The 51,076-nt window shown below is 59.3% G+C and carries 51 protein-coding genes, 3 pseudogenes and 1 riboswitch (1 of these 55 only partly in view); of the genes and pseudogenes, 23 read left to right on the top strand and 31 right to left on the bottom strand.

All coding sequences use genetic code 11. The features are described from left to right. Positions 1-164: 164 nt before the first annotated feature. The 7 genes from repB to ACVC7O_RS22870 form a co-directional block, all read right to left on the bottom strand. Positions 165-1,154: a plasmid partitioning protein RepB gene (gene repB, locus ACVC7O_RS22900; protein ID WP_458326437.1), complete on the bottom strand. Its 990-nt coding sequence runs from the start codon at positions 1,152-1,154 to the stop codon at positions 165-167. Between the two features lie 73 nt (positions 1,155-1,227). After that, positions 1,228-2,445, bottom strand: coding sequence for a plasmid partitioning protein RepA (gene repA, locus ACVC7O_RS22895; RefSeq protein WP_458326436.1), 1,218 nt, complete (start codon positions 2,443-2,445; stop codon positions 1,228-1,230). A gap of 514 nt (positions 2,446-2,959) precedes the next feature. Next, positions 2,960-3,298: a DUF736 domain-containing protein gene (locus ACVC7O_RS22890; RefSeq protein ID WP_424972934.1), complete on the bottom strand. Its 339-nt coding sequence runs from the start codon at positions 3,296-3,298 to the stop codon at positions 2,960-2,962. Positions 3,299-4,118: 820 nt separating this feature from the next. Then, a complete protein-coding gene (locus ACVC7O_RS22885) occupies positions 4,119-5,975 on the bottom strand; it encodes a ParB/RepB/Spo0J family partition protein (RefSeq protein WP_458326435.1) in 1,857 nt (618 codons plus the stop codon). A gap of 138 nt (positions 5,976-6,113) precedes the next feature. After that, the gene (locus ACVC7O_RS22880; protein WP_458326434.1) at positions 6,114-6,482 is read right to left on the bottom strand and encodes a hypothetical protein; all 369 of its coding nucleotides are present in this window, start codon (positions 6,480-6,482) and stop codon (positions 6,114-6,116) included. Between the two features lie 528 nt (positions 6,483-7,010). Further along, on the bottom strand, positions 7,011-7,568 hold the full coding sequence (gene petA, locus ACVC7O_RS22875; RefSeq protein ID WP_458326433.1) for a ubiquinol-cytochrome c reductase iron-sulfur subunit: 558 nt from the start codon (positions 7,566-7,568) through the stop codon (positions 7,011-7,013). Positions 7,569-7,676: 108 nt separating this feature from the next. Then, the gene (locus ACVC7O_RS22870) at positions 7,677-8,201 is read right to left on the bottom strand and encodes a hypothetical protein (RefSeq protein ID WP_458326432.1); all 525 of its coding nucleotides are present in this window, start codon (positions 8,199-8,201) and stop codon (positions 7,677-7,679) included. A gap of 76 nt (positions 8,202-8,277) precedes the next feature. Between ACVC7O_RS22870 and ACVC7O_RS22865 the strand changes: the two genes are divergently transcribed. Then, positions 8,278-8,841 carry a Crp/Fnr family transcriptional regulator gene (locus ACVC7O_RS22865; protein ID WP_458326431.1) on the top strand — a complete coding sequence of 188 codons (564 nt, stop codon included), beginning with the start codon at positions 8,278-8,280 and terminating at the stop codon, positions 8,839-8,841. Here ACVC7O_RS22865 and ACVC7O_RS22860 read toward each other — a convergent pair. Genes ACVC7O_RS22860 through ACVC7O_RS22845 form a run of 4 tightly spaced genes read right to left on the bottom strand, consistent with a single transcriptional unit; the run spans position 8,838 to position 11,349 of the window. Beyond that, positions 8,838-9,230 (bottom strand): DUF411 domain-containing protein, encoded by a 393-nt coding sequence (locus tag ACVC7O_RS22860; RefSeq protein ID WP_458326430.1) that lies wholly within the window; start codon positions 9,228-9,230, stop codon positions 8,838-8,840. The genes ACVC7O_RS22865 and ACVC7O_RS22860 overlap by 4 nt on opposite strands. Before the next feature lie 54 nt (positions 9,231-9,284). Continuing rightward, positions 9,285-10,298, bottom strand: a complete 1,014-nt coding sequence (locus ACVC7O_RS22855; protein ID WP_458326429.1) for a cation diffusion facilitator family transporter — start codon at positions 10,296-10,298, stop codon at positions 9,285-9,287. 1 nt (position 10,299) lies between these two features. Then, entirely contained in the window at positions 10,300-10,959 is a 660-nt protein-coding gene (locus tag ACVC7O_RS22850) for a TVP38/TMEM64 family protein (protein WP_458326428.1), read from the bottom strand. 3 nt (positions 10,960-10,962) lie between these two features. Then, positions 10,963-11,349: a DUF6010 family protein gene (locus ACVC7O_RS22845; RefSeq protein ID WP_458326427.1), complete on the bottom strand. Its 387-nt coding sequence runs from the start codon at positions 11,347-11,349 to the stop codon at positions 10,963-10,965. 245 nt (positions 11,350-11,594) lie between these two features. Between ACVC7O_RS22845 and ACVC7O_RS22840 the strand changes: the two genes are divergently transcribed. The 8 genes from ACVC7O_RS22840 to ACVC7O_RS22805 all read left to right on the top strand — a co-directional run bounded on the left by ACVC7O_RS22840 (position 11,595) and on the right by ACVC7O_RS22805 (position 18,361). Further along, positions 11,595-12,323: a response regulator gene (locus ACVC7O_RS22840; RefSeq protein ID WP_458326426.1), complete on the top strand. Its 729-nt coding sequence runs from the start codon at positions 11,595-11,597 to the stop codon at positions 12,321-12,323. Continuing rightward, complete coding sequence (locus ACVC7O_RS22835) at positions 12,323-13,774, top strand: ATP-binding protein (RefSeq protein ID WP_458326425.1); 1,452 nt, start codon at positions 12,323-12,325, stop codon at positions 13,772-13,774. Before ACVC7O_RS22840 ends, ACVC7O_RS22835 begins: the two co-directional genes overlap by 1 nt. A gap of 121 nt (positions 13,775-13,895) precedes the next feature. After that, positions 13,896-14,468, top strand: coding sequence for a L,D-transpeptidase (locus ACVC7O_RS22830; RefSeq protein ID WP_458326424.1), 573 nt, complete (start codon positions 13,896-13,898; stop codon positions 14,466-14,468). 84 nt (positions 14,469-14,552) lie between these two features. Beyond that, entirely contained in the window at positions 14,553-14,897 is a 345-nt protein-coding gene (locus ACVC7O_RS22825; RefSeq protein ID WP_458326423.1) for a copper resistance CopC family protein, read from the top strand. A gap of 3 nt (positions 14,898-14,900) precedes the next feature. After that, on the top strand, positions 14,901-15,767 hold the full coding sequence (locus ACVC7O_RS22820) for a copper resistance D family protein (RefSeq protein ID WP_458326422.1): 867 nt from the start codon (positions 14,901-14,903) through the stop codon (positions 15,765-15,767). Next, on the top strand, positions 15,764-17,149 hold the full coding sequence (locus tag ACVC7O_RS22815; RefSeq protein WP_458326421.1) for a multicopper oxidase family protein: 1,386 nt from the start codon (positions 15,764-15,766) through the stop codon (positions 17,147-17,149). The genes ACVC7O_RS22820 and ACVC7O_RS22815 overlap by 4 nt, the downstream gene beginning before the upstream one ends. Continuing rightward, positions 17,146-17,622 (top strand): c-type cytochrome, encoded by a 477-nt coding sequence (locus tag ACVC7O_RS22810; protein ID WP_458326420.1) that lies wholly within the window; start codon positions 17,146-17,148, stop codon positions 17,620-17,622. The genes ACVC7O_RS22815 and ACVC7O_RS22810 overlap by 4 nt, the downstream gene beginning before the upstream one ends. A gap of 10 nt (positions 17,623-17,632) precedes the next feature. After that, the gene (locus ACVC7O_RS22805; protein ID WP_458326419.1) at positions 17,633-18,361 is read left to right on the top strand and encodes a DsbA family protein; all 729 of its coding nucleotides are present in this window, start codon (positions 17,633-17,635) and stop codon (positions 18,359-18,361) included. 240 nt (positions 18,362-18,601) lie between these two features. Here the strand turns inward: ACVC7O_RS22805 and ACVC7O_RS22800 are convergent, their stop codons facing one another. Next, positions 18,602-18,895: a DUF2933 domain-containing protein gene (locus ACVC7O_RS22800; RefSeq protein WP_458326418.1), complete on the bottom strand. Its 294-nt coding sequence runs from the start codon at positions 18,893-18,895 to the stop codon at positions 18,602-18,604. 206 nt (positions 18,896-19,101) lie between these two features. Between ACVC7O_RS22800 and ACVC7O_RS22795 the strand changes: the two genes are divergently transcribed. Beyond that, positions 19,102-21,612 carry a heavy metal translocating P-type ATPase gene (locus tag ACVC7O_RS22795; RefSeq protein ID WP_458326417.1) on the top strand — a complete coding sequence of 837 codons (2,511 nt, stop codon included), beginning with the start codon at positions 19,102-19,104 and terminating at the stop codon, positions 21,610-21,612. A gap of 12 nt (positions 21,613-21,624) precedes the next feature. Next, positions 21,625-22,026 (top strand): Cu(I)-responsive transcriptional regulator, encoded by a 402-nt coding sequence (gene cueR, locus ACVC7O_RS22790; protein ID WP_458326416.1) that lies wholly within the window; start codon positions 21,625-21,627, stop codon positions 22,024-22,026. Between the two features lie 82 nt (positions 22,027-22,108). Here the strand turns inward: cueR and ACVC7O_RS22785 are convergent, their stop codons facing one another. From ACVC7O_RS22785 to ACVC7O_RS22775, 3 genes are read right to left on the bottom strand one after another with little or no spacing between them, the layout of a single operon-like run. Then, positions 22,109-24,223 (bottom strand): protein-disulfide reductase DsbD family protein, encoded by a 2,115-nt coding sequence (locus ACVC7O_RS22785; protein ID WP_458326415.1) that lies wholly within the window; start codon positions 24,221-24,223, stop codon positions 22,109-22,111. A gap of 16 nt (positions 24,224-24,239) precedes the next feature. Next, complete coding sequence (locus ACVC7O_RS22780; RefSeq protein WP_458326414.1) at positions 24,240-24,695, bottom strand: rhodanese-like domain-containing protein; 456 nt, start codon at positions 24,693-24,695, stop codon at positions 24,240-24,242. A 59-nt stretch (positions 24,696-24,754) separates the two neighbouring features. Next, positions 24,755-25,537 (bottom strand): DsbA family protein, encoded by a 783-nt coding sequence (locus ACVC7O_RS22775; protein WP_458326413.1) that lies wholly within the window; start codon positions 25,535-25,537, stop codon positions 24,755-24,757. A 173-nt stretch (positions 25,538-25,710) separates the two neighbouring features. Here ACVC7O_RS22775 and ACVC7O_RS22770 point away from each other — a divergent pair, with 173 nt between their 5' ends. Together ACVC7O_RS22770 and ACVC7O_RS22765 are read left to right on the top strand one after the other, a co-directional pair. Next, complete coding sequence (locus ACVC7O_RS22770; RefSeq protein ID WP_458326412.1) at positions 25,711-26,223, top strand: disulfide bond formation protein B; 513 nt, start codon at positions 25,711-25,713, stop codon at positions 26,221-26,223. A gap of 212 nt (positions 26,224-26,435) precedes the next feature. After that, positions 26,436-27,098, top strand: a complete 663-nt coding sequence (locus ACVC7O_RS22765) for a L,D-transpeptidase (RefSeq protein WP_458326411.1) — start codon at positions 26,436-26,438, stop codon at positions 27,096-27,098. A 69-nt stretch (positions 27,099-27,167) separates the two neighbouring features. On the opposite strand, the gene ACVC7O_RS22760 is transcribed toward ACVC7O_RS22765, so the two are convergent. Further along, the gene (locus ACVC7O_RS22760) at positions 27,168-27,446 is read right to left on the bottom strand and encodes a hypothetical protein (protein WP_458326493.1); all 279 of its coding nucleotides are present in this window, start codon (positions 27,444-27,446) and stop codon (positions 27,168-27,170) included. Between the two features lie 165 nt (positions 27,447-27,611). Between ACVC7O_RS22760 and ACVC7O_RS22755 the strand changes: the two genes are divergently transcribed. Genes ACVC7O_RS22755 through ACVC7O_RS22740 form a run of 4 tightly spaced genes read left to right on the top strand, consistent with a single transcriptional unit; the run spans position 27,612 to position 32,441 of the window. Further along, positions 27,612-29,981, top strand: a complete 2,370-nt coding sequence (locus tag ACVC7O_RS22755) for a heavy metal translocating P-type ATPase (RefSeq protein ID WP_458326410.1) — start codon at positions 27,612-27,614, stop codon at positions 29,979-29,981. Beyond that, positions 29,878-30,510, top strand: coding sequence for a TRAP transporter small permease subunit (locus ACVC7O_RS22750; protein ID WP_458326409.1), 633 nt, complete (start codon positions 29,878-29,880; stop codon positions 30,508-30,510). The genes ACVC7O_RS22755 and ACVC7O_RS22750 overlap by 104 nt, the downstream gene beginning before the upstream one ends. A 13-nt stretch (positions 30,511-30,523) precedes the next feature. After that, positions 30,524-31,891, top strand: a complete 1,368-nt coding sequence (locus ACVC7O_RS22745) for a TRAP transporter large permease subunit (protein ID WP_458326408.1) — start codon at positions 30,524-30,526, stop codon at positions 31,889-31,891. A 52-nt stretch (positions 31,892-31,943) separates the two neighbouring features. After that, positions 31,944-32,441, top strand: coding sequence for a L,D-transpeptidase family protein (locus tag ACVC7O_RS22740; protein WP_458326407.1), 498 nt, complete (start codon positions 31,944-31,946; stop codon positions 32,439-32,441). 35 nt (positions 32,442-32,476) lie between these two features. On the opposite strand, the gene phnE is transcribed toward ACVC7O_RS22740, so the two are convergent. The 4 genes from phnE to ACVC7O_RS22720 are packed head-to-tail and all read right to left on the bottom strand — an operon-like array spanning position 32,477 to position 36,769. Next, entirely contained in the window at positions 32,477-33,235 is a 759-nt protein-coding gene (gene phnE, locus ACVC7O_RS22735; protein WP_458326406.1) for a phosphonate ABC transporter, permease protein PhnE, read from the bottom strand. Further along, positions 33,235-34,017, bottom strand: coding sequence for a phosphonate ABC transporter ATP-binding protein (locus ACVC7O_RS22730; protein WP_458326405.1), 783 nt, complete (start codon positions 34,015-34,017; stop codon positions 33,235-33,237). The genes phnE and ACVC7O_RS22730 overlap by 1 nt, the downstream gene beginning before the upstream one ends. Beyond that, positions 34,014-34,889, bottom strand: a complete 876-nt coding sequence (locus ACVC7O_RS22725) for a phosphate/phosphite/phosphonate ABC transporter substrate-binding protein (RefSeq protein WP_458326404.1) — start codon at positions 34,887-34,889, stop codon at positions 34,014-34,016. The genes ACVC7O_RS22730 and ACVC7O_RS22725 overlap by 4 nt, the downstream gene beginning before the upstream one ends. Then, positions 34,889-36,769 carry a cytochrome c peroxidase gene (locus tag ACVC7O_RS22720; protein ID WP_458326403.1) on the bottom strand — a complete coding sequence of 627 codons (1,881 nt, stop codon included), beginning with the start codon at positions 36,767-36,769 and terminating at the stop codon, positions 34,889-34,891. Before ACVC7O_RS22720 ends, ACVC7O_RS22725 begins: the two co-directional genes overlap by 1 nt. A gap of 92 nt (positions 36,770-36,861) precedes the next feature. Here ACVC7O_RS22720 and mntR point away from each other — a divergent pair, with 92 nt between their 5' ends. Next, the gene (mntR, locus tag ACVC7O_RS22715) at positions 36,862-37,332 is read left to right on the top strand and encodes a manganese-binding transcriptional regulator MntR (protein ID WP_458326402.1); all 471 of its coding nucleotides are present in this window, start codon (positions 36,862-36,864) and stop codon (positions 37,330-37,332) included. Between the two features lie 39 nt (positions 37,333-37,371). Here mntR and ACVC7O_RS22710 read toward each other — a convergent pair whose 3' ends face one another. The 9 genes and pseudogenes from ACVC7O_RS22710 to ACVC7O_RS22670 form a co-directional block, all read right to left on the bottom strand. After that, positions 37,372-38,049 carry an energy-coupling factor ABC transporter permease gene (locus ACVC7O_RS22710; protein ID WP_458326401.1) on the bottom strand — a complete coding sequence of 226 codons (678 nt, stop codon included), beginning with the start codon at positions 38,047-38,049 and terminating at the stop codon, positions 37,372-37,374. Positions 38,050-38,095: 46 nt separating this feature from the next. After that, positions 38,096-38,290, bottom strand: a riboswitch (cobalamin riboswitch). Between the two features lie 105 nt (positions 38,291-38,395). Beyond that, a pseudogene (gene lspA / locus ACVC7O_RS22705) lies at positions 38,396-38,883 on the bottom strand (signal peptidase II). Positions 38,884-38,967: 84 nt separating this feature from the next. Further along, complete coding sequence (locus ACVC7O_RS22700; RefSeq protein WP_458326400.1) at positions 38,968-39,423, bottom strand: DUF411 domain-containing protein; 456 nt, start codon at positions 39,421-39,423, stop codon at positions 38,968-38,970. A 3-nt stretch (positions 39,424-39,426) separates the two neighbouring features. After that, positions 39,427-40,581 carry a M23 family metallopeptidase gene (locus tag ACVC7O_RS22695; protein ID WP_458326399.1) on the bottom strand — a complete coding sequence of 385 codons (1,155 nt, stop codon included), beginning with the start codon at positions 40,579-40,581 and terminating at the stop codon, positions 39,427-39,429. Positions 40,582-40,787: 206 nt separating this feature from the next. Then, on the bottom strand, positions 40,788-41,414 hold the full coding sequence (locus ACVC7O_RS22690) for an SCO family protein (protein WP_458326398.1): 627 nt from the start codon (positions 41,412-41,414) through the stop codon (positions 40,788-40,790). Then, on the bottom strand, positions 41,414-41,842 hold the full coding sequence (locus ACVC7O_RS22685; protein ID WP_458326496.1) for a copper chaperone PCu(A)C: 429 nt from the start codon (positions 41,840-41,842) through the stop codon (positions 41,414-41,416). The genes ACVC7O_RS22690 and ACVC7O_RS22685 overlap by 1 nt, the downstream gene beginning before the upstream one ends. A 61-nt stretch (positions 41,843-41,903) precedes the next feature. After that, positions 41,904-42,563: a DsbA family protein gene (locus tag ACVC7O_RS22680; protein WP_458326397.1), complete on the bottom strand. Its 660-nt coding sequence runs from the start codon at positions 42,561-42,563 to the stop codon at positions 41,904-41,906. After that, positions 42,560-42,982, bottom strand: a complete 423-nt coding sequence (locus tag ACVC7O_RS22675) for a disulfide bond formation protein B (RefSeq protein WP_458326396.1) — start codon at positions 42,980-42,982, stop codon at positions 42,560-42,562. Before ACVC7O_RS22675 ends, ACVC7O_RS22680 begins: the two co-directional genes overlap by 4 nt. Positions 42,983-42,987: 5 nt before the next feature. Further along, on the bottom strand, positions 42,988-43,551 hold the full coding sequence (locus ACVC7O_RS22670; protein WP_458326495.1) for an SCO family protein: 564 nt from the start codon (positions 43,549-43,551) through the stop codon (positions 42,988-42,990). Positions 43,552-43,757: 206 nt separating this feature from the next. Here ACVC7O_RS22670 and ACVC7O_RS22665 point away from each other — a divergent pair, with 206 nt between their 5' ends. The 4 genes from ACVC7O_RS22665 (at position 43,758) to ACVC7O_RS22650 (ending at position 46,556) form a co-directional block, all read left to right on the top strand. Then, on the top strand, positions 43,758-44,186 hold the full coding sequence (locus ACVC7O_RS22665) for a MerR family transcriptional regulator (protein WP_458326395.1): 429 nt from the start codon (positions 43,758-43,760) through the stop codon (positions 44,184-44,186). A gap of 91 nt (positions 44,187-44,277) precedes the next feature. Then, complete coding sequence (locus ACVC7O_RS22660; RefSeq protein ID WP_458326394.1) at positions 44,278-45,039, top strand: transglutaminase-like domain-containing protein; 762 nt, start codon at positions 44,278-44,280, stop codon at positions 45,037-45,039. After that, positions 45,029-45,967 (top strand): cation diffusion facilitator family transporter, encoded by a 939-nt coding sequence (locus ACVC7O_RS22655; RefSeq protein WP_458326393.1) that lies wholly within the window; start codon positions 45,029-45,031, stop codon positions 45,965-45,967. Before ACVC7O_RS22660 ends, ACVC7O_RS22655 begins: the two co-directional genes overlap by 11 nt. Before the next feature lie 7 nt (positions 45,968-45,974). Further along, positions 45,975-46,556, top strand: coding sequence for a methyltransferase family protein (locus tag ACVC7O_RS22650; RefSeq protein ID WP_458326392.1), 582 nt, complete (start codon positions 45,975-45,977; stop codon positions 46,554-46,556). Between the two features lie 27 nt (positions 46,557-46,583). Here the strand turns inward: ACVC7O_RS22650 and petA (ACVC7O_RS22645) are convergent. After that, a pseudogene (petA, locus tag ACVC7O_RS22645) lies at positions 46,584-47,120 on the bottom strand (ubiquinol-cytochrome c reductase iron-sulfur subunit); the annotation flags it as partial. A gap of 46 nt (positions 47,121-47,166) precedes the next feature. Next, positions 47,167-48,277 (bottom strand): annotated as a pseudogene (locus tag ACVC7O_RS22640) (IS3 family transposase). Between the two features lie 818 nt (positions 48,278-49,095). Here ACVC7O_RS22640 and ACVC7O_RS22635 point away from each other — a divergent pair. Next, a protein-coding gene (locus ACVC7O_RS22635) for an efflux RND transporter periplasmic adaptor subunit (protein WP_458326391.1) crosses the window boundary here: on the top strand, positions 49,096-51,076 show its 5' portion. 452 nt of this gene lie beyond the right edge of the window; the window shows 1,981 of its 2,433 coding nt (coding positions 1-1,981); its start codon is at positions 49,096-49,098; its stop codon lies off the right edge, out of view.

Here is a 51,076-nt window from a genome sequence, read left to right as displayed (position 1 = left end):
GCCTGTATCTCACCTCCGGTTTTGTGGAGGCAAAAGATTCCCGGTCGCCAAAACGACGTTCTTTCGTTGACAGTGATTCGCGGGAGCGGTATCCAGAAGGTGTCTAATCTATTTGGATAAGCTCTCGGGCCGGATCGGCTTGGGGGCTTTTCTTTTGCCTCAGGTCATGATGTCTCCTCCGATTGAGACAGATACTCCGCGTAGAGCTGATCGAGGTTCTCCGAGAGAAACTCTCCAAAGCCTGCGGAATCCTTGGATGTCAGCGAGATGGTATAGGCACGGCCCGCGCGTCCGATGACGCCCTTGATCCGGCCTTCTCCTGCGGTCCAGGTGCGCTTGGCCGGAGTGGCTTTCGCCGCCCGGCGCCGGGGCGCCCTGCCCGCCTCGGTCACCTTGCTGTGCAAAATCTCGAACTTTGTGTCGCTGTCGAGCTGGTCGAACCCCTCCGTGGCCAGGATCCGATCGGCCACCGTCACGTTGCTTTTGACCGCCATCAGCTTTTTGAAATCTTCCCAGCGGTCCCGCCCGATCTGCTTGGCCGGTCCAATTGCAGCGATGACATGGCCCGGCACCGTCCCCGCGACGGACAGCATGCGCGACAAGAGCGTGCCGTCGATGGTCAGCGCCTGCTGGATCACCTCCTTGGCCTGGCCGAGATCATGCAGGTTCCTGGCAAAAAGCGCCTTCTCGATGAAGGAGAGATCGGCCCGGGCCGTGTTCTCCTGGCCCTGCGCCAGCACATGGGCGACATCGTCCATCTCCTTGACCACGGCGCGGACCGGCCGTCCGAGCGCGCGCGCGGCGCGGACCCGGCGATGCCCGAAGACGACCATGTAGCGATTGGCGGCCACCGGATGCGGCCTGAGCAGGACCGGCGTGTCCTGCCCGCTTGATGCGATCGAAGCTTTCAGCTCTTCGAAAGCTTCATCATCGCCGCTGAGCCGGTCATTGACGAAGGAGGCATCAATCAGGGCGGGATCGATTTCGACGATGGTTTCGCCTTCGAGAAGGCGTTTGGAGTTTTCGGCGAGACTGTCGATCGAGACCTTCATGGATTTCGAAGCACCGCGCATCGCGTAGTTCGAGCGGCCACCATCGATCGGCGGATCGGTCGGCTGCCCGATCACGGATTTCAACAGGTCTTTTCTGGCCATGATGCCCTCCTTTTCGGGCCACGAGACCCCGGGTCTGCACGGCTGTCAAAACGAATCTGCACGGCTGTCAAACTCATGGGCTCTCGCGCCCCCAGGCTTGATGCACGAGACCGGCGATCTCGTCGTTGACGGCGTTCAGAGAGGTGATCGCGCGGTCATAGGTCGACCGCACGAACTGCGCCCGCTCGACCTCGTACAATGTCTGTTTGGTGATCCCGGCATCCGAGATCGCCGTCGATTTCACCATCTGCGCTTCGAGCATCTGGTTGGGAAACATTGCCTGCAGGAAGCCGACCATCTGCTTTTGCGGTCCATCGGTGGGTTCGAACCGTGTCACCAGATAACGGAACCATTTGAGCCGCATCTCGGCCCCGGCTTCACGGATGGTGCGCAGGATGCCACCCAGCATCAGGAGGAACTGGCTCATCGACATCACGTCGAGCATCTGGGGATGCACGGTGATCAGCACCGAACTCGACGCTGTCAGGGCCGTTAGAGTCAGATATCCAAGCTGGGGCGGGCAATCGATCACCACCACGTCGTAGCGGTCTTCGACCTCTTCCAGTGCCTTCGAGATGCGCGTGAAGAAGGCGCGGCCTTCAGAGGGGTCGCTGCTGGTCAGGGCCACCGGCGTGTCGTATTCGTATTCCTGCAGATCGAGGCTGGCTGGGACGATGTCCAGGTTCGGGAAGTTCGTGGGCCGGATGACCGCGCTGATCGGCTGGCGTTCTCCGTCATAGCGCAGGGTCTCGTAAAGCGAGGAAACAGAGTCTAATTCAGGCTGAATCCCGTGCAGCGCCGTGAGGGATGCCTGGGGGTCGAGATCGACCGCCAGCACCCGGTGGCCTTTAAGCGCCAGATGTTGGGCTAGGTGAGCGGCGGTCGTTGTCTTGCCGCTGCCGCCTTTGAAGTTGACGACGGAGATGACATGCAGCTCTTCGCCTTCGGTGCGATGCGGCAGGTAACGGCGCTTGCCCGGACGGCCATGGGCATCGAGGTAAGCGCGCAGCTCGAGCATTTGTGCTGCGGAATAGGATCGCCGCCCAGAGGCCGAGGTTTGTGGCTCCGGTCCCTTGCCCTCCAGATGCAGTTTCTTGATCGTCGACTGCGTGACGCCGAGGAAATAGGCCACTTCGGCGAGAGAAAACTGTCGCAGACCCTTCTGGGCATCGGGGGGGTATTGTTCCCGACGCAAGATATTGAGTCGGTCGGAAATCAGTTCTCCTTGCTGGAGAATGATTTCATCGAAGGCCAACTCGCCTGTGTCTTGCCGGAATGGTGCTGTCGCCATCCTGCTGCCTCGCCTAATATCGCTTTTATCGCGATTTCTTTCGTTAAACTGTGACTACAGCGGAAGTGTGTTATCCACAACGATTTTTTCAGCAGGCGGCAAAGCGCTGCCGGATCATGGCAGAGATCGGGGAGACCACAAGACCCCGTAGACAGGGCAAGAGAACCTGCAACATCTGGTAGGACGGAGCGCCGATCCAGCCAGTGCACCCATGCATGAAAGGCGACAGAATTCACCTATATTATTGTTTTGAATTCTTTTTCTCGATTTGCACGGCTGTCAAAAAGCAATTCTCGGTCCGCAGCACATGAACCGCGCAGCCAGACAGACGGTGCCTGCGACCACCCGTGCAGGCTTGAGCTACAAGCACGGTCTGCCGCAGGGAGCGCATTGCAGCCATCCCGCGGGAATGCCGGTGAGAAACAATCCAAGTTGCCGTATCGGAAAGAATCGGACACTGATTCTCAAGACCAAGCCCAGGTGGGTTGGCCGGGTGTCCCGGCCAACCGCGGGCTCATGCGGCCTCTTTGGGCCCCCAGGGGATCACGGCCTGCAGGGTCGGGTCGTCCTGATGCGCCGCTTGGCCGAGATTGGCGTTGAACCCGTAGTCCCGGATCGTCAGCGTAAAATAGTCCGCGCCGGTTTCCCGGTTCTGTTTGCGCCAGATGCCACCGCATTCGACGAGACGACCGCGGGGCGAGCGGCCCAGCACCCGGTGGGTAGGTGCCATCGGATTGTCGCTGGTCACGGGTTCCACGGAGATGTCGAGATCGAAGGTCAGGGTCGAGATCGACCCGGTGCCTTTGGCGGTGCCGATCTCGGCGGTGTCAAATTTGATGCAGTTGGGGGTCATTGCGTGTCTCCTTGTCTGGTGTTGCAATGCCGGTGACCAAAGCAGGGAGCCCTGGGGCAGCACCGCAGGCGCAGCGCAGCGGAGAAGGGCAGGGGACCGCGCTTTTTGATCCGCGCGGAATGCCCGGCACGGGCAGGGGAAAAAGACGGCCTCCCACCTTTGCGGCCCCCGGGCGCCCTGCCACCGGCCACGCTCAGCAACACCAGTCGAAGACAGGCCGGACGCCCCGACAACAACAGGTGACTGCCTCGACCAGCGCCAATGGCTTGGATAGGATCTGCACCTCGATGATGCATGTCGCCCGTCCCCCAAGCGGCACACCATCCCGGCCCTCGCCCGGGAACTTGCTAGCCCGTCTCCGGCACCGGTCACGGCCATAAGCCCGATGCCGCCAACCCTGAAAACGGCTGCATTTAGGCGTCGGCCTTAGGCGATCTCGTGCTATGCCCGTCAGGGTCTCGGCCCAGGTCGCCGCGGGCAGACCATCCATCCAAGCCCCATGCCTGCAGCGCCGGGTGTCACGCTCCCGCCCCGCCACATGGGCATTCGGTCCGATCCACTGGCCGCAACAGCACGCCCAAGAGCTGCCACAGGCCGTCATTCCACACCCCTCAGGCCTGATAAGCTCCCACTGAATGTCTCCCCGACACCTCCCGTCGCGCAGCGACCCCCGCGCGGGCAGCGCCGGTCCGGCGGCGGGGCAGGGGGAATTCCTCCGCCCCGCCGCCGGACAATTTTTGGGTCATCCCGCAGTCATTCTGGCCAAAGAAAAAAAGACCCCGCCGGAGCGGGGCCAGGTGGTCTTCCCACGAAGGAAGGCTCAGAGGCAATCCGGGACCCAGATCGCCAACTTGTCTTTCTGCTCGGAGGTCAGCCCCATGAGTTTTTGCGTGGTGGAATCACCGATCAGCTTTTCCAGCTTCTCGGCCTTCTCCGCCTTCTTGAGTTTGCCGAAGGACACCACGCGCGCGTCGCGGGTATCGCAGTCGAGAAAGGTGCAGAGCAGGTCGGTCAGCACCCCGGCGGAGACGCGCGAGAAGAAGTTCTCCGCCGTGGGCGTCCAATGGGCACGGATGTCGGCCTTGGCCTCGGCGGCGATGGCCGCAAAAAGACTTTCGTCCCCTGCCTGATCAGGCAGGGCGCGCGCGAAGGCCTCGGTGAGAACCGCGTTGCGGGCCTTCTTGCCGGTGGCCCGAAAGGCGGCGAAAGCCTCCTCCAGATCATCGGCGCGGGTGCCGGTCTGCCAAGCAGTAGTCGCGTCGAGACCGTGATCGAGCCGCGGCTCGCGGTCAAACCCATCCTCAATACTCGGCACGTTGTTGGGACGTCCGAGGCGCAAATCGAAGAGGCTTTCGAACGACCCGGAGGCATCCGACAGGCCGAAGGCCAGAAGATCGAGCACGAGGTCCGGCTTGGCCAGAAGGGCCGATTGCACCGCCGCCAGCCGGATCGCCTGCATGTCGGCCATCAACTTTTGGGAGTAGGGCGATTTTGGCGCGGGGGTAGGGCGCTCGGGGGCTGTGAGAACGTCCGCCGCAATCGCCGCATCCTTGTCTTCGGGGCGCACCAACCCGGCGGTGATCTCCACCTTACCCGATTGATTTACAAGAATTAGACACCCCGAGACGCGCTTCTGGTCATCGGTGTAATCACCGTCGAGGGTGGCTTGCAGATCAGCCAGCCGCGCCTCGCCGTCCGCGTCGAGCACACGTGCCTCGCACATCTCGGCCAGCCGGTCGTACTCCTCGGCGTCCGCCGCGCTCAGATCGCCTTCGACAGGGTAAAGTCGTGTCAGCTTGGCTTGATCGATCTCATAGTAGTTGAGCCATGGGTCGCGGTTGGCCTCAGCCCAGAGCCAGCCCGCATCCGCCACCAGCGCGGTGCGCGCCGCTTCGAGCCGTTCGTCAAAAAGATCATCAAGCAGCGCCGGATCGATGAAATAGACCGCCTGTGAAAACAGGTCCTGCGTGATCACGCCGCCTGCGGCCGCATAGGCCTCTTGGCCAACAAAGAGCGCGCGGCGGTCACTGCCGGTCACCGCTTCGGGATTAAGCGCGGATTTCAACTGCGCCTCGGAGATCGGGTGCCCCTTGATCTGCTCCAGAAGTGTGAGCGTCAGCGCCGCATCCTCCGACAGGGTGAAGGCCTTGGCCGCGCCAAGGGTGATCTCGCCTGCGGCCAACGCATCAATGACCGGAGCGGGCAGCGCGGCAAGGGCCAGCCGCTGATAGACGCGGGCCTCACTGGTGGCGAAGGCCAGCGCGATATCGGGCACCGTTGCGCCCTTGGCCGTCATCGCTCCGAAGGCACGGATTTCATCCGCCGGGGTCAGGGCTTCACGCGCGGCATTTTCGGCATTGGCCCAGATGGCGGCTTCCTCGGCATCCTCGGTGATGCGCACCGGGACGGTGACCGGGGCAGGGGTTTCGGCCTCGGCGGCGATCTTCTGCAATGCCCGCAGGCGGCATCCGCCCGCGACGATCTCGACGCGGCCTTTCTTTCTGCGCAGGCCTGCAAGGTTCTGGATCAGTCCGAAGCGGGCGATACTGGCCGCCAGCGTATCGATATGGGCATCCGAGACGCTCTTGCGCGGATTGATGTCCGAGAGTGTGAGGGCGTCCAGAGGCACCAGTTCGATGCTGCCTGCGTCGGTGAGGATTGAGTCTTGCTTGGTCATGGGGAAGTCTCCTTTCGGTTTGGATGGACAGGGGCCGCCCTGCGCCCTGAGCGCGGCGCAGAAAGGCCTGTGGGTGGAAAAGGGTGGAGGAGGGGTCAGAGACGCGCTCAGGGCGTCGCTGAGGCGCTGTCGGGCGACCTACCACCAGCAGGAATAGATCACGGTCGATCCGGTCTGCATTTCGGCCCGCGCCCAGGCGCAGAAATCCAGATCATAGGCGCGGTAGTCCTGCGCCTGTTCGTCCTGAAACTGGTGGCCATAGAAAAAGCCGCCCTCGCACTGGGGCAGGGTGCCATCGGTGACGGCCTGTTCCAGACGGTCGATGTCCTCGAGCGCGAGGATCAACGCGCCGCAGTTGAGGTCGCTGGCCGAGAAGCCGGTGCGGGCAACATAGAGGTTTTCCATGAAGGTCTGCAGTCTGGAATGCTTGCGCCAGACGAATGCGGGCACTTCCCCTTCGTCTCCGCTTTCGGGTGTCTTGAGATAGGCATATTGATCGAGGCCCATGGTCTCGCTCCTTTCCTTCGTGGTTGGCGCGGCATGGGTCTTTTGTGCTTTGGCCCATTGTCCGCCCTGGGCGTGGGCCATCCCTGTCTCTGGCATTCGGAAAACCCCCGCGTCTTCCGAAAGGCAGAGCAGGGAAGGGCACAGCCCGACCTGCGGCCGGGCGGCGGCGGGACACAGGGGGCCGAAGCAGTGAAATCGGGAGGGACCCGGCGACATCAGCCGACGGGAGGCACCGGATTTCTCCGGCGGAGGCTGACGCGTCAGCGGCACCCGAGCCCCTGTTCGCGCCGTCGTTTGGATGTCAGGCGGAGGAAAAATGCAAAACCGTCGGGGGTGCCAAAGCAGAGCGGCGGCACCCCGTCGATTGACCGCGTGATCGCGGGCAGGCCCGCGATTGCCTTTGTCTTGTGCCCGAAGGATCGTTACCCGGAAGGGCGGAGACAGTATTGGCTCCGGGGCAACTTATGCTCTAGAGCCTGCCCAACCGTGCGGTTTGCGGGCCAGTCAGGTTGACAACATCTCATGCGCCTAACCGAGCGTCAGCACCATGTTGTCGGATAAGGCCAGAGGTGGAATGTGCAGGTTCTCCGGCGCGGGGCCTTTGCGAATACGTCCCGCGGTATCGTAATGCGACCCGTGGCAGGGACAGAACCATCCTCCGAAATCGCCCGCGCCATCGCCAAGCGGGACACATCCCAAATGCGTGCAGACACCGATCATCACCAAAAAGGCGTCATGGCCCGGAATGGCGCGGTTCTCATCCAGCGCTGTGGCCTCGCCGGGAAGGTTGGGATTTCGGGCATCGGTGTCCGGCAAGGCGGAGACCGCCTGTTCACGCGCCTGGAGCATCTCAGCTTGCGTTCGGTGGCGGATGAAGACGGGTTTTCCGCGCCAATTGACAGTCAATTGCGTGCCTTCGGCGAGCCCGGAGATATCCACCGAGATTGTCGCCAGGGCGCGCACATCCGCCGAAGGGTTCATCTGATTGATCAGCGGCCAGAGCGCCGCACCGGAGGCGACCACGCCCGCGCCAGCAGTCGCAAAATACAGGAAATCCCTGCGTCCAGTGTCGTCGGTCGCATCCATATCATGTGGAGCGTGCAACCTTCCCGCGCCGGAACGTCAACGCGGGTTTTGTAACGTTTTGTCTGCGACCCGGGGGCCAGCAGTGGGAAACTGTGGCCGATCGTCGGCTCAATGATGGGGCGGTGCGCCTTTTGCCATCATTAGATGATGCTCCTGGTGATGCGCGCCGATGGTCATGAGCCCGAAGAATCCGAGGCCCTGTATCTGGTCGGTATCGCCATCAACGAGGAGGGCAACACCGTCCCCGAGGTCCTCCGTCGTGACTGCCCAACCTGTCTCGGCCGCCAAAAAAGGCGCATGGGCCGGCACCATGGCGCGAATGGCTTCGAGAACGCGCGGTGCCCCCCGGATCTCGAACCGGATACCGGCGGGCAGAACACTGCGGGTGACTTCGGCCTCCATCGTCACAAGCTCCATATCCACCAGATGTCGTCTCAGAGCCGCAATATCGACGTTTGTCCAATCGGTGTCTAGATCGGCGCGCAATAGTGCCACGATCTCGGCCATGGCGGCAAAAGCCGATTGTCCGGTTTCCTGCGGACCTGACATCACATGCCCGGTTGCGGAATGGTTGTGCTGGGCCGCGACGGGCCCCGACAATGACAGGGCAAGCAGCAGAGTAACAAGGCGCATGGCGGGATCCTCTTGAACGGCACGAGACCCGTTTTTCCTAGCACGCAGGCCTGCTCCAGAATATGATCTCAATCATATGTTGCCAGAGCCCTATGACCTTCTCCCGACAACTGCGCTTTGGCCGCAAACGGTTGCCGTTGGCGACGTGCTCTATCGACAGGGTACACGGACCCGGGGCCTCTATGTGCTGAAGAGCGGGCGTGTGCATCTCGAGCGGGTCGGTCCGAATGGCGAGCGCCTCATCATTCACAGGGCGGCACCGGGGACCAGCTTTGCTGAAGCCTCAGTCTTTTCAGAGCGCTATCATTGCGATGCCATCGTGATGGGTGCAGGCGAGTTGGTCCGGATCGATAAATCCGCGGTTCTCGCCGCTTTTGGAAACCCGGACTTCGCGCGGGCCTATGGGCGCCAAGCGGCCCAACAGGTTCAGGCGCACCGGCAAATCATGGAAATAGTCGGCATCCGCCGCGCTGAAGATCGGGTGATGGCGGGGATCGTCGCCGGTCTTCTGGATGGTACCGTTGTTGATTTTGCTGCGCGCCTTCAGCTGACGCAGGAAGCCACCTACCGCGCACTGCGAGCGCTTGTCGAAGCGGGTCGGGTCATAAACCCGTCCCGCGGGACCTACCGATTGGCCTAGCTATGACTGGCAAAGACCGATGTCTCGCCATCAAGCCCGACAAGCAGCGTATTGAAGGTGTCCCCGGCGCCGGGACCGCCCATGCCGGGGGAACTCATCGGCATACCGGGCACAGTCAGTCCACGCGCCGTCGGTTGCTCTGAGAGAAGCCGGGCGATGTCTTCAGCCGGCACATGGCCCTCAATGAAATAATCGCCAACCACGACGGTGTGGCACCCGGCCAGCTCCGGCGCGATCTGGAGCCTGTCTTTCAGCGCGTAAAGGGTGTCCTGGTCGACATCCTGGGCCTTGATTTGAAACCCGGCCTGCCTCACATGGTCGACCCAGGCGGTGCAGCATCCGCAGGTCGGGGTTTTGACAACCTTGATGATGGATCCGGCATCGGCCATCGCCGGAAGCGCGAGTGTCGCGGCAGCACCGGTCAGCCAAAAAGCTACGTCGTTTCATGTATCGTTTCCTTCTGAATTGTGTTCGAGATTAGCATCTGGAGAGGCACTGTCGAGGTGATCGCGGTGCGCGGGTGGTGCATGAAGCTCTGCCTGAGGCTCCATCGATTGCGTGACGTCCAGATCCTGTGCGTGCCGCTCGTCTAGGCAATCCGTTTCAAGCTGCAGGGTCACCATGTGAAACCGGTGATGCTTGGTCAGGTGCGTATAGGCGGTCCCAAGGATGCGCGCGGCATCGGCAGGTTCTGCATGGCGCAGATGGGCCGAGAAGGCATGCTTGCCGCTTGTCAGGGTCCAGGCGTGGACATGGTGGACATCAAGAACGCCGTCCTGCGCGCGCAGATCGGCGGTCACAGCCTCGAGATCAGTGCCGTCGGGCGTCCCCTCCAACAGAATATGCGCTGCCTCGCGGATAACTCCGATCGAGGCCCAGAGGAGCACGACCCCGAAGGTCATGCCAAGGATCGGGTCGATCGCCAGAAAGCCAATGAACTCGATGACGAGCGCGGTCACGATGATCAACAGGCTACCGACGAAGGTCTGCATGATGTGCCAGAGGGCTCCGCGGGCATTCAGATCATCCTGGCTGGATTTCCACATCAGGCCGAGCGAGATCACTTCGGTGACCAAGCCTCCGAAGGCCACCCAGAGCATCGGCCCCGTCGGCAGATGGATCGGGTTTCCGAGCCGCATCGCCCCCATCCAGATCACCAGAAGCGCCATGCCGAGAAGAAAGCCGCCATTCACCAGCGCGCCAATGATCTCGGCGCGATACCAGCCGAAACTGCGCGCCATATCCGCCGGTCGACGTGCTATCCGTTGCGCGATGATGGCGACGAGCACACCGCCTACGGCGGACAACGTGTGAAACGCATCCGACAGAACCGCGATCGATCCGGTCCAGAGCCCGACCGCCAGTTCGATCAGGAAATATATGCCGGTCAACCAGGCAGATATCGCCAGAGCCTTGCCCGACGACGGCATATGTCCGGCGTGTCCATGAGCGGCCATGTCAGATTTCCTTTTTTGTAGTGTGGGTGCCGCGCCAGACCGCAATGAGGGCGGACAGCGCGGTGAACCCGCCGAGCGCCAGGGCCGTCCAAGTGGCGGTTTGAACGTCGCCATTCATGGCCTCGCTGCCGAGATGAGCGAGCAAAAAGCTTGCCGGAACGACCCCGGCGAGCGTCGCCAAGGCGAACCGCCAGAGATGTAGGACGCTCAGTCCTGCGGCGTAGCTGACCATGTCAAAAGACAGGAATGGCAGCAGTCGACTGCCGAACACCAAAACCGTCAGTGTATTCTGTGACCCCAGAAGCCCGCGTCCGATCGTCTCGCCGACATGGCGTTCCACGAAAGGCCGCCCCAGCCCACGCGCGAGCAAAAATGCGGCGAGCGCGCCAATTTCTGCGCCGAGCACAACGAGCAGGGTTCCGAAGGTGTGACCGTAGGCGGCCCCGGCCGCGAGCGCGATCGGCGCCGAGGGCAGGGGGCTGGCCACGATCGCCAACGTCATGAGCGCCACGACCAGAACCGGGCCAAGAAGACCAGCCGCATCGATCCAGCGCCGCAGGTCATCGCGCTCCGGCAGATCGATGTCGAGGCCCACAAGGTTTGGATGCGCCAAAGTGAGGAGCACCAGCCCCAGAAGGACGAGAACGACGACACGTACCATGGGCTACCTCGTGTAAAGCAGCACCAGAAAGGCGGCCGCCATCAGGTCGAAGACAACGCAAAACGGGATGTACCAGTGCGGGACCCGGGCGAGGCGACCCGCATTGTGATGGGCCAGATCCCACAGCGCATGGACGGCAAGGCCCAGAGGCAAGGCCACCCAATGCCAAAGAAGGCCCGATACGGCCGCCGACCCGAAAAAAACGGCGACGCCGAGCTCAGACCAGAACACGGACTGACGGCCATCGGCGGCACCGAACCCGATATTGGCCCCGCCGATCACGGCCAGCTTGACCGCCGCCAGGGCAAGCGAGTCGTCCGTTTCAAGAAGAAAGTGGGCGGGCACTGTGACCACAAAAAACGCCAAACCGATCCACGCGGGTGCCGCCATGGTTAGATGCGCTGAGTGGGAGGGTTTCTGCCCCGATGGGCCTGGTCGTGCGACTGTCATGTCGCATCAGGTGGGACTTCCAGCAACAGGAAGGTCAAGACGGGTCAGGCCAATTGATACATATTGCGACAAACGAAGTGCGGGTCTTTCCCGAAAGAACGATCTATTCTGCGTGTTGTGGAGCTTGATCTATTGAACAGACGGCCGAACGGCCAGACGGGCCGATGTGCGGAGACTGATCGCTGATGGCGTCATCGGCGCATATCCTGGTCGTCGATGATCATGCAGAAATCCGGCATTCGGTGACACGCTACCTGGAGAAAAATGGGTTGCGCGCGACGGGAGCAAAAAGCGCGGGCGAGATGGATGCACGATTAGGCGAGGACAAATACGATCTGATCGTGCTCGATATCATGATGCCGGGAGAAGACGGGCTCGCTGCCTGCGCACGGTTGCGCCGGGAGCAACAGCAAACGCCAATTCTCATGTTGACGGCGCTCGGCGACGATGACGCTCGGATCAAAGGACTTGACACCGGTGCAGATGACTACCTGGCCAAGCCTTTCAATCCGCGCGAGCTTCTGGCCCGGATCAATGCGATCCTGCGCCGCGCGGGAGACGGATACGCACCCCATGGCGGAACATTCGCGGGCAAGCGGGCCGTGTTTGCCGGGATCACTTTCAATCACGACGCCAGTCATGTCATTTGCCCCAATGGCACGGTCAATGCACTGACCACAGCAGAAGCAAAGCTGCTGACGGTCTTGCTGGAGCGTCCCCGGGCGGTGATCGGCCGGGATGAGCTTCTGGAATTGAGCGCCGGCCGTGTCGCCGGACCATTTGATCGTACCATCGACAATCAGGTTTCGCGCCTGCGCCGGAAAATCGAACCCGATGTGCTTCGCCCTCGGATCATATCGACGGTGCGCAATGGCGGGTATTGTCTGAACTGTGATGTGGAGATCGAGGCCTGATGCAGATGGGGTTCCGCTCACAGATCGCCCTTTTGGTGGTGGTGGTCCTCTTCGTTGCGCAGGTCGTGGGTCTGTGGCTTTTCGTCGATGAACGGTCGCTTGCCGTGCAAGCGGCCATCGGCAGTGAGGCAGCCGGACGCGCAGCCAACGTCGCCCGTCTGATCGAAGAGGCACCGGCTACGTTGCTTGAGGATATCGTGGCGGCGGCAAACTCGCCCCTTGTACGCTTCGATCTCGGCGACACGCCGGCCGTAACGCATACCCACCATGACGAGAACGGCGCGATCGAAGCGCGCATTCGGGCGCTTTTGAACGATGGCTACACCCGCGATATCCGGGTCGAAGTGCATGAGATTGAACAGGGGCTGTTGCCGTTGCCGAACCTTTCGCCGGAAATGGCGGAAATGCATGCCGAGATGATGCAGGGAACCCTGGCGGCGCTCGAGATGGAGGTCTCGATCGCCATAGCCGGGGGCCAATGGCTGAACGTCGCCACCCGGTTCGAGCGGCCGCCGATACAATGGTCCTGGGCCTCCACGCTGTCTTTCGTGCTGACGGCTGCCGTGCTGCTCCTGGCGATCTTCTGGTTCCTGCTCACGCGCCTGACGCGGCCCCTGAATGATCTTGCCGCAGCGGCGGAGGAATTCGGGCGCGGTGGAGGGCAGGGTCCCCTCACGCCGGTCGGCCCAAATGAAGTGCGGAACCTGACAACGGCTTTCAATGACATGCAAACGCGCCTGGCCCGCTTCGTCACGGACAGGACGCAGATGCTGGCCGCCCTGGCCCATGACTTGAGATCGCCACTCACCGCGCTCAAGGTTCATGCCGAGATGGTGGAGGATGCGGAGACCAAGACCGGCATCACGGCCTCTCTCGACGAGATGCAGGATATGGTTGAGGCCACCCTGGCCTATGCACGCGGTGTGGGTCAGGACGAAGCCCTGCAGCGGATCGAGATTGGTACGTTCCTGATCGACATTCGGGACGCGGCCAACACTGCGTTGGACGTACGCCGAGGACCCGAGGCAATGATTCAGATCAAGCCCAAGGCGCTGCGCCGTGCCTTGCGCAATCTTATCGACAATGCGGGGCGATACGGGTGCAACCCGACGCTATCCTGGAACATTTCTGACGGCAGCTTCGAGATTTTGGTTGAGGACGATGGGCCGGGGATCCCCGACGACCGCTTGGGCGATGTGTTTCAGCCCTTCCTGCGCTTGGAAGGATCGCGCTCCCGTGAAACCGGAGGCCATGGGCTGGGCCTTTCAATTGCCCGCAGCATCGTTCTGCAACACGGCGGCACGATCACCCTGTCGAACCGCGCGGGGGGCGGGCTCTGTGCACGGATTGTTTTGCCCATGACTGCGGATCAAGCCGGGATGATACCCTTGTCCGAAGATCCCGAGGCGCGCGCCGAAACCGGTTTTTCGGCCCAGATCAAAAAGGTCTAGGGCCGCCATCCAACCGGTGGGTTGATACATAACCTTACAAAATTCCGGGCCTTCCTGCGTTCCGTCGCTCACTGATCTTCGATAAAAAACAAAGCGTTCGACATGGAAATGAGGCAGGCCAATGCAGTCAAGACACCGATTTTCTCTTACCCGGCGAAGTTTTGCGCGCGGACTTGGCGCCACGGTGCTCTTCGCGCCTTCTCTTGTCAGAGCGCAGGAGGTCAACTCGGTGCGGCGCAATGTTTCGTCCTTTCGAACGCATGCTTGGCAGGACCATTTCGACGCGCTCGGTGTAGGCTTGATCATTTCTGACACCAACTCGAAAGTGCTGCAGCATTGGACAGCCGATGGCGAAATGCGCCTCTATCCAACTTCCGTTCCCATGACAGAAGAATTGACGAAGCGGGGATACACTGAGGTAGTCGAGAAGCGGAAAAATCCAAGTTGGGCGCCAACCCCGTCCATGCGGGAGCGCAATCCCGAATGGCCGGCAAGGATCCCAGGTGGCGATCCTGAAAACCCCCTCGGAACGCGTGCGCTCTACCTGTCATGGCAGTACTATCGAATTCATGGCACGGCGGACACGCGCAAGATCGGACGACGGTCCTCCAACGGCTGTATTGGTCTCTACAACGAACAGGTTGAAGAATTGTTTGACCGAGTGCCCGTTGGCACGAAAGTCAGGTTGATCTGACATGGCGCGGCAGGATCATGTCAATCGCCAGGGAAGCTCGCAACGGGCACAACCGATCGTGAGGCTTAACGAGGGGGTATTCCAGTGAAGTACAACTTCTTTTTTGTCATGGTTTTGACCTTTATCGGTTCCACTGCCCTCGCCCATTCTGAGAAGGAAAGCATGACGCCTGCAGACGGCGCCGTTCTTGAGGTCGTGCCAGAAACGATTGGACTGCACTTCAACGATGGGATGCGTTTGACGAAAGTCGAAATGACCCATGCTGAAACGCACACCGAGGCTCTGGACGTCGGCACCCAATCCGGTTTTGTCAAAGAATTCTCGCTTCCTCTCACGTCCATGGGGCCGGGCATGTATCACATCGAATGGCGCGGACTTGGTGTTGATGGGCACCCGATGAACGGTGCCTTCTCGTTTGAAGTGAAGTGAGTGGTGCCGGATGTCTGGGGTCAGGCTGCGATTGCCACAAAGCTATTGCTCTATCTCGGCGTTCTTACGAGTGCCGGGCTGATACTCTGTCGCCAAGTCTTTCACGAGCAGTTGGTTGGGCTCGACCGTTTTCTACGCGCCTGGGCCGCCTTCTTTGCTCTTTTGGCAGCTGCGGTGTCATTACTCGGTTTTGCCGTGCGGGGCGCAGTGCTCATGGAGGATGCTTCAGGCATGACTGATCTGGCGATCCTTGCGTTGCTCTGGGAAACGCCGCCCGGAGACGCCCTGCTGTTGCGGCTCCTTGGCCTGGGGGGACTCCTGACCGGCGTGGTCTTGGGGGGGCGGTGGCTATGGGTCGCGCTCTTGGGCAGTTTCTTGGCAATCTGGAGTTTTTGCGAGATCGGTCATGTCGCCAGCGAGGATCGCCTGTGGTTTCAGAGCGTCTTGTTCGGTCATCTGTTGGTTGCCGCATTCTGGATCGGCATCCTTCTTCCACTCCGAAAGCTTTCGGGATCTGCGGACAGTGTGCGGGTTGCAGCCGTTCTTGGACATCGCTTTGGCCAGGTTGCATCTGTTGCGGTCCCACTCCTACTACTCGCTGGCGTGGTAATGACCTGGCGACTGGTTGGTTCGTTATCCGGACTTCTCGGCACTGCCTACGGTTTGACACTTCTGGCAAAGATTGCCGTCGTGACGCTGCTTCTGGCCCTCGCCGCCATCAACAAAACACGGCTTGTGCCCGCTTTGCAGAGCGGTGATCCCAAAGCTGGGCCGCACCTTGCAAGATCGATTTCTCTCGAATGGATTTGTATCGGTGTCATCTTGCTTGCCACGGCCGTGTTCACTTCAATCCTAACGGTGCCATCATGAAACTTTCAAAACGCGACTTTCTTCGCATGAGTGCTGCCGGTTTGGTGTGCATGCCGAATGTACTGTCTGCACAATCAGCCAGGCGCACGGTGACAGCCCGGGTCGGTGATATTCAGCTTTTACCTGACGACTACGGAAAAACGCAGATTTGGGGGTTCGATGGTCTTGCACCGGGCCCGGAAATCCGCGTCAAGCAAGGCGCACGTGTACAGAGGCGTATTGTCAATGATTTGCCCGATCCGACATCGACCCACTGGCACGGGATCCGCATCGACAACGCGATGGATGGGGTGGCCGGTCTAACGCAGGACGCCATTCGCCCCGGGGACAGCTTTGACTATGATTTCGTCGTCCCCGACGCGGGCACATACTGGTACCACGCGCACAACCGCTCGTTCGAGCAGGTTGCACGAGGGCTTCAGGGTGCGCTGATCGTCGAAGAGCCGGAGCCGATCGATATCGACCGTGAAGAGGTCCTGATCCTTGACGATTGGCGCATCGATCCGGAAACAGCTCAGATTGCGGATACCTTCGGGGCGATGCATGACCTTAGCCATGCCGGGCGCCTTGGAAATTACATCACAACGAACGGCGTCTACAATCTCGCAAAGACCGTCAAACGGCATGAGCGTCTACGCCTGCGGCTGATCAATGCGTCCAACGCCCGGATTTTCCAACTCGCGCTGGAGGGTCTCGAAGGCTGGATCGTGGCCACGGACGGGATGCCGCTGGCCACACCGCAACCTATGGAAGGCCCATTCCTGCTCTCGTCGGCACAACGGGTGGACTTGATCGTCGACGTGACTGCAGAGGTCGACAGCGCGGGCCATATCGTGCAATTGAGCCGTGATGAAAGCTTTTCTCAGGTGGCCTTCGAGGTGAGCGGCGACGGTACACGCGCACGGCGCGCAACGCCTCTACCCCTGCCGCCAAACGCGCATGCCATGCCCGATCTGGGATCGGCAAGGGACATCGCATTGCTGATGGAAGGCGGGGCCATGGGCGGCATGCGCGGTGCCATGATGGGCGGTCGGATGTCTTCGATGCGCGACATGATGGAGACAGGAAACTTCTGGGCCTTCAATGGCGCGGTGGGGGGTATGGATGGTCCAGCGCTGGCGGAACTGTCGCGTGGCGAAACCGTTCGGCTGAAGATCACCAATGACACATCGTTTCCGCATGCAATGCATCTCCACGGCATGCATTTTCACGAGATCGCACCCGATGGTAGCCTCGGCGCGCTGCGCGACACCACGCTGCTGGATCGGGGCGAAGTGCGCGACATTGCCTTCGTGGCAGACAACCCCGGAAAATGGCTGTTGCATTGCCATATGCTGTCACACGCGGCGTCCGGCATGATGACATGGGTCAATGTGGCATGAGGGGTCTGGCAACCATCCTCGGCATTGGTGTCCTGGCGGCGCTCGGGGCAGCAGCCTATGTCTGGACTGGGTCTGCCGGTGATGTCCAAAGCGGGGTAATGCCGGAGAGCGTTGATCTCGCTGCCGGCAAGGCCCTTTATGCCGAGACCTGTGCCGCGTGTCATGGGGTCAATCTGGAAGGTCAGGACAACTGGCGGAGTCCAGGCGAGGACGGTCGCCTGCCCGCGCCACCTCATGATGAAACCGGTCATACCTGGCATCACGAAGACCAGGTTCTGTTTAACTACACGAGACTTGGAGGCCGAGAGGTGATGGCCGCGCAGGGCATGGAGTTTGACAGCGGCATGCCCGGTTTCGGCGACCAACTTTCCGACCAGGAAATCTGGAATATACTCGGGTATATCAAGTCGACCTGGCCCCAGCAAATACAGGACATGCAAGCCGCGCGCACCAATGGCGTGCCGGAGAACTAGGAGAGCTCTCATGAAGATCGCAATGGCAATCTCACTGGTCGTCACTTTGCTCGCCCCATTCGCGTCTCATGCTGACACGCTTAGCGAAGACCGGGTTAAGGAATTGGTTCTGGAGGCCATCCGCGAAAACCCAGAGATTGTCCTCGAGGCGGTTCAGATCATTGAACGGCGTGAACAGGAGCGTCAGGCGGCCGCAGCAGCGAACGTCCTCTCTGAAAACCGCGATCTCCTCGAGAACGACCCAAACGCGCCGGTTCTCGGAAATCCAGAAGGCGACGTCACCGTCGTGGAGTTCTTCGACTACAACTGCCCCTATTGTCGCCGGGTGAAGCCGCATATCGAAGCGCTCTTGGACGAAGATCCTAATGTGAGGCTGGTCTATCGAGAGTGGCCGATCCTCGGAGACGGCTCAGTTTTTGCCGCGCGCGCCGCATTGGCCGCGCGAGAGCAGGGCAAATATGAGGAATTTCACTGGGCGTTGATGGGCATGCAGGGCCGAGCCGAGGAAGCGTCCGTCATTCAAGTCGCGCGGGAAATAGGTCTGGATATCGCGCAGCTGCGACGGGACATGCAGGCGCCTGAGATCGATGCCCATATCGCGGCGTCAATGGAGATGAGCCGCCAGCTCGGCTTCAATGGCACCCCGTCTTTCGTGATCGGAGACGCGTTGGTTCCGGGCGTCATTGAGGCGGATCAGATGATCCGTCTTGCTCAAGAGGCGCGGGCTACCAAGAATTAGGTTCTGCTGCGTATCCGGCAGTTTTGATGGCCTCGACGACAGAACTGATCGTGCGCGACGTGTCCAAATCGACCATTCGCGAGTCTAGGTTCGCCCTAACGCTCTCCGGAGTGTCCAGGGCCGTGATCCCTTTGGTAATCGTTGCGGTACGATGGCCGCAGCTAATGTCCGGAACGTGAAGTCGCAGGGAGCACCCTTTCTTTTGCCGGATGAGAGATGGGGCTTCCGGTTTGTAGAAGGTCAAGCGTCCATTGATGTCTGGACAGAGGTTTTTGCCACGCCGGGCGCGTCGCTGTCCGATGTCTTGCGATCTCCATGGCAGGACTTGCCCATGAAAAAGAACATCACGCCATGTGCGCCGAGGCAAAGGGCGATTGGTGCCAGAACGCCCAAACTGTCCTGCAAGCCAGAAAACGAGCCGCCTCGGACAAAGAAAACAAGCAGCGGAAGAAGCATCACCGCGCAGCATACCCACATGCCGACGTGCATCATCTTTGAATTCTGCGGCTGCTTTCCCTGATCTGACATTTTCATCGGGCACTCTCCTAACCGGTGGATAGCGCACCAATGACTTGTCCGACAAGTTTACAAATCGATACATTTCAATTGGAAACAAGGGGTTAGAGATGCTTTAGGTTGATACTGTGCCGGCCCCAAAAAGAAATCTCCGATGACCCCTTGAGCTTCCAGTGACTGGAAGCCCTATATCTGCCTCAAGTACGCAATCGAGGTAACACGCCATGACCGACACCAGCCAAACAACGCTCAGCATCGAAGGCATGACCTGTGCATCCTGCGTGGGACGTGTTGAAAAGGCCTTGGCTGGGCTCGACGGGGTTTCCGACGTCGCCGTCAACCTCGCGTCTGAGACGGCGCGCCTTTCGCTGGATGATCCGTCTCGACTGACCGACGCCACACAGGCGCTTGCCTCCATGGGGTATCCCGCGCGGACATCCAAGGTCACCTTGAACATTGCGTCCATGTCCTGCGCGTCTTGCGTCGGACAGGTGGACCAGGCATTGGCGGACGTGTCCGGAGTGCTTTCTGTCAGCGTGAACCTGGCAGCAGAAACGGCGACGGTCGAGTATCTCGAGGGTGCGGCATCCTTGGGCGACTTGATGGCCGCATCGGCGGCAATTGGTTATCCCTCCGAGATTGCCGAGGCGCAGGCGAGCCAGTCGCGCGCCCTTCGCAAGGCAGAAGAAGCCGACGGACTGCGCCGCAGCGTCCTTTTGGCAGCAATTCTAACGCTGCCGGTCTTCATCCTCGAAATGGGGTCCCATCTCATTCCGGCATTTCATCACTTGGTGATGACGACGATTGGTGTTCAAACGTCTTGGATCATCCAGTTCGTCCTCGCGACACTCGTTCTCTTCGGACCGGGACGCCATTTCTACACCAGGGGGTATCCCGCGCTTTTCAAAGGCGCGCCGGACATGAACAGCCTCGTTGCCGTCGGCACCGGCGCGGCCTGGGGATATTCGGTGGTCGCAACCTTTCTTCCCGGACTTCTGCCAGAGGGAGTACGCGCGGTATATTTTGAGGCCGCTGCGGTCATCGTCGTCCTCATTCTGATTGGCCGATGGCTCGAAGCTCGCGCCAAGGGCCGCACCGGCGCTGCGATTCAGGCTCTGCTGGGCCTGCAGGTCCGCACCGCGCGCGTGATTCGGGGCGGTGAAACGGCGGAGGTCGATGTCGACGCACTCGCCGTTGGCGATGTGATCCTTGTCCGACCGGGTGAACGGATCCCCGTGGATGGCGAGGTGACGGAAGGATCGAGTAATGTCGATGAGAGCATGATCACTGGAGAGCCTGTGCCTGTGCAGAAAGCCGCGGGTGCCGCTGTCACAGGCGGGACCGTCAACGGCACCGGGAGCCTGACGTTCAAGGCCGCACGGGTCGGTTCGGATACCACACTCGCGCAGATCATCCGCATGGTTGAAGAGGCTCAAGGCGCCAAGCTGCCCATCCAGGGCCTAGTTGACCGCGTGACCCTGTGGTTCGTGCCTGCCGTCATGGTGCTCGCAGCGCTCACGGTTGTGATCTGGTTGCTTGTCGGACCGGACCCAGCTTTGACCTTCGCGCTGGTCGCCGGCGTTTCGGTTTTGATCATCGCCTGTCCCTGCGCCATGGGTTTGGCCACGCCCACGTCGATCATGGTGGGCACCGGACGCGCTGCAGAAATGGGGGTCTTGTTCCGAAAGGGGGATGCGCTCCAGGCCTTATCCGAAGTCGATGTCATTGCTCTCGACAAGACGGGGACTGTTACCGAAGGTCAACCGTCGCTGACCGATCTGGTCCCCGCCGAGGGTCTGGACCGTGACAGGTTGCTGGGCTTTATCGCGGCCGTCGAGGCCCAGTCTGAGCATCCCATCGCCGAAGCCATTGTGCGCGGCGCGCAGACAGAAGGGATCGCCATTCCGACTGCCACGGGCTTCCGGTCGATCACGGGTTATGGCGTCGCCGCAACAGTTGAAGGTCAGGAGGTGATGGTCGGCGCGGACCGTTACATGACCCGCGAAGGCATTGACATCGCCGCCTTGCTCGAAACCGAAGCCGAGTTGGCAGGGCGGGGCCGGACAGCGCTTTATGCGGCAATCGACGGCAAACTGGCCGCTGTGATCGCCGTGGCGGACCCCGTGAAACCCGCCAGCCAGGAGGCCATTGCAGCCCTGCACGCGCGGGGTTTCAAGGTTGCGATGATCACCGGAGACAAACGCGAGACGGCGGAGGCCATCGCACGCGAGACCGGAATCGACCATGTCATCGCGGGAGTCCTGCCGGATGGCAAGGTCGCAGCCCTCGACGATCTGCGTGCAGGAGACCGAAAGATCGCTTTCGTGGGCGACGGCATCAATGATGCGCCGGCTCTGGCCCATGCGGATGTCGGCATCGCCATCGGCACCGGGACCGATGTCGCCATCGAATCCGCCGATGTGGTCTTGATGTCGGGCGATCTGCGCGGCGTAGTGAATGCGGTCGAGGTTTCCAGGCGCACAATGTCGAATATTCGCCAGAACCTCGTCTGGGCCTTTGGCTACAATGTCGCGCTCATCCCGGTCGCCGCCGGGGTTCTCTATCCGGCCTTTGGCTTGCTTCTTTCCCCGGTCTTTGCGGCGGGTGCGATGGCCCTGTCATCAGTATCGGTTCTGACAAACGCGCTGCGTCTGCGCCGCATCGCACCGGCCTTACGTGAAGACAGAGACACCGCCGCACCACGGATCAGTGCACAGACCCAACCCGCAGAATAGGAGGATGGTATCGTGAACATTGGAGAAGTTGCAGAGCGGTCGGGCATCCCGCCCAAAACCATCCGCTATTACGAGGATATCGGCCTGGTCAGGCCGCAGCGCAGCGGTAATGGATACCGCGCGTTCCGCGAGACCGATCTGCACAAGCTTGCATTCCTGGGTCGCGCGCGCGCGCTCGGGTTCTCGATTGAGGATTGCCGCAATCTCTTGAGCCTCTATGAGGACGAAACGCGGGAAAGCGCCCAGGTGAAGACCATCGCTGAAGAGCACCTGAGCGCAATCGACGACAAGATCGCTCAGCTTCAGGAGATGCGCGAGACCTTGTCTCATCTCGTCGAGGCCTGTCACGGAGACCACCGACCGGATTGCCCGATCTTGAAGGATCTCTCTGGTGAGTTGAAGAACCTCCCCTGAAAACGCATCTGATTTAGAAAACCTTAAGTGCTGGACCCGTGATTTTGAGAAAACCGAAGGAATCCCAGCGTAAGAAATGGTGTTATTCCGAGGCGAGACTGCGCACAGAAGCAGTGTCGAGCGCATCGAGCACCACCTGTGGCGTCAAGACTTCCGGGAGAGCGATGCCGGAAGGCGCCCCTGGCCCGAAGACGATATTGAACGGAATGCCGTAGCGGTCATACCGCTCGAGAAACCGCGCGATGTTGTCATCCGGGCGGGTCCAATCCGCTTGCATGGCAATCACGGAACCGCCGCGCAACCGCGCACGCACTGGATCCCTGTCGAGCACGAGAGCCTTGTTGGCTTTACAGGTCAGACACCAATCTGCGGTCACATCGACGAACACGGTCTCCCCCTCGGAGACACGGCGCGCGATGCCGAGAGGTTCGAAATTCTGCCAGTGAGATGTCGCATCAACCGCCGCAGTGGTGCGGCCAGGCATTGAGATGAAACCCGCCCCGAAAATTGCCAGAAGGACACAGGCGCTGAGAACCGCACGCCGTGCCCATTGGTTTACCCGTGGGATTGATGCGGCGACGATGAACACAGCTGTGAGTGCCGAGATGAAGGCAGCTGCCCGCCCACCCGCCACGCCGACAAGAACGAACAAGAGCCAAGCGGCTGTTGCCATCAACAGACCGCCAAGAAGCAGCCGGACCAGAAGCATCCATCGCCCGGGACGGGGCAGCCGCGTGACCCAGTCGGGGCGTGCGGCGATGACGAAGTAGGGCAGGGCCAGTCCAAGACCGAGCGCCGTGAATATCACCATCACGTCCATTGGTGTGCCCGCGAGCGCAAAGGTGATCGCGGTGCCGAGGAACGGGGCGGAACACGGCGTGGCGAGGATGGCCGCAAGCAATCCGGTGCCAAAGTCTGAGATGTACCCGGCTCTGGCACTACTGGCACCCAGGCGGTCTTGAAGGGCCGCGGGCAGGGTTATCTCGAATGCACCGAAGAGATTGGCCGCAAAGACGGCGATGACCATGAACATCAGCGTCACGAAGACCGGGTTTTGGAACTGTACACCCCAGCCGACAGACATTCCGACCCATTGAAGTAAAAGTAAGGCAACCGCAAGCGCCCAGACAAAAGCCAGTACCCCCAAAGCTGAAATCAGGAAGCCGTTGCGTGTCACCTGCAGGGATTGTCCGGTTGCCTTCAGAACGGATGTGAGTTTGATCGATAGAACGGGCAACACGCAGGGCATGACATTCAGGATCAGACCCCCAAGAAAGGCGATGGCGGCAACCGCCACGACCTTGAGCACACTCGCCCGAGGATCCGCGCTCGCAAACGGTGGGGCAGGGGGCTCGGAAGTGAGCGTGATCGGCGCCGTGAGTGCACGTGCGGTGTCTGTGATCGTCACCGAAGGCTCTGCATGATCATCGGTCCAGGCGTTGATCGGTATTTGTGCCCAGAGTTCCGTTCTATCGCGATCCAAGCGGATATCTGGTTTGCCAAAGGTCACAAGGGGTCCGAATTCCGGGAACACGTCGACTTTACCGAACGGCGTGTCGCTCGTTACCACGACGACAAGAGCCGAGTCGCGCGTATCGAGGGCCGTGACCGAGATCCTGATATCGCTGTTCTCGGGTAGCGCGGGAACGCGATCGGCGTAAGTAGCAATCTGGCGAGCCGAGTTTGTATCGATCCCGACGCCTTGTGGCAGGGCGAGTGACAGTTCGAAGTCATGCGGGACACAGACAGTCGAGCATGTCAGCAGGGACACGCGGGCACGCAGTTCCAGAGGCTGGCCGGCGTCCTCAAGTCTCGCGCGGATCGGTAAGACAACCTGATCTGAATAGCCGAAGTTCTCGATCCCGAAGGCCTCGAACCGTTCCGGCGCGGGCCAGAGGAGCTCCGCGGATTTCAGATTGGTTGAACCCGACCAGTTGATTTCGGGTGCTAAACCAACCTCGCCGGGCGTGCGCCAATATCCTTTCCAGCCCTCGCCGTACTCCAAGGCCAATCCAAGGGAAACGGAGGCGGCATCCGGCGCAATCCCGTCTTCTGCCGAGATCAGGCGTGCCGTGACCGCAGGATTTGAAAAAGTCTCGGATTCCGCGGCATCGGCGCCAGCGGAGGCAAGAATGCTTACGCAACCCAACACAATCGACAGCAACCCTGCCCCGAATTGAGAAACCGCTCCCTTCACGGACTCAGATCCGCGATCAACGGAGAACCTCCGGCAGATTGGCCAAGGCCACCTCCAGATCAGTGACAGGCAAACCGCGGGCGATCCAGCCTGGTCCTTTCGGTGATCCCAACATGCCTTCTGAGACATCGATGAAGTCCGGGTATCCCGCTCGATTTAGAGCGCTCAATAGACGGCCACTCCGCCCTCCTGTGGCACAGATCAAGGCGATTGGTTTTTCGCCGGACTGATCGCGTGCAGCGAACAACCTCTGCTCAAACCTCGGTTCATGCATACTGATCGGCCAGGCGTCTTTCGCCACAGCTGTGTCCATCCACTCAACGCGTGAACGAATATCAATCAGGGAGATCTCGCCCTGCGCCAACGCGTCCGAGGCTTCGACGGCTGACCAGACTTTGCGCGTGGCGGCCGTCACAGAATAGGGGACCATGACCAACGCAGGAGCTAGTAGGATGAAGTGCCGTCTATCCATGCCGTCTCCAATCTCGATAGAAGAGGAAGGCGGAGAGAACAGCAGACAGCATAGGTTTGTCAGGCCGACACACAGGCAACGTCCCAGCCCTCCTCGCGCTCAAGGTCAATGATCCTTCGTATCATTCTGTCACTGACCTGACCTTGGACAACTGTACGGCCGATGACGAGGGCAGGTGTGCCAACAAAGGCAAAAACCTGCGCGAGAGCCGCGCTATTTTCCAGCTCGCGCGCGACTTCGGGACTCTCCATGTCGGCGACCAATTGTTCGCCATCAACGCCCAGATCTTCAGAGAGACGGGCAAGGTATTCCGGTGTGGCTTGAAATGGCGAGGTCATCAAACGTTCCTGGAATGCGACATAGGCACCCTGACGCTTGGCGGCCAAGGCCGCCTTTGCTGCCAGATTAGAGCTGTCGCCCAGCAGAGGAAGCTCGTGCCACGCTATTGCAACCTGATCTGGCATTTTGCTTGTCATATCGGCGAAGCTCTTGGTTTGTACCCTGCAAAAAGGACAATAATAGTCAGAAAATGATGCCAAAGGGATACGTGCATTGCTCATGTCGAGGTCTCCGTAGAGAGCGCCGCAGATATCTGCTGAGACTCGCTCGATAGCCGCGGCCTTCCGTGCTGCGACATCCACACTGTCCGGACTGTCCAAGCCGACGAACGCGTCAAACGATCCGGATGTCTCACCGGCGATAAATCTCCGGAAGCCTTTCGGACGATCGAGTGCTTCAAGTTCAAGTTTTTCCGGCAGCAAAGAGGGCACGGTTCGAAGCGCGGCATAGCCCGCGATGATCGCACCGATCGTCAAGAGTGTTGATCGTTTCTTGGAATCCATCTGAGGCCTTGCGAAAGGGATCACGTGCGACGTCGTACCGCCCCGTCTTGGAGTAGGTCAACATTACAAACCGATACATTTCTTCTAGTGAAAACATTGAGTTGGCGCGATACGGAAATACTCGAAGCTCGGGCGCGCCTACATTCTGCAAGACCCCGACAGGAAACAGATCAATGTCGGTTACGGGAAAAAACTTTGGGCTGTTAGCTGCGATCGGGTCAGCAACACTTCTCTTGTCGGCATTTGCGTTTCAATCGTTTGGCTATGCGCCGTGCGCGATGTGCATCTGGCAAAGGTATCCTCACGGTATCGCTGTGGCAATTGGCGTGCTGCTCCTAACAGGCGTGCCCACCCTACTCCTCTTGACGGCAGGTGCTGCTGCCGCGCTCACAACAGCAGGCATTGGTTTTTTTCATACAGGCGTAGAGCGAGGATGGTGGGAAGGACCGACGTCATGCACTGGGTCTGGTCTTGATATGTCGAACTTGTCAGGCGCGGACCTGTTGCCAACCGCGGCATCGGGACCGTCAACCCTAGTGATGTTTGACGAAGTTGCGTGGGAGTTTTTGTCCCTCTCAATGGCCAGTTGGAACGCAATTCTTAGTCTTGCGCTCGCAGTGCTTTGGGCCCTTGCCGCCTACAAACACCTTTTCGCTCGCTCTTGGATCGCGCAATCAAACCCTTGATGACGAGATAGGTGCATCCAAGACAGTCGAGGACAAATGACATGTGAAAAGTCAAATTCGACTGTTTGATCAGCCCCGTTACTCAAGAAATCTTGACCAGAAAACAGAGATGGCCACTTGAACCTATAGTTGCTTGAGGTTGTATCACCACGATATGAACTCGATGGCGAAATGCCGCAAGACTGTTCGAATTAGAAGCTGGAGTACGATTAATGCTGACACGACGTCATTTCATTTCAACGAGCGCCGCATTGTTCTCGGCGCCGTTGGCAAGCCCCGTGTTGGCAAAAAGCTGGCCAACGGCCAGCCAAAAAGCGTCATGGGATTCTCGGGTAACACCAGCCAATTATGACCCGGCGACATCGAACCCGTGGGGTCTGCATCCCCGTTTTCTGCCTCAACGTGTTGCTGCGAAAGACGGCCTTGTGCCAGGTGATATCCACGTTGATGCGGTCGCTCGCTATCTCTATCACATTGAAGAAGGTGGCACCGCGATGCGGTATGGCGTGGCTATCGCGCGCGGAAATCTCTACGAACCGGGAACCTACACCATTCGGCGGAAGGTCGAATGGCCACACTGGACGCCCACGGCATCCATGATCGAACGAAATCCTGAATACGCAGAATTTGCGGATGGGATGGAGCCGGGACCGACGAATGCGCTCGGATCGCGCGCGCTCTATCTCTACGTCGGCAATCGAGACACTTATCTTCGCATCCACGGGTCGCCTCAGCCAAGGTCAATCGGGGGTCGCGCAAGCTCGGGATGTGTGCGCATGGTTATGGCGCATATCAATGATCTCTATCCAAATGTCGCGATCGGATCGACAGCATACCTGTATTCTGCCGAACAGAGCGTTGTTTCCGGGAGCTAGCGTTTGCGAATGTATCCTGCTTTACTGTCTCCCGGCTTTGGACGAGAGCTGAGTTTCGCTGGAGAGCGGTCAGCCCTCCCGCGCAACGCAAATGGGGTTACCACCAGCTGTTCTGAGCGGGAGCAAGGTCTTTTCAACAGGTCCGTTGTGTTCGTACCAGTAGCATCCGTCCTCTTCGCGGAACCGGGCTGTCGCAAGGTTTTGACCTGGGCCAGCCAACTCTAGGACAGCCTCTGGCAGATTGCCGATGTTTTGGGTTGCGTTCTGACCCGTTGTGTCACATGCGCCAAGCAGTAGAGCCCCGATAAGCGCAGGTCCAAGTCGTCTGACATATTTCTGAATTTGCATAAGTTTCTTGTCACCTTTCTGCGCCGATCGCATTCTCGTCGATTGGTTCTTGGTAGACGAGCCTGCCCTTTACACTGAGAAGTCTACACGAGCCAAAATACATCTTGAACCTCTAGCGACTGTAGGGGTTACGGTCCAGTCAAACAATGATTCTGGAGACAGTGAATGACTGCCGACTCAGAAACTGTGGCACCTGAAGTACACTCAGCTGATGGAGCCAAATCGGAAACATGTGTAAGCGAACATGCCTGCTGTGGCGGGAGCCCTTCAAACGAAGAGTCTGGAGCCCTGCCACAAAATGGGGCGGGCCGGAGTTTTCAGGTCAGCGGTCTCGATTGCGCAGAAGAGGTGGCGATCCTTAACAAGGTCGTCGGACCGAAAGTCGGCGGGGTGGAACACCTGGCGTTCGATGTCATCAACGGACGTATGATCATACTCGAAAGCGCCAAGGCAGCGTCAGACAGTGAGATCACCCAACTGGTTGCGACCACGGGTATGAGTGCGAAGCCCTGGGATGCCGAGAACGCATCAGAGGGTCAACTCGCGCATCTGGCCCGTCAGCGCCTGTTCACCCTGCTGAGCGGTGGCTTCTGGGCGGCGGGGTTTCTGTATCACATCGCGGAAACGGGCATGGGTGGTGCGATTGGTCTCTTTTCCGGCCATGGCGAGGCAGCGATGCCTTTGGTCGAAGCGAGTCTTTTTGCTATCGCGATCCTGGCCGGCGTATGGCTTGTGGCCCCGAAGGCGTGGTCATCTGCGCGGCGCGCATCGCCCGACATGAATCTCCTGATGGTTGTCGCAGTTGCCGGGGCCATCGGCCTCGGCGAGTTCTTCGAGGCGGCAACGGTCGCGTTCTTTTTCTCTCTCTCGCTTTACCTTGAAAGCTGGAGTGTCGGACGCGCAAGGAACGCTGTCTCGGCTTTGCTCGACCTCGCGCCACCGACAGCGAGGGTTGTTTACGAAGACGGTTCGGAAGCGGATGTTCCCGCGTCTGCCGTTTCCATCAACGCTCATTTCGTGGTGCGCGGCGGCGACCGCATCCCGTTGGATGGTGAGGTTGTGGATGGGGCAGGAGCTGTCGACCAGGCCCCAATCACCGGAGAAAGCGCGCTGGTACCAAAGGACGTGGGCGACGAGGTTTACGCGGGTACGATCAATGGTGAAGGCACTTTGACTGTGCGCGCCACCAAGGCAGCCTCGGACACGGTGCTCGCCAAGATTATTCGCATGGTGGGTGACGCCAACGCCCGCCGCGCACCCGTGGAGCAGTGGGTGACGAAATTTGCGCGTGTCTACACGCCCATCGTGATGGCGCTCGCCATCGCCATCGCGGTGCTGCCACCGCTCGTCTTTGGTGGGGCCTGGGATTACTGGTTTTACAACGCCCTTGTCCTTCTGGTGATCGCCTGTCCCTGTGCGCTGGTCATTTCGACGCCCGTCTCCATCGTCGCCGCGCTCACAGCCTCGGCCCGCGCCGGGGTGCTCATCAAGGGCGGCGCCTATGTTGAAGCACCGGGGCGCACCTCAGCCTTGGCGATGGATAAGACCGGTACGATCACCATGGGCGAACCGGAAGTGGCCGCAGTGTATCCGCTCGGGAATGCATCGACGCAGGATCTGATGAGCTTGGCGGCGGCGCTCGAAGCGCGATCCTCCCACCCTCTCGCGCGCGCCATCCTTGCACGAGCAGAGGCCGACGGTCTTGACGTATCCGCGGCAGAGGACACGCGGACCGTGCCGGGGCGCGGGCTTGAGGGCAGGGTAGGGGACCGCGCGGTCTGGCTCGGTTCCGACCGGTTTGCGGAGGAAAAAGGGTTTGGTATGGCCATTCCGACAGACCTCCGGGATCGGATCGAAGGGGCCGGCAGCACGCTGGTAGCTGTAGGTGATGAAACCGGGGTGACGGGTATTCTGGAACTGCGTGACCGCATCCGCTCCGACGCCAAGGAAATCGTGGCACGTCTGCACGCCCAGGGTGTGAACACCATCGTCATGCTGACAGGCGACAACGAACGCACTGCACGTGCAGTCGCGGCAGAGGTCGGCATCGACGAAATACGCGCAGAGCTTCTGCCCGAGGACAAGGTGACGGCCATCGAAGAACTTGTCGAAGCGCACGATATGGTTGCCATGATCGGCGATGGGGTAAACGATGCCCCCGCCATGGCACGGGCGCATTATGCCATCGCGATGGGCGCAGTTGGCTCAGATGCGGCGATCGAGACGGCGGACATTGCCCTAATGACCGATGACATTGGCAGGGTGCCTTGGCTCATCAGCCATTCCCGCCGTGCGATGTCGATCATCCGTCAAAACATCGCAATCTCGTTGGCAACCAAGGCCGTTTTCGTGGTGGCGACCGCGTTTGGGATGGCATCGATGTGGGGGGCCATTGCCGCAGACGTTGGCGTGTCGCTGCTGGTGGTAGCAAATGCGTTGCGCCTACTCAAAACCAAGCACCACACCTCTGACCCGCGCGGTGGGCAGACAATTGGGGAAAACATGGCCAGCGGAGCGATCGCCCACGGCCACTAGTAAGCCTCCGAAGAGGGGTAAGGAGGGAAAAGTGCGATTACTTGAACGAACGGAGGCGTTCATCCGTGCCGCAGGGGTCGTGACTGCCTGGCTTACGGTCGTCCCAATTGCGTTCTTCACTGGGCTTCAAATGCTCGACCGCAAATTGCAACTCGGAGTGTCAGCGATTCTTCCGGACCTTTCTACATCAATATTATTCATCCTGATATTCATGACATTTGGATTTACCTATCTCCGAGACGGCCATGTCCGTGTGGACGTCTTTCGGCGAAACTGGACGCAACGATTCCTGGCCTGGATCGAACTAGGTGGCTGTCTTTTCGTGCTCCTACCTCTCGCGGTCATTCTTACTTACTATGGATGGGACGGTTTGATGCGGACAACCAAGTACGCAGAGCTGGACATCTGGGTGCGGCGCCTCGCCGCTGTGGCCGGTCCTGCACTTCTCGGTCTCGCCGGTCTTGTCGTGAGTTCACGGAATATCGCTTTCCTTCGAGGGCGGCGCGACCAAATCGCACCGCTCTCTTAAGAAGACCATCCCCATGGAGACTGAGTTTCTGACGGTTACCATGCTGGGGCTCTTGGGCCTTGGAGTATTCAGCGGATTTCCGGTTGCGCTTGTACTCACCGCAACTGGATTTCTGGCCTTCATTGCGGCCGTCTGGATAGGCGTTACCGATTTTGGCCATCTGGGCCTGATCTATCTGCGGGTGCGCGGCATTCTGACAAATGAAGGCGTACAATTCACCAGTGTGCCACTGCTGATCTTTCTGGGGTTGGTGTTGAATGCCAGTGGTATTGCCGCGACCTTGTTTAGGACATTGGGTCATGTTCTGAAATCGGTACCAGGGCGATATGCAATCGCGACTTTGCTTATCGGCCTTATCCTTGCGCCTGCCGCTGGCGTCATCGGAGCATCTGTCGTGACAGTCGCGTTGGTGGCCTATGCGCCAATGTTGCGATCGGGGTATTCGGCCTCGGTAGCGGGATCGGCAGTGGCGGCCTCAGGTGCGCTTGGTGTCGTCTTTCCGCCGGCTGTTTTGCTGTTCTTCGTCTCTAACGTTTTTCAGCTAAAAATTGCATTAATGTACACAGCTCTTGTCGTGCCGGTCCTTCTCCTTGTTTCGCTCTTTTCAATCTACTTCGGAGCCACACTTCGCAAAACCATCGATGTCTCTCTGCCAGCTGCCGATAAGCCAACGACTCGCGATGTCCTCTCTGTGATGATCGCCATAGCTGTCATTGCGGCCATCCCTCTCAGCATCGTAGGCGGGATCGCGACGCTTTCGGAGGCCGCAGGTATCGGCGTTTTTGGCAGCCTGTTGGTCATGGCGTTTCGTGGTCGCATGACGCTGGATCGTCTCAACAAGACAATTGTGCAGACTGCATCCATGACATCCATGGTATTTTTTATTGTCGTTGGCGCAGCGATATTCTCGCTCAGCTTCAATCTCCTGGATGGCCGGGAAGTCTTGCTGGAGTGGATCACTGGATTTGAGATGGGTCGTTGGATGACGCTGACGTTGTTGCTCGGCATTATCCTTGTACTGGGGTTCGTCTTCGACTGGATCGAAATTCTCCTCGTGCTTCTGCCGATATTGCTGCCCGTATTCGGGCAGTTGGATTTCTCTGATCATGTTGGGTCGGAGTACTTTTCGCAAGTATGGCTGGCCGGCCTCATCGCTCTCGCCCTCCAGACGTCATTTCTGACGCCTCCCTTCGGCTATGCCTTGTTTTTTGCTAAGATGGCAGCGCCTCCGAGCGTAAATCTCGCGGACATCTACAGGGGTGCCGCACCACTCGTTGTAATCGAAGTTTTGCTCATTGCACTGCTGGCGTGGTGGCCAAAACTGATCACCTGGCTTCCGGAATTCGTCCTGGCAGGGTCTGATACACCTATGTTCAACTGACTTTTCGTGGTATTCAGATGATTAATAATGAAGGACAAGCCGAGCAGTTCCTATGAAACGACGTCTGTTTCTCGCTGGCTTCATGGCCACTTTTTTGGCCGGATGCGCCAGCAAGTTTCGTACGTATCGCGGGCCAGAGGTGACCCGTTTGCGATTATACAAGGGTCAGCGCTTGCTTGTACTCGATGGTAATGAGCGCGTATTGCGAACTTTCCCAATGGGCCTCGGCTTTGCACCCGAAGGTCATAAGCAGTTTGAAGGGGACGGGCGCACACCAGAAGGCTCCTATGTAATTGACAGGCGAAATCCTGAAAGCCTGTTTCATCTTTCCATTGGGATCTCGTACCCCAACGAGGCGGACATCGCATTTGCAAGGGCGCAGGGTCGTTCGCCCGGCGGCGATATCTTCATTCACGGTGGACCACGCCCAGGTATTGATCCTACGGACAAGCGGGATTGGACAGCAGGATGCATTTCGGTCACCGACCGGGAGATCGAAGACATCTACGCCATGGTCAAGGACGGGACACCCATCGATATCTACGCTTAAACCGAAGGCCTCGGATCGGTTTTCGCTGAGTTGGTTTACGCAAACCGCCGTCTGAGCGCCACGTTGATTGCCTCGATGGTGATTACCATGGCGATCACGGCCAAGGTCACGCTTGCCGCCTTGTCGTACTGAAACGACCGCACATACGTCTGGATGTAGAACCCAATCCCACCTGCACCGACGATGCCCAGGATCAGCGACTCGCGCAGGTTTAGTTCGAACCGAAAGATCGTGTCGCGCGCGACGACGGGTGCCATTTGCGGCCAGATTGCGTGCCTGAGTCGCGCTAGCGGTCCCGCGCCAGCACTTTCCAGTGCTGCAATCGGCGCGCGGGATACACTGTCGATCGCTTCGGCATAGAACTTTGCGAGCATGCCGGTCGCGTGAATGGCAACCGCGATGATGCCAGGCAGAGGGCCAAGCCCAACAGCGCCCACCATGAGCATAGCGACAAGGATCAGCGGGACCGCGCGAATGAGGGCAAGCAAGGTGCGGACGGGACGAAAGACAACCGAGGAAACCATTGTTTCGGATGCGAGTATCCCGAGCGGTACGGAGAGAAACACCGCGCCCAAGGACCCCAGGATCGCGATGCGCAATGTTTCGGCGCTACCTTTCACGATTTCATTCATGACGGTTGTATCGGGCGGCACCATACGGCCGAGGAAGTCGGCAATCCGGGGGCCTGCTGACAAGAGACGCGACAGTTCGACGTCGGTCGTCAGAAAGGACCAAAGGATCGCGCCAGCAATGAGGACGCCGGCAGCAAAACTGCCCAACCCGCGCGACCTCATCAGCTGACCGCCCTGAGGCCGGTACCGGAAGGGATCCCAGCCTCGCGATAAAGCTCGGCCGTTGCGGTTTCACTCAGGTCGTTAACCGCGACGTCAAAAGCAATCCGCCCATCCCGCATGCCTAGAATACGATCCGCAAAGCGTCGGGCGAGGTCTGGCTGGTGTGACGAGAACATCACGCTCGCACCCCGCGCACGTACCGCTCCGGTCAGCAAAGTCAGGATCTCGGTCGCGCGTGCAGGATCGAGGTTGCTGATCGGTTCGTCAGCAAGGACTAGGCGAGGTTCCTGTGCAAGACAGCGCGCTATGGCAACGCGTTGCCGTTGCCCTCCGCTGAGGCTATCGACCCGGCGCTCTGCCAGATCCGCGATGCCGCAATCCGCCAGGGCGGATCGCGCAAGTTCGAAGTCTCTAGAGGTGGGCCTCCAAAGGACCGCGCGCAACGGCGACATGCGGCCAAGGCGTCCGTTCAGTACGTTGCGCAGCACCGAAGAGCGCTCGACCAAGGCAAATTCCTGGAACACGAAGCCGGTGTCGGGCCGTCGGGCGCGTGCGGGCGGATGATCGGGGTCAAGGGGTGCCCCCAGTACTGCCGCGCGACCGCGCCAGCCGCGAAGTCGCCCATCGAGCAAAGTCAGCAATGTGGTCTTGCCCGCACCGGACGGACCCAGCAAAGCAATACTCTCGCCTTCAGGCGCAGCAAGAGAGACATGCTCCAACGCACGAAGTTCTGCACCCGGATGAGCGTAGCTGAGATCATCAATTTGAAAGGCGGATGTCATCCCAGCAGCCCATAGCGCCGCGCCATGGCGCGCACCCCTTCATAGTTGGCTGTATCCGCTCTGACATATCCATCAGGTCCATAGAGATAGCGGAGAAGGTCGCGGTTTTCCGGCGCGTTAAGCTGCAACATCGCGTCGACAAATCGCGCGCGAAGCCCTGCATCGAGTCCGGGTCGCGCGATAACCACATGGCTGGGGATCGCATCGCTTTCTGCGATCCAGGTCACCTGGGCTTGTTGTTCGGGGCTGAGTAGGAGATCGGCGTACTGGCTCGCGCCCGCGGCGTCGACAAGGCCCTCGGCCATCGCCTGCATGGCCTGCTGATAGCCACCTGCAAAAAACACGCGGCCAAAAAACGCGTCTGCATCGTTCGGTGCAGCGATCAAACCTGCGTCTACGAATTCGGCAAGGGGATAGAGGTAACCCGACTCCGAAATGGGATCAGCGAACGCAATGTCTTTGTCACGGAGATTGGCAAGCGTCTCGATCCCGCTGTCGCGGCGCACGAAGATGCGACCTGTATAGCTTGGTGCGTCACGGTAGACTTCGGACAGGAGCGGTACCGCACCGATCTCGGCCTCGGCCAGCACGAAGGGCAGGGCGCCCATGAACGAGATATCGGCGTCGCCGTTGCGAAGCGCTTCGACGGCTGCAGCGTGATCGATCGTCACAAAACCCTCGACTGGAACACCGATTTGATCGGCGAGCCAATCGGTGATCGCCGCAATGTCGCCAAGCAACTTGTCCGGATTTTCTTGCGGTATGAATGCGAGGCGTAGGCTCGTCTCTTGGGCCGTAAGAGGTGTTCCCAGAGACAACGCACCCGCGGCAGACAGGGCCAGCAATGATCTGCGATTCAAACGGACTTGCATCAAAATGCCCTCGCTTCGAGTGTCAGGGCCTCGGCCTTGAATGCCGTCCAGTTTGCCTCTGCGGTGTCCCAGTCCACTGCGCGCACGGCCGCGCCAACCTGGTTCAACCGCTCGGCAAGCGCATAGACGTCCGGGCGAGCAGATAGATTGGACATTGTACTTGCGTCAGCCGCAAGGTCCGCCCCGACTGTGTCGACCAAGAGAAGGATGTGTTCTGCGTCCCGGCGGGGTAGCAGCGTGTCCAGCGTCGACGCGAATGTCGTCAGTTCAGCGAAAGCGAGCCGGAAGGGCGTATTCTCGGCATCGAAGGCCTCATAGGGTTCGTCCGCTGCGCCGATGGTTTCGAGATAGGCGGTCAGGTCTGCTTGGTCAGCCTCCGTGAGGCCAAGCGATTTTGTGTCGTTGAACCAGTCCACGACACTGGCAAGTGTCGGCAGCGAACCATCGTGAAAGTAAGGTGCGGTATAGACCGTTCCAAGAAGCGTGGGCGTATCGAGGGCACCTGAGCGCGCGCCCGAATAGCCCGGAGCAACCGATCCGATATCATGCGCCTGCCGGTCCAGGAAGTTGCCGCTTGGCACATGGCAGCTGGCACAGGACCGGTCGCCGAGCCCCTCGAAGTTTTGGTTGAAAAGGATTTCCCCGCGCACCGCCGCATCTGTGGCGGCCTCGGTCAACTGGCCGTCCGTTGTCAGCATGGCATTTGGAAGAAAATCGAATTCCTGCATATAGGCGACCAGTGCATCCAGCATGAAGGGTGTTGGTTCCGCGCCAGCAAATTCGTTGACGATCACATTGCGCGTAAAGTCGCGCAGTGATGCAAACCGACCGTCCCGGCCATAGGGTCCGGTAAACCGCAGGCCGCGCAGGCTGGGAATATCGAGCGGATCGTCACGCCGGTCGTTGAAAATCGGATTGAAGAAGGCGCCGTCGACATCGACGGCACCGGGCTGATGACTGGCACCCGGAATGAAGAGCCGCTGATTGATGTCCGACCGATTGTGGCAGGTCGAACACGCGATCCCAAGATCCTGCGCGGGTCCACCGAATATCTGGGCACTGTCGAAGAGCATGTCGCCGTAGGCGATGAGCGGCAAGTCCGTCTCGTCGATTCCCTGTTCCTCGAAGTTGAGGACAAGCAGCGGTAAAGGGTCCTGATCAAAGATATCCGCCCCCGGTGGAAGGCTCGGCGGTAAGTCGATGTCGCGACCACTAAGTATGGCCGTTTCAGGCAATGGAGTAAGCTGTGGCCTTGGGTCGAAGTCGCCTAGCAGGTAATTCTCAGCGAGATAGCGTGAGATGGTTATCCGTGCAGCGTTCATCGCTTCTCGGTCAGCAGGTGTCGCTCCTGCGCCAAGGACTCCGGCGGAGCCTGTGCTGTTGTTTAGCTCCAGCCATGCACGGCCAATTTGGCGCGCGGCCTCGGCGTCGGCTGCGGCGACGCCATCTGCAAAAGCGCGGTAGAGTTCGCGCGCGGTTTGTACGGCCTGCTTCGCGGTGGCTGGATCGTCCGCGTTGAGCGCGCGGTCCAACTCCTCTTCGATTCTGTGCGCGATTGTTTGCGTCGAGGCTTCGAAAAGGGCCTGACGATCTCGTCGCGCAATCGCGTCCAGCACGGGTTCCGCACCGATGTCACTCTTCGCGTTCAACCATGCAAGCGCGCCCAAGGGAAACTCTGAGTTGTGATATGGATCGGACCAGGCAGCTTCGACCTGGCCCCAGGGGATTGGCTCCAGATTGCCCAGAAACAGCGTGAGCCGGTAAGCGGCCGCCTCTGGCAACCAAGGGGCTTCCCTTGCCGGCGTTGCATGGGCTGGCCCAAGTGCGCCGATTACACCAATCCACGCCGCAGCCAGCAAGCCAAAGAACTTTCCAATCACTATGGCCTCCAGTCTAAAAGTTAGCCGTGTCTAAATTATCTACCCAAAGCAAACAAGTTGTCAATTGTTCAGGGAGAAGGCAAAGTCCGGATATGACGAAGCCGCAATCACATGACAGTGAAACCATTCAACCCGTGGAACGGGCTCCGGAAGCGCAGGCGGAAGGTTTTGCGATCGTGCGCCAAGCGCATGAAAGCGAGATGGCAGAGGATTACGTCGAGCTGATTGCGGAGTTGATTGAAACCCGAGGAGAAGCGCGTCCTGTCGAAATTGCCGAACGATTGGGTGTGAAGCCCCCAACCGTCACGAAGAACATCTCGCGATTGAAATCGGCAGGTTTGGTGCAGCGTGAGCGCTACCGCGCAATTTTTCTGACTGAGCAGGGCCGGGCGTTGGCCGAGGCCTGTCGTAGACGGCACCGGATTGTGGTTGCATTCCTTCTAAGCCTCGGAATCGACGAGGAAACTGCAGAACGTGATGCGGAAGGCATCGAACATCATGTGAGCGACGAAACGCTGGCTGCCTTCGAAAAAGCTATTGGCAATACTACCCAAGAAGGCTGAGGCTGGTCAGTCGACCAGCCGCAGGATTTTCATTTAGGGTTACGCTGGACTAAACAACCGTTGTGTGAACAGACCGCGTTGCTTGGTGTCGCGCAGCAATTTTGCTCCCGCAAGGACGGCCAAGTCAGCCACTGGTTCCACCAGCACAACGAGCAAATAGGCCGCTCCGAAGCTGGCCACAGCAGACATGTTTTCAGCACCAAAGCCCTGACCATATAGTGCCCAGAAAGCGACCCATGCGATCACGCCACCTTGGTAGGCGAAAGACAGCTTGAGGACTTCACTGTAGTTGCAGTCAACAAAAGCCTTCTGTTCCGGAATGATGCGCTTGGCCAAAGCGTCAATGGCGAAGAGCGGGAAGAGCAACGTGGTGACGTTGACAAAGAACATGGGCATGTCGGTTGGCGCGAAGAACATACCTTGGACTAGCAAACCGCCTGCTAAGCCGACCGCTGCTGGTCCAGCGCCAAGAAGTAGCAGAATAGTTGTCCCTAGAATGAAGTGAACTTCCGAGATGCCAACGGCAAAGTGCGGGAAGACTTCGAAAAACAGAAAAACCGCTGCGACAGCAAGAACGCTGCGGACGCCAAATGAGACAGCCGAGTGTGATTTCAGGTCGTCGGCTGCAAGTTTGAGGGAGTAACCCCCTGCAGCGGCTGCTGTGCCATAAGCGAGGACCATTTTTGCGCCGTCCACGACGCCGGGTTCAATGTGCATATCAAGTCTCCTTGCCGTCCTTCCTGACGACATTTAGTGCCGAACTTTCGGCGTTGCGTTGGCGGCAGGTCTCCTGGCTCGCGGTTCAACGCGCCCCCGGACCTTCCCAACACATGTGTCAGTGGTGCAGTTTCGGGCTTGCTCGCCGCTTACAGTTGCAGGGGCAGCCGAGGTTTCTCACCCCGTTCCCTTTTCAATCGAGCGCCCTAAACACTCGATCACCGCGAAAAATAGCTAGGCACAAATTCATTGGCTTCGTCAATGGAGCGGCTCTCTTGGACTTCAATTTTTCGAACCAGAGCATAGCGAAAGTTTGACACCGTCCAGTCAATAGACTGCCGTCAAATCACCTCCGCGGTTCGGTCCGACACCCATTCCACAACATCGGCGCGAGCAGAAGCAACCCGACACCGCCGACTACAAAAATGTCCGCCATGTTGAAGGCCGGCCAGTGCGCGGAGCCAAGGTAGAAATCGAGGAAATCCGTCACGGCCCGGAACCTGAGGCGGTCCACAACATTGCCGAGCGCGCCTCCGATGATCGAACCGTAGGCAATTGCTTCGATGCGGTTCCGTGTGCGAAGCATCATGGCAGCGAGCCAAGCACAGATGGCGAGTGCAAGGACCACAAGGCTCCACCACGGCGCACCTCCGAGAAGTCCAAAGGTCACGCCATCGTTGCGGTGGAACTAAGATCGAACCCTGGGACCACCGACACCCCGGCATTCAAGACGCTCGCATTTGATACGACGATAGCCTTCGTGACCTGATCGACCACGAAAGCTATGAGGGCGGCAAGGACCCCGATGGCTGGTTCTCCTTTGAACGCACGCATTGCGTCACCCAACCCAGACGTCGGCAATCAGCGCGAAGTTTGCGCCGTGGATTGTCAGACACATATGACCCATCCTGAACGTGCTCAGCTTTCTGGATAGCTCGCATAGACCGAAGTCGAACCATCCTCGTGGATCAAGTATACGTCGTAGGCCTCGCGGTCGTCTTCTGGCCCCATGCCGGGCGAGCCATAGGGCATCCCCGGAACGGCGAGGCCGACGGCGTCCGGTCGCTCATTGAGAAGGCGGTGGATGTCAGCGGCCGGGACATGGCCTTCGATCACGTAACCTTCGACGAGCGCGGTGTGGCAGGAGACCATGCGCTGCGGAACTCCGTTGTCGAGCTTGAAGCGAACGAGAAGGCCACCAAACATGTCCTGACCTGTTGGTGCGAAGCCGTTCTCTTCGAGATGATTCATCCAGGACAAACAGCAACCGCATCCATTGGTCTTGCGGACGTCAATTGGGGTTGCCTCCGCGAGAGCCTGCGCCGCTGGTAACAGGGCGAGCGTGATGGCAAGAGCTTGGGTCATGCGTTTCATGGGTCAGAGCCTTTCGGTTGTCGTTTCGGCAATCTCGCTGCCGAGGTTTTCATTCAGAAGCGCGCGCGCCTCGGCCAGACGCAATCGCGCGGCTGTATCATCCGCTTCGCTCTCAGCCGCTTCGGCAAGTCTGTCGTCAGAGAGGGGGTCAGTAGGGCGCCCATCCACGAGGACTTCGTAGTGCAGGTTCGGACCTGTCGCCGTGCCAGTCGCGCCGACGCGGCCGATCACATCCCCCGCTGCAACGCGTTGGCCTTGTGCCAGACCCTCCGGCACGGCGCTGAGATGCGCATAGCGAGTCATGGTGTCCGAGCCGTGGGCGATTTCGACTACGCGACCATAGCCGCCCCGCCAGCCGATAAAGCTGACCCGTCCCGGTGCCGTCGCTCGAACCGGCGTTCCGCTTGCCGCCGCGAAATCGACACCTGTGTGCATCCGGACATTGCCGTAGACCGGGTGCGTACGGCGGCCAAATACCGAGCTTAATCGCGCCCCTTCGACAGGCTGTGCAAAAACGCGGAGAACGGTGCCATCGACGTAGATCGTGGCCTGACCACTTCCGTTTTCCGGCCAGACAACCTCATAAAGTGCGCCGCCGATCTCCAGCGATGCAAAGGTCAGTTCCGGCTGGCCGATCCTGTCCTCGCCAACACGGGCCTCACGCCACAGTAGCCGAAGTGTTTCTCCGCCGGTCATCTCACGACGAAAGTCAACGGTTCCACCCAGCATCTGTGCCAGATCGACAGCGAAGCGGGCGGGCATTCGAGCGTCTTCGAGCGCGGCGAAAAGCGAGCTGTCGATCACCGCTTCGCCGGCCAATGTTATGAACTCGGGATCCGGGGTCACGACCTGCGTGGCTAACTCTTCGCCAAAGATCGCCTCGATCCGCACACCGTCCTCGACGGAGAGCGCGACGCTGCGCGGGCTGCCGTCCATCGTCGAGACAACGGTGACCGAGTGCCCCGGCCTAAGTCGCCTCAGATCATATTCCGCGCCGAGAGCCAGAGCGACCTCGGTACGATCGGTCGCTGAAAGACCTGCTTCTTCAAGAACGATGTCGAGCGTCTCGCCGGTGGCGATCTCGCGTGACCAGTTGGTGAGCGGAGGTTCTATCGTCGGTAAGAAAGTATCGGCCATCGCAACCTCCAGACGTGGCATCGACAGGACTGGTATTGCGGGCTCCGCCCGTGGTTGCGAAAACTGCGGTATTTCCCTTTCAACAGGCGCGGGAAGCGTGAGCTGGGGTGGTGACCATGTGGTTGCAGCAGCCAGACCTGGGGGAACCGGATCCTTTGACCAGATGTTCAATATTACCAACCCGCCCACCGATAGGATTGCGAAACCTGCCGCGATTGTTCTAATTCTCATGTTGCCCCCTCAGTTCGTTTATTCAGCGCACGCCGGATTTTCGGCACCGCGAATTCCCTCGGCTCATGATAGTCGATCATGGTGGTGAACCGGCCTTCCGCGTCGAACAGGAAAACGCTGGCAGTGTGGTTCATGGTGTAATCCCCGCCGTCGGTCGGCACCCGCTCATAGCGTGCGCGAAAGCCTTGTGCCGCACGCGCGATTTCCCCTTCCGGGCCGGTCCAACCACGGATCGAAGGATGGAAATAGCTGACATATTCGGCCATTGCCTCGACCGTATCCCGCTCGGGATCGACGGTGATGAATACCACGTTCATTCCCTCTGTTTCTTCGCCCAAATCATCGAGCCAGCCGGAAATATCCGACAGCGTCGTGGGGCAAACATCCGGGCAATAGGTAAAGCCGAAGAAGACTATCGTCGGGCTGCCGATCAAGGTTTCGGGTCTAACCTCGTTGCCCTCGTGATCGGAGAGGCGAAATTCCATTTCGGATAGAGCCACGGGTCGCAACCCGGTCTGTTCGGGCGCTCCGGGGCCATCAACCTGCCACCACCCAACAACAAGTGTCAGGTTGATCGCTGCAATGCCAGCGGCAGCATACTTGAGGGCCGTGCGCTGGGTCATCAGCCCTCTGGACCGCGTGCAGCAATACTCAGAATTGGAACCTTGACCATGATCTCACCGCCGTCCGAGAAGTCGAGTGTCAAAGAGAAGCTTTCTCCCTCGGCCATCGGTCGCTGCAAGCGCATCAGCATGGCGTGCAGGCCGCCCGGTTCCAGCGACACAGCTTCACCCGGTGCAATCTCGATCTCGCCTGCGGGGGCCATTGAGCTGACACCTTCGGCATTTGTGGATGTCTGGTGAATATCAGGCATCATCGCCAAATCCGTGCGGAGACCGGTCAGCGTCACAGCCTCGTCGCCTGTATTGCGGATTGTCATATACGCGGCCCCCGGACGGTTTACGCCGATTGACGCGCGCGCCCAGGCATCTTCGACGACAACGTCCTCCGAACCAGCGAACGCAGGTACAGCTGCGCCCGATGCGAACATGAGGGCGGCCATCAGGCCATAGACTACTGTCTTCACGTTGATTTTCCTTTTTTCTCATGCGTCAACTGTTGGCCGCCGCGACTTCAGCTGCCACCAAACGGCGCAACTCCGCTTCGCCGAACGGATCGAGCGGTTTGCCGTTGACGAAGAACGTAGGTGTTCCTCGGACGCCGACGGCTTCCACATCTGCTCGATCCTGGTTGAGAACGCCGGTTGTCTGTGGCGCGAGAAGTTGCGCCTGCGCTGCCTCCGGATTCAGTCCGGCAGATGCTGCTATCCCGATCAGCAACTCTGGCCGCATACCGCCGTGCCTTGCCCATCGTGGTTGATCTCGCAGGACAGCCTCCAATACAGGTTCGAAGACGCCTTGCATGCGCGCGGCCTCAAGAACGCGGATGGCTACTTCCGAGCCCTCACCGTGAAACGGCGTGTAGCGGATGACGACGCGCACGGCATCGCCATGCTCAGCCATGATGTCCTTCACAATAGGATGAAACGCCCGGCAGGCCTCGCAGGCGGGATCGAAGAACTCGACGATGGTGACGGGCGCGTCCTCCGGACCAAGAATGGGAGAGTATGGCCGGATCAGCGCCTCTGCGCGTTCCGGAGCGATGGTTTCTGTCTCCGATGCCGGGGCAGGGCGGTTTACATACCAAGTTGCTCCGCCGAAAGCGGCGGCACCTAGGGCTGCTACAGAGAGAATAAGGCCACGACGGTTCATGCGTGTTTGTCCTTTAACGAAAGAGCGGACAGCGCCGCGATTGCGGCAAAAGCAACAAGCGCCATCAGCGGGATTGGGACGCCAAAGACCAACTGGTTGTCGTCCGTGCAGGAAGGGCCGCTTGCGGTGCAGGGTTGAATCCGTTCCGGGATAACACCGACATAGAGACCCATATGCCAGAGCGCGACAGCGGAACCGCCAATCGCAAGCGCGACCCCGTACCGCCCCACGCGATCATCGCGCCACCAAAGGCCAAGCCCCAGCACGATGGCCAGTGGAAACATGAAGGCCCGTTGGAACCAACAGAGCAGGCAAGGTGTCTGCCCGAGCACCTCGCCGATGAATAGAACGGCGAGCGATGCGATGAGAGCGATCGCCCAGGCCAGCCCGAGGGCCGTTTCTCCGTATATGCGGTTCATCTTGATCAGAGCCTCTCTCTTAGATCGGCGAGGATCTCTTCGGCAGGAGTACCGTAAGCCCAGGAGTCTGCGAATCCCGCTTGGGGATCGAACAGGAACAGGTGCGATGTGTGGCCCATTGTGTAGCCATCTGGCGCGGCGGCCTCTTCGATCCGCTCAAAGAAGATCGGAAAGGTCTCGGACGTCTCTGCAATCTGCTCCGTCGTGCCGGTCAGCCCGATGATGCCGGCATTGAACAAGGGCACGAACTCGGCCAGCGCATCTGGTGTGTCGCGTTCAGGATCAATCGAGATGAAGATCGGCTGTATTTTCTCCGCATCCGTTCCCAGGTCTTTCATGACGGCGGCAACTTCGGCGAGCGTCGTTGGGCAAACATCCGGACAGTTTGCAAAGCCAAAAAAGACGAGCATCCATCGCCCGGCGAAGTACTCATCCGTCTGTACCATCCCACGATGATCGGTCAGTTCGAAATCAGCATAAAATGCAGGGTCAGAAGCGTTAGCGTCGGTGTCAGTCGAAGGTTCAAAAAACTGGAAGGCCGCAAAGGCAAGAAGCGCTGTGCCTGCCAGACCCCACAATACTTTCTGAATAACTGAAAGACGCACGTTGTTCCGCCTGTTTGATTCTTGATTTTGAGCCGGGTTACATCCTCTAGCTACTGTAGGTTCAAGTGGTTTTCTAAAGAGCGCGCCAGAGATCGCCAAAACGTGATTTCCGCGGTTGCGCCACGAGTGAGACAAATCTACATTCACTAGAGGATTAACGGGGTTTCGACATGCTCACAATTGGGACTCTTGCGAAGAGAACCGGCACCAAGGTTCAGACTATCCGCTATTATGAGCAGATCGGCCTGATGCCCGAACCTGGTCGGACCGAAGGCGGGCAACGTCGCTATGGTGACGCTGAGCTTGATCGCCTCGCATTTATCCGGCACAGCAGACAGTTGGGATTTCCGCTCGACGCGATCCGGGAGTTGCTTGATTTATCCGACGCGCCGGACCGGCCCTGTCACGAAGCCGATGAAATCGCACGCCGACAATTGAAGCTCGTTGAGCAGAGGATGGAGCGGTTGAAAGCCCTTCGTGCGGAATTGAAGCGCATGGTGAAGGAATGTAGCGGCGGAAATGCCGCGCAATGCCGTGTCCTTGAAGTGCTCAGAGACCATTCTGAGTGTCTGACCGAGCATGATCAGATTGGCGCTTGACTAAGCGCAGCAGACTTTTCGAAGTTTTTACTTGAAGCTACAGTAGCTGTAGCAATTATCTCCATCCTCGAAAGATTCGAGGAGACCCATCGTGGCACATAAAGACCCATTGCTGACGGCAACCCCGATCCTGGATTTTGGGGCGGCTTCCATCGCACGCCTCATCGATGGAAGGGGTTGGAATGATTTGACTGACACCGACAAGATCGGAGCTGTCTATGACTTTGTCCGCAACGAGATCGTATTCGGCTATAATCGTACCGACGACGTTCCAGCGTCCGAGGTACTGTCCGATGGATATGGTCAATGCAATACCAAGGGCACGCTGCTTATGGCGCTCCTTCGGGGTGTGGGCATCAAGTGCAGGATCCACGGGTTCACGATCCACAAGGGTCTTCAGCGCGGTGTTGTGCCGGAACTGGTCTACCCGATTGCGCCCGAAGAGATCCTGCATTCGTGGATCGAGGTCGAACTGGACGGTAAGTGGATCAACCTCGAAGGCTTCATTCTCGACAGCGGCTTTCTAAAGGTTCTGCAATCGACGTTTGCTGACCGCGATAGCCTCTGCGGCTACTGTGCCGGAACGGATTGCCTGAGCGCGCCGCCCGTCGAATGGACCGGGCAGGACACTTACATCCAGAACACCGGGATCGTGCAGGATTTTGGAACCTTCGACACGCCCGACGCCTTCTACGCAGAGTATGAGCAGAAGTTTGGTCGTTTGCGGGGGTGGCTCTATCGCAACATCATCCGGCACTGGATGAACGCGCGTGTGCGGGCCTTTCGCGCGGGCCGTCTGAAACCCGACGCCTCAATTGCGCATCAGCATGAGGGAGAGACCCATGCCGCATGATCACCATGGCCACAGCCATGCCCATCTTGATCCCTCAAGCGGGGACCGTCGCGTGGCGATAGCGATTTGGGCCAACGGCCTCCTGACCGTCGCCCAGATCGTAGGCGGCATCTTCGCAGGCTCACTCGCGCTGATCGCGGATGCGCTGCACAACTTCTCGGACATGGCCGCGCTCGTCATTGCTTTCGCGGCCCGAAAGATCGCGCGACGGCCCGCTGATGAGCGGATGACGTTCGGCTACGGCCGGATCGAGACCGTGGCAGCCTTGATCAACTACACGACGCTGATCGTGATCGGTCTTTACCTGGTCTACGAAGGTGGCATCCGCCTGTTTGAACCGCCAGAGGTTCAAGGGTGGACAGTTGTCATCATCGCGGGGCTGGCACTGGTCATCGACGCCCTGACGGCAGCGCTGACCTATTCGATGCAGAAGGGTAGCCAAAACATACGCGCATTGTTCCTGCACAATCTCTCAGACGCTTTGGCCTCAGTCGCCGTGATCGTCGGCGGCACGCTCATTATCCTCTACGACATGCGTTGGGTTGACCCCGCGATCACGATTGGGATCGCGATATACATCCTGTACTTAGCATTCGCTGAGATTGGTGGCCCGATCCGGACGCTCATGCTCGGCAGTCCGCCGGACATTGACGGAGGAGAAGTGGTGACAGCGCTGCGCCAAGCAGATGGCGTGCGCGACGTCCACCATGTGCACTTGTGGCAGATGGAAGAGAATGCACCGGCGCTCGATGCCCATGTCGTCGTTGAAGACACCGCATGGGACCGGTTGGAGCAGATCAAGGCAGAGCTCAAAGCGCGAATTGGCGCAGAATTCGGTATCGCTCATTCCACTCTGGAGTTCGAACGCAATGGCGCTTGTGACGCCGAGGTTCCACTGTTCGGTCATGATAAGCACCAAGGTCAATAGGTCTGAGATGTCTGCCGTGCTCTCCATCATCGGTCTTTTGATTGCAGCGGCAACTCTCGGTGCGCTGGTTTGGTCGATCGCTTATCCTGCGAGACGAATATGGCCACCGAAAGCCTACAGTGTCTGGACGCCGGTCCTTGTTTGGGTTCCCACCTTCGCATTGTTTGGGACACTCATTGCACTTGGAGTGATTGGCTGGGGCCAAATGGAGTTGCCGGCTTGGTTGCGATATGGTTTGGGCATCCCAATCGTCGTCTTGTCGAATATCGTGGTTTGGAGTGCTGTCCGAAGATTCGGAATTGCTCAAACAGGTGGTGCCGAGGGAACGCTAAAGACAGACGGCCTTTATCGCTACTCTCGCAATCCGCAATATGTTGCAGATGCCTTCATGATTTTCGGGTGGCTCGTGCTATCCTCTTCTACAGCGGCGTTTATTGTTGGCGCGACCTCGATCTTCGCTCTACTCATTGCACCCCTTGCCGAGGAAAGCTGGATGAAAGAACGCTACGGTCGGGCGTACGAAGCTTATATGAAAGCGACACCTAGATTCGTCGGGATGCCAAAAGCAATGCCCGCAAAACACGAATAAGCTGGCAAAAGGCCCAAAACGCGACCGTTACCCAATGGTCAGGACCAAGCCTTCCAAAACTGAGAGCGGCGGGATATGCAGATTTTCCGGTGCGGGTCCTTTGCGGATCCGTCCGGCCGTATCGTAGTGGGACCCGTGACAGGGACAAAACCAGCCGCCGAAATCGCCCGCGCCATCGCCAAGAGGTACACAACCAAGATGTGTGCAGACGCCGATCATAGCGATATAGGCCTCATGCCCAGGGAGAGCCCTGTTCTGATCAACCGCAGTCGCATCAGCCGACGCGTTCGGGTTTCTGGCATCTGAGTCTGGCAGATCGGACAGTTTTTCCGATAAGGCCTGCGCTACTTCTTCTTCTGTCCGATGCCTTATGAAGACAGGCTTTCCGCGCCATTTGACGGTCAACTGCGAGCCCGGAGCCAAATCCGAGATGTCGACACGGATTGATGCCAGCGCTCTGACGTCCGCCGAGGGTTTCATCTGGTTAGCAAGGGCCCAAACCGCAGCGCCGACCGCAACTGCACCAGTTCCGACCGTGGCATAATATAGAAAGTCCCGTCGGGAGTTTTGGTCCGATACGTCCGTGACCTGCTCCCCTTTGAGTCCGCGTTTATAATCTAGCTCTGCTCAGGGTTTGGTCCTCTTCTGACCTTTGGTGATACTCCCGCGGTGTGAGCCCGTCGAGGCTCGAGTGTGGCGGTAGTGGTTGTAGTCGTCGCGCCATGCCGCAATCAGATGGCGGGCATGGCGCAGGGTTGGGAAGAGGTACTCGTTCAGGCACTCGTCCCGCAGGCGGCCGTTGAAGCTTTCGACGAAGCCGTTCTGCATGGGCTTGCCCGGCGCGATGTAGTGCCATTCCACCCGGCGACCCTCCTGCCATTTGAGCATGGCGTTCGATGTCAGCTCGGTGCCGTTGTCGCTGACCACAAGGCAGGGATAGCCACGCATCTCGGCGATGCGATCCAGTTCACGGGCGACGCGGTGTCCGGACAGCGAAGTATCGACGACCGTGGCCAGACATTCTCGGCTGAAGTCGTCGATGACACACAGGATGCGGAACCTGCGGCCATCGGCTGGGGCATCCGACACGAAGTCGAACGACCATCTCTGGTTCGGTCCCTGCGGGATCGTCATCGGCGCCCTGGTCCCGATCGCCCGCTTGCGTCCGCCCCGTTTACGGACGGTTAATCCCTCTTCGCGGTAGAGCCGGTAGAGTTTCTTCCAATTCACTTCCCAGCCCTCCCGCTTCAGCAGGATGTGCAAACGACGATAGCCGAACCGCCGCCGCTCGGAGGCCAGTTCCTTCATCCTGGCCCGCAGCTCCGTGTCAGCCGGACGCTTCGCTTTGCGCCGATACACACGCGGATCGATTCCGGCCAAGGCACAGGCCCGCTGTTGCGAATAACTCCTCTCTTTCATGGCTCAGTCCACCGCTTTCCTCCTCGAACCGGGCCTCAGAAGTTTTTTCCGAGCATCTCTTTCAGCGTGGCGACGTCCAACATCTGCTCGGCCAGCATCTTCTTCAGCTTCGCATTCTCGGCTTCTAGCGTCTTCAACCTCTTGGCGTCAGCAACCTCCATGCCGCCATACTTCCGTCGCCAGTTGTAGAAGGTCGCATCGCTGATCCCGTGCTTGCGGCACAGTTCGGGCGCGCTCATGCCAGCCTCGTGCTCCTTCAGGATGCCAATGATCCGCGCTTCGCTGAAACGGCTTCTCTTCATCGTCTGTCTCCTCAGTTGGAGAACAGGCTAACCTCAAATCGAGGACGTTTCAGGGGAGCAGGTCACCCTTTAGGTTATGTGCTCCAATGGTCGTCCTTTGGAATGACAATGGGTCAGCTTCTTTCTCTGCCAATGATCATTTTCGGCTTGGGTCTCTTAATTTGCGTGTCTAGCCCCGTGCGATGATGGCTCCGATCGTTAAAAGCGTTGACCGTTTCTTGGAATCCATTTGAAGCCTCATCTCACCATGTCCCCCTGAAGGTCGTAGTGTGAAGCCTTGAAAAAGGTCAACTCTACAAACTGATACAATCTTTCTGCCCCGCTCCGATTGCTGCAACTCCTTAAGAGCGCTATCTCGCGCTCATGATTTCGAACGCGTTCTTTTTTCTGCGATCGGCATGCCTTGCCCTTGTCTGTCTGACGATCACCGTCGTCGGAACCCAAGCCATGCCGGTGGGCGAAGAGATCAGCAGCGCTGAGCATGGTTTTCATATCGTCGACGGATCGCCCGGGAACATCCATGCGCATCATTCTCATGACATGTCGGACGACAAAAAAGATGCTCACGCTGGGCACAGCGACGGATGCCACACCTGTCTGTGCTGCGTCATGGATTACCAAGATACCATTACCGATCGGAGTGACGAAAGCGCTGCGGCTCCGCCGGCTGAGATGAGGCTTTTTGAGGCACACTCAACCCGAGAGCCACTCGTTCCCGATCGACCACCCCAATACTCCTGACATTTCGCTGTCCGCCTATGCGGGCTGTTTGATCATGCGATCGCTGCTTCCAATGCAGCCATCAGGAGACGATATCTATGCGTGGAAGATACGCGGCACTTTCAGTCCTTGCTCTCGCTGCTGGCGTTGGCGGAGGGATATTCCTCGAACGACTTTATTTGAACCCCGTGGCACAAGCCGGATCTACCGGGCCTGAAATCCTCTATTGGGTTGCCCCGATGGACCCGAACTTCCGGCAACCCGGTCCGGGGAAATCACCCATGGGGATGGACCTGGTTCCTGTGTACGAGGGCGAAGAGCCTTCGGGGGATCCTTCGGAAGTCACGCTGGATGCCGCTGAAATCAACGCAATTGGGGTGCGCACAGCGCTGTCGCGCATGACGGATGTCGAGCCTCGGATCGAGACTGTTGGGTTCGTCGGATATGATGAGCACTTGACCAGCCACGTGCATACCCGCGTCGAAGGGTGGATCGAGAAGCTCAAGGTGCGAGCCGTCGGTGATCGGGTGCAAGGAGAACAAGTACTCTTCGAGTTGTTTTCACCGCTGATTGCCGCGGCGACGGGCGATTTGGTGCGCGCGGTAGAGGACGGCGATCCTCGCATTCTCGACGCTGCACGCAACAGCCTCCTGAGCCTCGGTATGTCTGCGCGTCAAGTCGCCGAAATCGAAGCCGGAGGCGAACTTGTCCGCAACATCGAAATCGAAGCACCGCAGAACGGTGTTGTCATTGCTCTGAATGCGGCGGACGGGATGTATCTGCAACCTGGGACGTTGGCGTTTTCAGTCGCGGATCTGTCTCAAGTCTGGCTCATCGTCGATGTCTTCGAACGTGACATCGCAAGACTCTCGGAGGATATGCGTGCAATCGCTCAGTTCGAACATCTTCCAGGGCGCAGTTTCGAAGGTGAGATCGACTACATTTACCCCGAGCTGGACCCTCAGACCCGGACCCTGCCCGTGCGGCTGAGGTTCGACAACTACGATGGTGTCCTTCGTCCGGGCATGTTCGGGAGCGTAAGCCTAATACCGACAGAAACACGGACTGTATTGACCGTACCGTCAGAGGCCGTGATCCGCACCGGATCAGCGGAACGGGTCATTCTGAAAACTGGTGAGGGGACCTTCAAGCCCAGACTGGTGACCACAGGATTGCGCGACAGTTTTGGCGAAGGTGGACGGACCGAGATTCTGCAAGGGATTGGGCCCGGCGAGGAGGTGGTTGCCTCCGCACAATTCCTCATCGACAGCGAAAGCGCTCTGAGTGCCGGCTTCATGCGCATGGCACCGACGGATGCGGAGCCTGCCCGCGGCAAAGGCAGTCTTGTCGATCTCGATCACGAAACCCGGGTCGCGCGCGTTCGTCATGACGCGCTCGAGAGTCTGGACTGGCCGGCGATGACGTCCGAGTTTCCCGTAAGGGCTGGCGTTTCGCTTGACCGGCTGGATGCGGGTGACGAAGTTGCCTTTCTCGCTGCAAGGGGTGCCGACGGGCTTCTCAGTTTGATGGAGCTTGCTCCTGATGATGGCATTGCCGGTACCGGTAGCGGGATGGCTTTGGCCGTCACGCCAGACGGTAAACTGACTCTTGAGCACGGCCCAATCCCTGAGCTTGGCTGGCCCGCCATGACCATGGATTTACCGGTGGTTGGTGTCGATCTCGACGCAGTGCCGCTTGACGCACCTATTGAGTTCGACCTGGTAGCGGACGACGGCGGAATGTTCTCTGTCATCGCGGTCCGTGCGGAAGGTGCAGAATCCGTCGCCGCGATGGAGCCAGAAGAAGAGCCCGCCGAAGGTGCGCCACCAATTGTCGTCTCCGGGACCATTGATGCTTTGAACACCGAGAATGGGACGGCGACGATTACGCATGGTCCGATGGCTGAAATCGGGATGCCCGGGATGACCATGGAGTTTCCCATTGATCCAGCATTGGATGCGGACGCATTGGCGACCGGCGCTGAAATGACACTGACCTTCGCGCGCCCGGACGGGATGAACATGGTTCTGGCCGCGGCCGAACCCGTGACCCCCGCCGCCCCCCCGATCGTCACGACCG

The sequence above is a fragment of the Roseobacter cerffii genome, from assembly GCF_054226325.1.
Note: the sequence above shows the minus strand (reverse complement) of the source record. Positions and strands in the feature narration are given on the sequence as shown.

What these genes read in the sequence shown, in the direction of transcription:
- repB (WP_458326437.1), bottom strand. Translation starts at nt 1,154, where the DNA reads ATGGCCAGAAAAGACCTGTTGAAATCCGTGATCGGGCAGCCGACCGAT.
- repA (WP_458326436.1), bottom strand. Translation starts at nt 2,445, where the DNA reads ATGGCGACAGCACCATTCCGGCAAGACACAGGCGAGTTGGCCTTCGAT.
- ACVC7O_RS22890 (WP_424972934.1), bottom strand. Translation starts at nt 3,298, where the DNA reads ATGACCCCCAACTGCATCAAATTTGACACCGCCGAGATCGGCACCGCC.
- ACVC7O_RS22885 (WP_458326435.1), bottom strand. Translation starts at nt 5,975, where the DNA reads ATGACCAAGCAAGACTCAATCCTCACCGACGCAGGCAGCATCGAACTG.
- ACVC7O_RS22880 (WP_458326434.1), bottom strand. Translation starts at nt 6,482, where the DNA reads ATGGGCCTCGATCAATATGCCTATCTCAAGACACCCGAAAGCGGAGAC.
- petA (WP_458326433.1), bottom strand. Translation starts at nt 7,568, where the DNA reads ATGGATGCGACCGACGACACTGGACGCAGGGATTTCCTGTATTTTGCG.
- ACVC7O_RS22870 (WP_458326432.1), bottom strand. Translation starts at nt 8,201, where the DNA reads ATGCGCCTTGTTACTCTGCTGCTTGCCCTGTCATTGTCGGGGCCCGTC.
- ACVC7O_RS22865 (WP_458326431.1), top strand. Translation starts at nt 8,278, where the DNA reads ATGTTGCCAGAGCCCTATGACCTTCTCCCGACAACTGCGCTTTGGCCG.
- ACVC7O_RS22860 (WP_458326430.1), bottom strand. Translation starts at nt 9,230, where the DNA reads ATGGCCGATGCCGGATCCATCATCAAGGTTGTCAAAACCCCGACCTGC.
- ACVC7O_RS22855 (WP_458326429.1), bottom strand. Translation starts at nt 10,298, where the DNA reads ATGGCCGCTCATGGACACGCCGGACATATGCCGTCGTCGGGCAAGGCT.
- ACVC7O_RS22850 (WP_458326428.1), bottom strand. Translation starts at nt 10,959, where the DNA reads ATGGTACGTGTCGTCGTTCTCGTCCTTCTGGGGCTGGTGCTCCTCACT.
- ACVC7O_RS22845 (WP_458326427.1), bottom strand. Translation starts at nt 11,349, where the DNA reads ATGGCGGCACCCGCGTGGATCGGTTTGGCGTTTTTTGTGGTCACAGTG.
- ACVC7O_RS22840 (WP_458326426.1), top strand. Translation starts at nt 11,595, where the DNA reads ATGGCGTCATCGGCGCATATCCTGGTCGTCGATGATCATGCAGAAATC.
- ACVC7O_RS22835 (WP_458326425.1), top strand. Translation starts at nt 12,323, where the DNA reads ATGCAGATGGGGTTCCGCTCACAGATCGCCCTTTTGGTGGTGGTGGTC.
- ACVC7O_RS22830 (WP_458326424.1), top strand. Translation starts at nt 13,896, where the DNA reads ATGCAGTCAAGACACCGATTTTCTCTTACCCGGCGAAGTTTTGCGCGC.
- ACVC7O_RS22815 (WP_458326421.1), top strand. Translation starts at nt 15,764, where the DNA reads ATGAAACTTTCAAAACGCGACTTTCTTCGCATGAGTGCTGCCGGTTTG.
- ACVC7O_RS22810 (WP_458326420.1), top strand. Translation starts at nt 17,146, where the DNA reads ATGAGGGGTCTGGCAACCATCCTCGGCATTGGTGTCCTGGCGGCGCTC.
- ACVC7O_RS22805 (WP_458326419.1), top strand. Translation starts at nt 17,633, where the DNA reads ATGAAGATCGCAATGGCAATCTCACTGGTCGTCACTTTGCTCGCCCCA.
- ACVC7O_RS22800 (WP_458326418.1), bottom strand. Translation starts at nt 18,895, where the DNA reads ATGAAAATGTCAGATCAGGGAAAGCAGCCGCAGAATTCAAAGATGATG.
- ACVC7O_RS22795 (WP_458326417.1), top strand. Translation starts at nt 19,102, where the DNA reads ATGACCGACACCAGCCAAACAACGCTCAGCATCGAAGGCATGACCTGT.
- ACVC7O_RS22780 (WP_458326414.1), bottom strand. Translation starts at nt 24,695, where the DNA reads ATGGATAGACGGCACTTCATCCTACTAGCTCCTGCGTTGGTCATGGTC.
- ACVC7O_RS22775 (WP_458326413.1), bottom strand. Translation starts at nt 25,537, where the DNA reads ATGGATTCCAAGAAACGATCAACACTCTTGACGATCGGTGCGATCATC.
- ACVC7O_RS22770 (WP_458326412.1), top strand. Translation starts at nt 25,711, where the DNA reads ATGTCGGTTACGGGAAAAAACTTTGGGCTGTTAGCTGCGATCGGGTCA.
- ACVC7O_RS22765 (WP_458326411.1), top strand. Translation starts at nt 26,436, where the DNA reads ATGCTGACACGACGTCATTTCATTTCAACGAGCGCCGCATTGTTCTCG.
- ACVC7O_RS22760 (WP_458326493.1), bottom strand. Translation starts at nt 27,446, where the DNA reads ATGCAAATTCAGAAATATGTCAGACGACTTGGACCTGCGCTTATCGGG.
- ACVC7O_RS22755 (WP_458326410.1), top strand. Translation starts at nt 27,612, where the DNA reads ATGACTGCCGACTCAGAAACTGTGGCACCTGAAGTACACTCAGCTGAT.
- ACVC7O_RS22750 (WP_458326409.1), top strand. Translation starts at nt 29,878, where the DNA reads ATGCGTTGCGCCTACTCAAAACCAAGCACCACACCTCTGACCCGCGCG.
- ACVC7O_RS22745 (WP_458326408.1), top strand. Translation starts at nt 30,524, where the DNA reads ATGGAGACTGAGTTTCTGACGGTTACCATGCTGGGGCTCTTGGGCCTT.
- ACVC7O_RS22740 (WP_458326407.1), top strand. Translation starts at nt 31,944, where the DNA reads ATGAAACGACGTCTGTTTCTCGCTGGCTTCATGGCCACTTTTTTGGCC.
- phnE (WP_458326406.1), bottom strand. Translation starts at nt 33,235, where the DNA reads ATGAGGTCGCGCGGGTTGGGCAGTTTTGCTGCCGGCGTCCTCATTGCT.
- ACVC7O_RS22730 (WP_458326405.1), bottom strand. Translation starts at nt 34,017, where the DNA reads ATGACATCCGCCTTTCAAATTGATGATCTCAGCTACGCTCATCCGGGT.
- ACVC7O_RS22725 (WP_458326404.1), bottom strand. Translation starts at nt 34,889, where the DNA reads ATGCAAGTCCGTTTGAATCGCAGATCATTGCTGGCCCTGTCTGCCGCG.
- mntR (WP_458326402.1), top strand. Translation starts at nt 36,862, where the DNA reads ATGACGAAGCCGCAATCACATGACAGTGAAACCATTCAACCCGTGGAA.
- ACVC7O_RS22710 (WP_458326401.1), bottom strand. Translation starts at nt 38,049, where the DNA reads ATGCACATTGAACCCGGCGTCGTGGACGGCGCAAAAATGGTCCTCGCT.
- ACVC7O_RS22700 (WP_458326400.1), bottom strand. Translation starts at nt 39,423, where the DNA reads ATGAAACGCATGACCCAAGCTCTTGCCATCACGCTCGCCCTGTTACCA.
- ACVC7O_RS22695 (WP_458326399.1), bottom strand. Translation starts at nt 40,581, where the DNA reads ATGCCACGTCTGGAGGTTGCGATGGCCGATACTTTCTTACCGACGATA.
- ACVC7O_RS22690 (WP_458326398.1), bottom strand. Translation starts at nt 41,414, where the DNA reads ATGACCCAGCGCACGGCCCTCAAGTATGCTGCCGCTGGCATTGCAGCG.
- ACVC7O_RS22685 (WP_458326496.1), bottom strand. Translation starts at nt 41,842, where the DNA reads ATGTTCGCATCGGGCGCAGCTGTACCTGCGTTCGCTGGTTCGGAGGAC.
- ACVC7O_RS22680 (WP_458326397.1), bottom strand. Translation starts at nt 42,563, where the DNA reads ATGAACCGTCGTGGCCTTATTCTCTCTGTAGCAGCCCTAGGTGCCGCC.
- ACVC7O_RS22675 (WP_458326396.1), bottom strand. Translation starts at nt 42,982, where the DNA reads ATGAACCGCATATACGGAGAAACGGCCCTCGGGCTGGCCTGGGCGATC.
- ACVC7O_RS22665 (WP_458326395.1), top strand. Translation starts at nt 43,758, where the DNA reads ATGCTCACAATTGGGACTCTTGCGAAGAGAACCGGCACCAAGGTTCAG.
- ACVC7O_RS22655 (WP_458326393.1), top strand. Translation starts at nt 45,029, where the DNA reads ATGCCGCATGATCACCATGGCCACAGCCATGCCCATCTTGATCCCTCA.
- ACVC7O_RS22650 (WP_458326392.1), top strand. Translation starts at nt 45,975, where the DNA reads ATGTCTGCCGTGCTCTCCATCATCGGTCTTTTGATTGCAGCGGCAACT.